Genomic DNA, 57,671 nt, shown 5'->3' on the forward strand with positions numbered 1-57,671 from the left:
TTTTTAGTAATTTGGGTTATAATGTTCCCATTTCGAATTGGTTGGCTAATATTTGTACATATGAAGATATATTGCCTCAAGGTTCAGTAACAGCACCTTATCTTTCTAATTTGGTTTGTTTACAGTTAGATAAAAGAATAGCAAAATACTGTAGCAAAAGAGATATTGTATACAGTAGATATGCTGATGATATTACATTTTCATGTAGTAATAAAGCAGTTATAAAGTCTATTTATGGTACTATTAAAAAAATTATTGAGTCAGAACATTTTACAATTAATCAGAAAAAGACAAGATTTATAGGAAAAAGTTCAAGAAAGAGTGTTACAGGTGTAATAATTGACAATGATTGCATTAAAGCACCAAAGGAGTATAAACGTTTAGTAAGGTGTTTAATACATAGAGCAATAATATCAGGAGATTATAGCAATATAAATAGAATAAGAGGATACATAGCATATATATCATCAATTGAAGATGACTATATGCAAAAGGTAGTAAAATATATAAACACATTTAAAACTAAAAGAGATGTGATATTTTTAGATAGTACAGTTGAAATGTTTAATGCTAATATATTCTTGCCGGGTGTTGATCAGATAAGTCAAATTCGTATGACGATGGAAGAAGAGGATAATTTTGGAGATTACGTTACCGAAAGGTTAGAGTTTTTAAAAAAACGTCATATGAAAGTACCACCTGAATTAGGCAAACTTTAATATTGTTTTTTCGAAGGGGCATTTGAAAGTGAGCAGTAGTACAGCGTAGCACACCCATAGCGCACAAACACCCCTCAAACCCTTATAAAACCGTCCTTCACCGTTTCCATCGAGGAGAGCGCTAAAACAGGTAAATTTTAAGGAAACACGCATAGAATAAGGGTTTCTAAAGGCTGCACTAACTTTTCGTGGTTGGTGCAGTTTTTTAGCGCTTAGAACGTGATTTATGAAATTTACTAATATAAGTATAGCAAATGGATGCATGTTTATGATACAATAATATATAGGCGACATGGCAGGGAGGGGAACAATTTGGCAGCATTAGAAAAACTTATTCAGTCAATTATGAGCGGAGTGCAGGATAAAAACATAAAATTTGCTGATTTGCAGAAAATACTTGATATAATGGGTTTTCAGTGTAGAGTGAAAGGAGATCACTTTATATATTGGAAAGAGGGCGTCGATGAGATTATTAACATACAACCAGATGGAAATAAGGCAAAACCATATCAAGTAAAGCAAATAAGGAACATAATATTAAAGTATCAGATGGAGGTGAAGTAGTATGCATAAATATGAAAGAATTATATATTGGTCTGATATAGATGATAAATTTATTGTAGAAGTTCCTGAACTTTCTGGCTGTATGGCAGACGGAAAAACAGCAGAGGAAGCTTTAAAAAATGTTGAGATAGTTATTTCGGAGTGGATTGAAACCGCCAAAGAGATTGGTCGTGAAATACCAAAAGCTAAAGGTAAATTAATGTTTGCATAAAGTTGAAAGTGTTAAGACAAGTATTTTTCATATTAAGAAAGGTATTTAGGAGCAATCAATAGTGCAGAGTAGCACACCGATAGCGCACAAACACCCCTCAACCCCTTGAAAAAACGCCCTTCACCGTTTCCATCACGGAGAGCGCTAAAGCAGGGAAGTTCTAAAGAAATCGTAATATTAAGAGGTTATTTTAAAACCGCACTAATCTTTCATGGTTTGTGCGGTTTTTGCTGCTGTAAATATAAGAGTTACCATTATATGAGTCGTAATAATAGTGAATTTCTATAGATTTTGTGATATACTATCCGGGTAAGATCGTATAAATGCAGATGCAACTAATTATATTTTATAAATAGTAGAATCAGATTATTAACGTTGTGTCATAACTGCCGTAATCTTTCCTGATTGAGGCAGTTTTTATATATGGAAATCAGACTATTTTTATTTTGCAAGTATATCTTTTTATCCATAAGTTTTGGTGAATCAACGGAAGGAGTATATAATATGATTTCAATAATACTTGAACTGTTAAGGTTCAGATGCGGGATCGGAGATCGATAGTCGTTTAGTTATATATCAATTGAAGACATCAATCCGATTTAGGAGGAATCCCATATGAAGTTACACTTACTGGGGCAGGCCTTGTTACAGATAGCGGGCCTGTGTTATGCAGCAATAAAATACAGGAATAAAAACATCGATAGTATAAACTCCTATTCTCCGCAGATAGAGTATGCATTGCCATTTGTAGGCGAATGGTATATTGCAAATGGCGGTGTTACCAAAAAAACGTCACACTCATGGGAAGTTCTCCCCCAGCGTTACGCTTATGATTTCATTATTGTGGATGAAGATGGGGAGAGCTGTCATGGTGATAAAATGGATTTACACAGCTATTATTGTTATGGAAAGGAGATACTTGCCCCCGCAGACGGCATAGTAGTTTCAGTAAAAAACGGGTTTCCCGATTGCCGCATAATGGGGAATGGACAGCCCGATCCGGATACACCTGATATTGGCGGCAACCGGATCACAATAAAGCATTCGTCAAAGGAATACAGTGTTGTCTGCCATCTTATGCCGGACAGTGTGCTGGTAAAAAAAGGACAGATGGTAAAAAAGGGGGAGGTAATTGGCAGGTGCGGCAACTCCGGGAATACGACGGAACCTCATGTCCATTTTCAGGTACAGAACACGGCCTATTTTTATTCCAGCATAGGTTTGCCTGTATTCTTTTCCAATATTCAGAAAAGGATACATGAGAAGTATGATAAAATTGATACACGCCCTTTTCCGGAGAAAGAAGACCGCTATGAAAGCTATGTGTATCGGGGATTAGCGGTAAGGAACGGAAACTTTGGGGAGAAATATCCGCTCTCTTCCTGATTTCCATAGCAGGTGTCCGGAATATATAGGAAAGGGCTGACGGTCATTTGTAATAGGGTGGAATCGATATCCGGAAGATAACATTTACTTCAGAAGGAGGTACCTTTTATGATAGTGCTTATTGCAGGATGTTCTCATACAGGAAAAACACTTTTGGCCCAGAAACTGCTGGAAAAATATAAGTATCCGTATTTATCAGTCGATCATCTGAAAATGGGACTGATACGCAGCGGACAGACTGACCTGACGCCGGAAAGCAAGGATGAACTTCTGACGGATTATCTGTGGCCTGTCCTGAGAGAGATAATAAAAACGGCTATTGAAAATAATCAGAATCTGATCGTCGAAGGATGTTATATCCCCTTTACCTGGAGAGACAGCTTTACGGAGGAATATCTGAAAAGCATTCGCTATTATTGTATTATAATGACTGACAGCTATATTGATACCCATTTTCAGGATATTAAGAAATATGCAAATGCTATCGAGGCACGGGAGGAGGATTCGTGGATAACTCCTGAAATGCTGAAGGAAGAGAATGGGAAAAATCTGCAGTTATGTAAAAAATACGATTGTACGTATCTTCTGGTAGACAATATATATCAGGTAGATGTGACATTGGATTAATCCGGTAATAGGAAGGGGAAACAACGGCAGGCAAACCTGGTTTGCCTGCCGTTGGATGTTTTGTCTGCTGCTGTTTCCGGAAGAGCAAGAAACGGGAAAAATCGGTTAACCGTTTCTGATTTCCCGCAGCATGGATTGAAAGAGTTCAATATGATGCTGTTCATCAAGAATGATACGGTTCAGGTTATCCTTGATATTGGTATCCCGGATTGTTTCCGCCTGTCTGGTGTATTTCTGTATGGCGGCAAGTTCCCCTTGAATCGAATTTTCAAGGAGCTCGCAGAGCATCTGGGGATAGTGATTATAAGAAGGTGTCCAATAGCATAAATCGTGGTTTTCCATACTCCACAGTCTTGGATCAAGCCCCATTTGGCAGGCGAGAGTAGCAAAGATATCTAAATGATGCATTTCTACGATACTTATACTGTGGAAGCATGCTGCGAAATCAGCATAATCCGGTTTCAGTATCACACTGTTATAAAAATACAGGCTGACCGCAGACATTTCGGAATTGTCGCTTCCTATATTACTCAGCATAGCCCATGCGTAATCCTTGCAGCAGCTTTCCGCGCAGACAGGCGGGTAGGGGATAGTAAGTGTTGCTTTGTATTCCTTATTATTGGGGCTGTTCATTATTTGACCCTCCGTGTTATCATTATACGTTACACAGTTCATTTGTTAGTATTATATATGAACAGCCGGCGGAGGTTATGACTGGAAGGAAAAGGGGGCTGAAAACAGCAGGCCGGAGTCTGTCAAAACTCCGGCCTGCTGTTTTCCTATCATACATAGGTATTTAATTTTAGTATATTTGCGAGTATTGCTATAAATTCGCGGGTATATGGTTTTGTTACGATAGGACACCCAAACAGGTGGGATAAATAGGAACCACCGAATTGATCCCAATAATTTGTAATGAGTGAACGGATAGCGCGTTCCACATTTTTTACTTTTGTACCGGAGTGGCTGGCAATCTCCGGATACAATCTTTTGGTGACGTTAAACAGATAGGTCTCATCCTCCGTGACCAATTTGATGGCATAAGCCAGATAGTGATAACCGACATAATTGGGCCGCAGACCTATACGCCATAGAAGCTTATGGATTTCATCCATTATTTTGTCCTCCTTATTGTGAGTGTATTAAGTTTACTAAATTTTGGAGGAAAATTGCGGAAAAGGAGCAAATTAGACGTAATTCGACAAAAAAGATCGTCATAAACTACGATTAACCAATTATTTTTATCAGTTATCTGTATCCGTAAATCCGACTGTTCTGTTTTTTAATGCCATAAATTCATGCTTGGCCCGGAAAATGGTATGAAGTGGAAAAAGGGGGCGGATATCAGGTAAACGTATATTTTTTTCAGCAGGTCTTATTTATCAGGAAAACTAATATATTGTAAAAAGTTTTACGGGAGGACTCTGTGTGTGAATAAAATTGTGGATGAAAATTATCTTGATTTAATTATAGATAATGCGTTGCTGAAAAATTATTTGATAGAGGATAATATAACGGGATTAAATGACAGATATTCAATCCTTCATATTTTAAGCGGGGAACCTTCTCCGTGCGATCTCGGAGAGCTTTATCCGTATCATAGTATTCCCGGCCTTTATACGCCTATGTCGCAATACGGAACGGAGGATACCGGTTTTATCAGTGTCCAGAATAATCCGCATCTGGCTCTTTACGGACAAGATGTCCTGATAGGTATAATTGATACGGGAATCGATTATCGTCATCCGGCTTTTATGGATAAGAATGGATGTTCCCGCATTGTCCGTATCTGGGATCAGTCGGTACAGGACGGACCGCCGCCTGCCGGTTTTTCCTATGGTACGGAATACGGCAAAGAGAGGATCGAACAGGCTCTTATGGATGAAAATCCTCTGGAAGTCGTACCGAGTACAGACAACAATGGACATGGGACTGCTGTTGCCAGCATTATTGCGGGAAGCCTGCGGGAGGAGAATGGGTTCAGAGGAATTGCCACCCAGGCTGAACTGGCAGTTGTAAAATTAAAGGAGCCGAAGAAAAATCTTCTGAAAATATCTTTTATACCGGGAAATATAGAATGTTATCAGGAAACAGATATTATACTGGCGGTGAAATATCTGGAAGGGGTATCCAGACAGCTTAATCGGCCGATGGTTATTTGTTTTGCCTTTGGAAGCAGCCAGGGCAGCCATGACGGTTACAGTACCTTAAATGATTATATGGACAGAGTAGTTCTGAAGCCCCGGATAGATATTGCTGTTGCCGCAGGGAATGAAGGGAATAACCGGCGGCATTATTTCGGCGCGGTGGATGAGCCGCCTTACCACCACAGCTTTGAATTGAAGGTGGGAGAGCAGGAGGGCCTGTTTGCCATGGAAATATGGACGGCTCTTCCTGCACGGCTTTCTATCCGGATTATGTGTCCCACAGGGGAATATACGAGGGTTATTTATCCGCAGCTGGAAAGCTGCTATTCCTTCGGTTTTGTTTTTGAAGGAAGCAGGATATGGGTGAATAACATCACTTTAGAAAAAGAAAATGGAGAACAGCTTATCTTAATCCGGTTTAAAAACCCGCATGAGGGGATTTGGACTTTTGATCTGGAAAACCTGGAGGAAGAGCCTTATACCTTTCATTCCTGGCTTCCGGCAGGGGAGCTTCTGTCTGATGAAACGTATTTCTTGATGCCGTCTCCTTATACTACGGTTACCATGCCCGGAACTTCGGACGGTTTATTGACGGTGACGGCGTATAACCCACAGACAAACAGTATTCTGGCACAATCCGGCTGGGGATATACAAGGGACTGGAGGGTGACTCCCGATGTGGCAGCACCGGGTTATCAAATGGCATGTGCGCTGCCAAACGGGATGTATGGGAATCTGACAGGTACCGGTGCTGCGTCCGGTGTGATAGCTATGATGCTGGAATGGGCGGTGGTGAGAGGAAACTATCCGACAATCACAGGCAGCGACATAAACAAGCTCATTATACGCGGCGCGGACAGAAGTAATTCGGGCTATGCCTTTCCGAATCCCAATTGGGGCTACGGAATTCTGGATATCTATGGTTTTCTGAGTAAGCTGGATTTATGAGAAGACAGGTTGTTATCTGTTTAGATACGTGCTATGCTTTAGACGTAGCGTAAAGGGGAGCGTTAGACTTCTGGCTGTATTTTTATCAGAGAGAAGAGGTTAGCCATGAAAGAGTATTCCATTGAGGAGCAATTTGCGATAGTGGCATTGAACGCGCAGGACAGCCGGAATGACTCTGCGGCCAAAAACGCGGCGATTGCAGGAATTGCCGCCGCCAGAGCCGTGCAGAGGCTTTTGAATGAGGAGGATAAACCGGACGCTGCGGAATGGGAACGGAAGCTTCGGGACCAACTGAATGCCGTTAAAAAGATGAGCCGTAAAAAACGCAGGGAAGTGGAAACGGATATAGCGGATATTCTGAAGGCAGAAGGGATATTGCAGGAAATACCTAACCTGCTGGGCTGTGATATGAATTATTATACGGCGAATGTAACCATGCGGGAGTATAAGAGTGAGCCTGCTGTTTATCAGAGTATTGTGGAAGGCGTGCGGGCAGTTATTGAGGAACAGGAGGAAGTGTCTGAAAAAACAGTGGTATTGTTCTGGTTGTTCAGGGAGAGCGGCTGTCTGCATGATATTTTCACCGTGGAAGAGCAGGAAATAGTCCAAAATAAGCTGTCGGCGGCGGCTGCCGGAAACCCCTTATATAAAGTCATTTTAGAGCAGGAATTCCATAGCGCGGTGTGGCTGCTGGGCATGCAATTCGTAAATGGAAAGCATAAGCTTTTCCGGAATCCCTATCTGGAGGGTATTAACCTTATGTTCCCGTTTCTGGACAGGAGGCAGGCGATTTTTATTGATATGGTGATAGTGGGAACCAGTGTCAGTGACAGAAGAAGTGCGGCAATTGCTTTTCTGGAGAAAAACGGGCATACCTGTGAAGAGATAAAAAACGGAACGGAAACAATCGTGAAGGTGGATAATGGGTATTACCGTATTTTCCCTTCCGCCCGTTCTTTTAAAATCCCCGTTCAGGGGGTGGAGCTTTTGCCGGTATACAGATAGAGGGCAGAAGCCAGTCCCTGGGGAGGGACTATAATTACTCCTACTTTATTATTATACAAGGAAATCAGAAAAATGAATTACACCCGTTTAGAACTGCAGAACCAATTAAAAGAAATGGACTTGTATCCAACAGATACCGTTCTTGTACATTCTTCCATGAAATCGATGGGAGAGGTGGAGGGAGGCGCGGATACCGTACTGGATGCCCTGATGGAATATTTTTCTGTGGGACTTCTTCTGCTTCCTACCCATACCTGGGCTCAGATGGGAGAGGAATACCGTGAATTCGATCCTGTGCAGGAAGATGCCTGTGTGGGAATACTGCCCAATCTTTTCCGTAAGAGGCCGGGTGTATGCCGATCCCTTCATCCCACCCACAGTATGGCTGCTTATGGTGCCGGAGCGGCAGAATATATAGCCGGGGAAGAAGCGTGCAATACGCCGTGTACTCCCGGCGGATGCTACGACCGGCTGAAAGACATAAATGGCAGAATCCTTTTGGTGGGGGTGACGCATGCCCGTAATACGTATATCCACAGTGTGGAAGAGGTGCTGAATATTCCCAACCGTCTGACGGATAAACCGGTGGAATTCTATACGAAAATGCCTGACGGAAGCCGGAAGAAAATATATATGAGAAGGCACTATAATGCCGTGCAGCCTTACATCTCGGAAGATTTTGTAAAGCTGACGCAGGCCTTTTATGATACGGGGGCAGCCAGACAGGTTCGTTTTGGCAATGCGGAATGTATCCTGTGTGACGCGCGAGGGATATTTGAGGTTACCAGGCATATTCTGGCGCCAGATCCGGAATGTATTATTACGAGTCCTGCGATCCCTGCTTCCAGATGGGCGGATTTTGAAGGAGGTCCCTTTTTTTAAAGGATTAAAATTATAGGCTCCGCCTGCGGGAATAAAAATGCCGCAGGGTCATGAAAACAAATGACCCTGCGGCTGTTTTGTGAATTTTTTATTTCGCTGCGGTTACGGAGATGATGTGGGGATTGACACCTTCATACCAGTACAGATAACCTTCCATGTCGATAACATCGCCGATTTGCAGATTCTTGACTGCCGCATATACATCGGTGGTATTGTCGCACAGGTAGGATTCTACAACGAAGGAATAGGTCTCGCCGTTCAGGGAAACGTTGAAGTACAGGTCGTCGCCGTCCGTGCCGGAGCCGTCCCAGTTGTACAGGTAAGCAACATCGTTTCCGGCCTCATCCTGGCCGGCGGCTTCCACGGTCATGCCTTTGAATGCAACATATTGGTTCTGATAGTCGATCAGCTCATCGGTTCCCAGCATTGCGGTAACGTCTTTGACGGGAGCAAGATAGGTGTCTCCTTCCACGATTTCAAAGGTGGCATCCATAATTTCCACTTCACCGGACCACTCCGCTTTATATCCGGTTACCCTGATTTTGGTTCCGGGAACCAGCTTTTCATAGTCTTCCTCTGAGCAGGCCATATTGTACACGAAATAGGCGCCGTCCGGATCCTGGGTATATACGGTAGCCTTGTCTTCCCACCATGACTGCTTGGCCTGGACATAGGTTTCGACAACGACTTCGGAATCCAGCTCTGCGGCCATGTACTCCGCATAGGACAACACGCCTTCGGTACCGGCGGCTGCCGTGGTTTCTGTGGATGCTTCTTCCGATGCAGCAGCTGTGGTTTCTTCCGGGACAGCGCTGGAAGCTTCGGTAACTGCTTCAACGGTGCTTTCTGCCGCAGGGGCATTCTCAGTCTTTGCGCAGCCGGTCATTCCGAGCACAAGAGAGAGGGTCAGGGATAAAACGATTGCTTTTTTCATAACATTCTCCTTTTTTACTGATGGGCATTTACATAACAAACACAGTCATTATATACCTGAAAATACCAGGGATCAACACAAACTGTCAAGAATTCCTCTTTTTTTTCATGCCCTGGCGGATGAGATATAAAAGTATGAAAATCCATGCGACGGCAAGACTGGAAAGCAGGGCGACTGCTGTTGGCGGCAGCGGGCCGAGATCCGCTTTGCCGGAGGAGGCGGGGCCGCTCTCGTTCAGATGGTAGAGGGAGGTCACGTCCTCGTAAAGATCAGCGATAAAAACGTCATTTACTTCTTTCTTACGCCGGACCGCTTTTGTGACCTCCTCCACAAGCTGGCCGGAGGCGCTGCGCAGGGAGGCGGAACCATTGAATACTGGGGTGACAAACGTATCCTCCACATGCTCCAGCAGGAGACGGGAGGCTTTGATTTTTACATCATAATAAAGGGAATTGTCCTCGCCGCACCGGGAGAGGTAATCCTGGTATTCGGAGGAGTTTTGTGCCTTGCTTGTCACTGGGACGTATCCTTCTGTACGGGAATAGGCGATCTGTACCTCATTGGTGAGAAGGTACTGGGTAAAGAGCCAGGAAGCCAGCACCTCCTGGGGATCCGTTTTATTAAATACACAGACGGAAGGTCCCTGGGAGATCATTTGCGGATGCTGCGGATCAGACTGGGGAATCATTCTCACCTCGGTTTCGAAATCCACAAGAGCCTCCTCGCTGATATCGGTGAGCGGCGCATCCGTACCCATCCAGGTAGCTCCGGCAGTGGAATCAACCGCGAAAATACACTGGCCCGCATTCATAAAATTGGCCGGGTAGCTGGATATTTTAAAGGTGGAAAAGGCGCCTGATTTTGCATGCTCTGCAACCGTGTACAGGAACCGGGTGGTGGTGTCGTTAAACAGCTGGATTTCCCCGTTTGCAGAAGCGTAGCCGGCATCATTCTGCTTCAGATACTGAATCATCATGTTATCCGTCGATTTATAGATAAAGGGGATCATGACGGACTGTCCGTTAATGAGATAATTTCCGTTGGCATCCTTGGCCATGGCAGCCTCGGAAACCTCCCATATAAAATCCCAGGTCAGCGTATCCGGAAGGGTGTACCCCAGCTTTTCCACATAGGTTTTATTGATATAGCAGGCCTCTGTGGAACGCATGAAGGGAAGGGCGTAGGTCTGCCCGTTCAGGGAACATTCCCGGAGAAACGGATCGATAATTTCCTCCTGTGCCGGAGAATCGAAGAGAAGCCCGCTTCCGCCCAGGCCATACCTGGGATCCGCAATCAGCCCGTCCAGGGGAACCACGGTGCTGTTACCCGTCAGATAGGTGGCAATATGATCCGGATAGGTGATGCATACGTTGGGCGTGGTATCTGTGGCAATGTTGGTAATGACATCGTTGTAAATCTTGCCATAATCCGTATATAACCGCAGATTCACTGTGATATTTGGGTACAGCGCCTGAAAATCCGTAATTGCTTTCTTATAAATATCAGTCTGGGTTTTGTTTGTATCGTTTTTTGCCCAAAAAGTGATCTCATATTGCCTGGAGGTATCAAACTGACCGGGGATGGAAAAGGTCACTTGGCCTCCCCGGCCGTGGCAGCCGGTCAGCATCGACAGGGCAAGCAGGACAAAAAACAGGGCGGCGATCTTCTTTGTGTGCGTTGTTTTCATCCCTTGGTACCTCCTCTGGATACGCCTTCCATGATTTTCCTGCGGAATACCAGGAACAGCAGGATCAGCGGAACCGAGATCACGACAACTGCCGCCATCATAGCCGGGATATTCTCGCGCCCGAATCCGTTTTCACGGATTTCCTGAATCCCGTTTGAGACCAGATAATAACTGGGATCATCCGTAACCAGCCGGGGCCATACATAGGAATTCCAGCACTCGATCATCTTCAGAATCGTGATGGTGACGAGGGTGGGCTTGCAGATAGGGATCATGACTTTCCACAGATATTTGAAATCGGAGGTACCGTCTGCCTTGGCAGCGCGGTATAGTTCATCCGGCACCAGTTCGAAATTCTCCTTTAACAGATAGATATAGAATACAGAGGTGACGGAGGGCAGGATGAGGCCGAGGAAGGTATTGCGCATATCAAGGTTGGTGACCGTTGCGTAATTGGTGATGATGACCAGCTCATTGGGAATCATCATCAGGGAAAGCAGCAGTGTAAAAGCGATATTCTTCCCGCGAAACGACAGCCTTGCAAACGCATAGGCCGCCAGGGTAATCACAGCCAGCATGATAGCTGTGGTGGCCAGGGTGAAAAGCAGCGTATTCAGAAGATAGCCGGCAAGCGGTACCGTGGTGAAGGCATCGGAAAAGTTTTGCAGGGTGGGGGAGTGAGGGAAAAAGGAGGGGACGCGCTCCGCATTATAGGAACCGTAGCTTTTTACGGAAGTGAGCAGCATCCAATAAAAAGGAAACAGGACCACAAGCGCCCAGAATGCCAGCAGGATATAAATGAGAGTGTTCGTAATCCGTTTATGTCGTTTTGCAGTTTTTTCTATTTTACGGTAATCCATGGTTGTTCCCATCTGCGCACGTTTGTGCGCGTACAAAAAGTTTTTATATATAGTGGACATGCTTTCTGCTGAGTAACAGATTGATACAGGTTATGGTGAGTACGATGGCAAACAGGAGGATGGCCGCCGCGGATGCATAGGATGGGTAACCGCCGCTGCTGCCGTAGAGCATGTCGTACACATAACCGACGATGGTGTTCATACCCGCCGCATTCAGATCCGTGCCGAACAGGGCGACGGCATCACTGTATGCCTTAAAGGCGCCGATGAAACCGGTAATCACCAGATAAAACAGCATGGGAGAGATCATAGGAAGCGTGATTTTGGTGAAAATCCGGAGTTTCGGGGTCCCGTCCACCCTCGCCGCACGGTAATAGCTTTGGTTTACGGAGGCCAGCGCACTGGTAAGAATCAGGATTTTAAAGGGCATAACCACCCAGATGGTGTACAGGCAAAGGACAGTCATTTTTGCCCAGTAGGGACCGTCTATAAAATCAACGGAAGGGCCGCCGAACCAGTTGATTAATAGATTCACAAGCCCGTCGGAGTAGGCGGTTTTTTTAAAGAGAATCATAAAAACAAGGCCCACGGCAAGTGTGTTGGTCACATAGGGCAGAAAATAAATGGTCTGGAACAGGTCGCGGAGCGGCTTGACGGAACTTAACGCAACGGAAAGTAACAGGGCCAGTCCCGTGGAGGCCGGAACGGTGATGATCACCAGCAGGAAGGTGTTCTTCACTGCCTGCAGGAAGTAGGGATCATGCAGCACATAGGAATAATTGTAGCCTCCTGTTCCATAGCTGGTCCGGGATGCAAAATTGTAACCCTCTTCAAAGGAATAAATAAATACATCAATGAGCGGATATATCAGAAATACAGCAAGGAAAAGTACTGCCGGAAGCAGGTACAGCCAGGCTTTCCTGCCGCCGGAAATAATGTTGTCATTTTTCATAACAGCCCTCCCGGATGCGTTCGCCGCTGTCTTTGTCAAAAAGGAATACCTTGCCCGGTTTCAGTGAGAATCTGACCGTATCAGAGGAAGTATCCACATGGCTCTCCGAGCCGGCAATGGAACGGAGAGCCACGTTTTCACAGGCAGGGTGGGTGGAAACGATACTGATATCACGTCCCATGACCTCCACACCGTTCAGGGAACAGCTCAGGGGACCGTCCTCCTGCAGGAGGAATCCTTCCGGCCGGATTCCCACCCATACCTCCCTGTCCGTCACACCGGAAACAGGCAGGACAGGAGATTTTCCGATATAAAGCCGGCGGTCGTGCACCTTCCCGTGGAAAATATTGATGGGAGGGGTTCCCAGGAACTTCGCCACAAACAGATTCACCGGATCGTCATAGACCTCCTGGGGCTTCCCAATCTGCTGGATGACCCCTTCCTTCATGACAACGATGCCGTCGGAAATACTCATGGCCTCCTCCTGATCATGGGTGACAAAGACCGTGGTGATTTGTGTTGCTCTCTGGATTTTACGGATCTCCTCTCTTGTCTGCAGCCGCAGACGGGCATCCAGGTTGGAGAGAGGCTCGTCCAACAGGAGGACATGCGGCATTTTGACCAAAGCGCGAGCAATGGCGACACGCTGCTGCTGCCCTCCGGACAGTTCGCTGGGTTTTCTGTCCATCAGATCCCCGATCTGAACCAGCCCGGCGGCATTGGAAGCACGCTCCAGCATTTCGGCCCTGGTCAGCTTCTGCTCCCCCTTCAAATTTTCCAGGGGGAAAAGGATATTCTGTTTAACGGTCAAATGAGGGTAAAGAGCATAATTCTGGAATACCATGCCCACCCCCCTGTGCTCCGGAGGAAGATTGGTCACATCCTTGTCACCGAAGAATATTTTTCCTTCCGTAGGCTTTTCCAGGCCGCAGATAAGGTTGAGAGTAGTGCTTTTGCCGCAGCCGGAGGGACCAAGAAGGCCGATTAATTTGCCGTCCGGGATTTCAAAAGTGAAATGATCTACGGCGATTACATCACCATGGACTTTTTTATTGCGGTTGGGAAATTTTTTTGTGAGATTCTGTAATTGGATTTTCATACGCATCCTCATTTCTGCATGATTTACCAAAATGTATTATAGCAGATTATGCCAGGTTTATCACCGGGTTTTTTGTATTATCATTAAATTTGGACATCCATCTTCCAAAGTAGCCCGCTGCTGAGGTATAATGTGGGATAAGCAAACAGAAACCATAAAAAGCAGGAAGCAGAGAAACGAAACGGAGGACGGAGCAGATGGTTTTCTTACCCACAGAGGATTTATATGAGGAAGAAATTTTTCTCAAGCTTATCCGGACATCGGAAGAGAATAAGGAAAAGGGATATGTACCGGCTTATTATTTTGCCGTTTGCCTGCGCGGCAGCGGAAAAGAAATAGGCAGCTGTGACTTGAGAATAGGATATAATGAAAATACATATTACGGGGGAAACATCGGTTATCGGATCGAGGAGCCGTATCGGGGCAATCACTATGCGGCAAAAGCGTGCCGCCTTTTGTTTAAACTGGCCCGGAAACACGATATGGACAGTTTGATTATCACCTGTAATCCGGATAACCGGGCTTCTGCAAAAACCTGTGAGTATGCAGGCGGTATTTTGAAGGAGACGGCGAAGCTCCCTGTTACCAACGAGATGTACCGGGAGGGGGCCAGAGAAAAATGCATTTATTTTTTCCCGTTTGATCAGGACGCTTCACAATCACTTTCTCACGGTCGGTGCAGCAGCCTGACGGAATAGTTACAGCTGACTGGAAGTATCCGCTGTGGGGTATCCATAAATAACACTTGGCAGATTCCCATGTGGGAGAAAGGAATACACCGATGGATTTATATTTTGCGCCCATGGAGGGGATTACCGGTTATATATACAGACGCGCTTACCACAGCTGCTTTCATCCCATGGATACGTATTTTACGCCTTTTATAGCGCCCAAACAGGATAAAACCCTGAATTCCAGGGAAAAAAATGATATCCTGCCGGAACACAATCAGGGCATGCGGGTGGTGCCGCAGATTCTGACCAACAGGGCGGAGGATTTTATACGCACGGCGGAAAAAATCCGTGAATTCGGCTATCAGGAGGTAAATCTGAATCTGGGATGTCCGTCCGGGACAGTGGTATCCAAGAAAAAAGGTGCGGGTTTTTTAGGGGAACCGGAAGCCCTGGATCGGTTCCTGGAAGAAATCTTTAGAAGGCTGGATATGGATATTTCCATTAAAACCAGGCTGGGAATGGAGGATGGGGAAGAATTTTACCGGCTGTTGGATATATATAATAAATACCCGCTGCAGGAACTGATTATTCATCCTCGTGTCCAGGCGGATTATTATAAAAACAGCCCCGACTGGAAGGTGTTCCGGGACGCTTTACAGATAAGCCGGAACAGGGTGGTATATAACGGCGATATTTTTTCCGTGGGGGATTATGAGCGGTTTACCTCGTCCTTCCCGGAGGCCGGTGCCGTAATGCTGGGACGGGGTGTGCTTGCCAATCCGGGCCTGCCCGGACTGCTATGCGGCGGGCGGCAGCCGTCCGTGCAGGAAATAAAGCAGTTCCTGGACAGGCTGGTAAGCGATTACAGGGAAGTGCTTTCCGGTGAAAGAGACGTACTTTTCCGAATGAAAGAACTCTGGTATTATATGGGATTTTTGTTTACGAATCCGGAGAAATATGTAAAAAAAATAAAAAAGGCGCAGAGGCTGTGTGATTACGAAGAAGCGGTACGCGCTTTATTTCGGGAGCAGGAACTGGCGGAGGGCGGAGCTTTCCGGCCTGTCATATAGTAACAGTTCAGACATCGCCGCAGGCAGTTTTAAATGGAAGCAGTTTTAAATGGAAGCTTGCGTTCCTTATGGTAAAATGTTACAATAATAAAGCTTTGCTGCTTTAAAGCGTGTGCGCGGCAGTGCGTATATGCACAAGGGCAGTAATCCGTATATGCAGTACCCGGGATATATTATTCAAAGGAGAAAGAACGATGGGGGAAAACACGGTTATTGTAACAATTTGCGTGGTATATTTTCTGGTCATGATCGGAACCGGAATCTACGCATCCAGAAAAAATAAGAAGGCTTCGGACTTCCTGGTGGCCGGAAGGAAGCTGAATACGCCGATGACGGCTATCACGCTGGCGGCGGTGCAGATAGGGGTCGGCATTGTTTTGAGCAGCGCCACAAATGGCTATAACGACGGCGTATGGCCCGGAATCTATTATTCCATTGGCTGCGGCGGCGGGCTGATTCTGGCTGGCCTTTTAACGGCGAGAAAGCTGCGACAGGAGGAAGGATACGTGCCCCTGGACTTTTTTGCCAAACGATATGGCGACAGCAAGGGAATCCGTTTCTGGGCATGGATCAGTAATGTGCCCAGCCTTTTGGGGATTTTTATCGCGCAGCTTCTGGCCTGCGGCGGGATTCTTGCCGGCTTTGGGATTCCCTTTGAAGCAGGTGTTGTCATAACGGCAGTGGTCATCCTCATTTACTGTACGGTGGGCGGTATGTGGGGTGTCGTACTTACCGATGTGATTCAGACGGGGATTATTGTGGTGGGAATTCCGGTTCTTGCGGCAGCCACCCTGATTCGGTATACCCATGCGGGAGGAAGTATTGCCGCGATATATGCCGCACCGTTTATCCCTCATGGAATGGGAACCAAATTTATTTACCTGGTGCTGCCTTTTCTTCTTTCCATCTCCGTATCCTATGATGCGTATGCCAGAATCCAGTCTGCCAAAGATGCGAAAACGGCTACCAGAGGATGTATCGGCGGCGGTGTCATCGTTATCATCATCGGCCTGCTTTGCTCTACGGTAGGGGCGGCATCCACGATACTGTTCCCGGGTGTGACGGACGGAATTTTTACCATCGCGGCTACGGGAATCCTGCATCCCGTATTGGCGGGGATTGTGATTGCCGCCATACTTTCTGCGGCGATGTCCAGCGCAAACTGTGTTATTTTGTCCCTGGGCGCCTCTTTTTCCAGGGATTTTTATAACAAGTTCCTGCATCCGGAAGTGGAGAATCTGGACGAACTTCCCAAAGCCAAGCTGATTTCCCGTATTGCGGTATTCGGCGGCAGTGTTGCAGGAATTCTGTTTGCCTTTAAAATGACGGATATCCTGGATGCGATGATTATCTTTAATTATCCTTATATGGGAAGTATGCTGGTTCCCCTGCTGGGAGGGCTTTTGTGGAAGGGAGCTACCAGAAAAGGGGCGTTTGCATCGGCTATAGCAGGGGGAATCGTAGGCGTGGTTTCTTTCTTTATCGGCATTCCCGGACCTCTTTACGGAGTGGTCAATGTGGATTTGGCGCTGATGTTCGCTTATCTGGTATCGGCAGCGGCGCTCGTGATTTTCAGTAATCTGGACAGCGCCGGGAAAAAAGTACGTGCCTGATCGTCGGATAAACAGGAATATGCAAAAGGAATGTGAGAATATATATGAGTACATATCAGTGGCCTTATCAAAATGAAATCGGTCAGGAAGAAGAGGTCTCCTGTGACGTCCTGGTTCTGGGCGGCGGCCTTGCGGGATGTTATGCGGCTATAGCCGCGGCAAGGAAAGGGAAAAAAGTTGTCGTGGTGGAAAAGGGGGCAACCGAGCGCAGCGGTGCGGCGGGAAGCGGCTTTGACCACTGGGAGTCCGCCTGTACCAATCCCTGTTCCCGTGTCACAGCGAAAGAAATCGCGGAGGCCTACGTGGAAGAGCAGGATTATTACAGCAACGGCATAGCCCACTATATAGAATGCAGGGAAGGGTATGACCGGCTGCTGGATATGGAAGCCTTCGGCGGGAAGATCAGGGATACGGAGGATGAGTTCAGGGGAGCCGAATTCCGGGATGATGAAACCGGGCTTATGTTTGCCTATGACTATAAAAACCGTTTTACCCTCCGTGTATGGGGAAGTACATTTAAACCGGCGCTGTATAAAGAACTAAAGAAGCTGGGAGTAAGGATATACGATCGTACGGAGGCCACTGCGCTGCTGACAAAGCAGGTAAACGGGAAACCGAGGGGGATCGGTGCGCTGGGCATGAATGTAAGAACCGGAAAATTCATGATATTCCGGGCAAAGGCTACGATTCTAACCATGTCAAGGCCGGCCAGAATCTGGCTTTTTAATCCGGATTTGGTGGGCCTGTGTGAGTTCAGGCCCACGCAGAGCATCGGCAGCGGCCATGCCATGGGGTATCGGGCCGGAATTGAATTTACCATGATGGAAAAATCCGTAAAGGGGGAATTTTCCGCTGCGGGCAGAAGCTTTCCTCCTTATGGGACGGGAAATAACCATAATACCTGGTATGCCGCCACTATGGTGGATGCCAGAGGGGTGGAAATTCCGTATGTGGATCGGGACGGCAGGGAGCTTCAGTCGGTTTCGGAACGTTACTACCCGGCTCCGGGACAGAAATTTTTTCTCAAGGGCGGCGTGATTGATGAAGCCAAGTATGAGTACCGGGGACCGGAAACTCTTCCGTTTGAGGAATTGATTAAGAGGGGCTATCAGCTTCCTTTTTATGCGGACTTGAGCCGGATGCCCGAAATGGAGCGAAAGGTGATTTGGGGGATGATGGTAGGCGAAGAAGGGAAAACCAAAATCCCCATCCTGGAAAATTATACGAAACGGGGTTTTGATCCTGCCAGGCATATGCTGCAAAGCTATGGAAACGGCTGGCAGTCCGCCGCATTCCTTGCCCAGGAGCGCCAGCTCTTCGGAGCGCCCGGAGGCATCATGCATGACTGGGATCTGAAAACGAATATCGACGGCATCTATGCGGCGGGGGATCAGCTTTTCGCATCGGACTGCTGCGGGTTTGCCGCTGCCACGGGGTATTATGCGGGCAGGAAAGCGGCGGATGCGATAGAAGGTGTGCCGGAGACGGAACCGGACCGGCAGGAGATAGAAGCGGAGAAAAAACGTCTCTATGCGCCTCTCTTTGTGGAGGAGGGCATGGACTGGAGAGAGCTGAATATGGCAGTTTCCAAGGCCATGCAGAACTATTGCGGCGGCGTGAAATGCAGGGCGCTCCTGGAAGAAGGGATTGCGCTGCTTGACAGTTATGTAAAAGAAGCCCTTCCTATGGTAAAAGCGGATAATCCCCACGAACTCATGCGCGCCCATGAAGTATCCGATATTCTGGAGGTTGCCGGAATGATCCTCCAGGCCTGCCTTTTCCGGGAATCCAGTTCCAAACCGCTGTGCTTTGAACGCAGCGATTCCACAAAGCGGGATCCGGAAGAAGAGAACTGCTTTATCACCATCCGTATGGAAAACGGAAAGGCTGTTAAAGGGAAAGTGCCTTTGGGCTATTTCGGGGATTTGGAAACGGAATATGAACGCAGGAACCAGGATTATATCAATAGCCTCTGATCAGCAGCAGGGCAGTATGCAGGGGAAACAGAGAGATTCCCATGCTTTGATACGCGTGCTAAAGCGCGCAGATAGGAGGAACCATGGAAAAGGAAATGACCGCTTCGGTGATTCCCTGCAGCGCAAGGCCGCTGAAATTCGACGACAGCCTTTGTATCGGATGCAACCGCTGCGCAGATGTGTGTCAGGTGGATATCATGATACCGAATCCGGTAAAGGGGAAACATCCCATTGTTATTTATCCGGGAGAATGCTATTATTGTGGCAGCTGTGTGATGGCCTGCCCGAATAAAGGTGCGGTTTCCCTGGAGCATCCGCTTATGAACCAGGCGAAGTTCGTACCGGTAAAGCTCTAATCTGACGGGCATCCTTGTACGGGTATCAGGTCGAAGCAGCAGTAGGACGGGGGGATCATATGCAGAAGGAAGTTTGCGCTGCACTGGAGGATTTTTTTCCTTTCTGGGATAAACTGACGGAGGAAGAACAAAAGAATGTTTGCAGGAATGCCGCCTCTGTGATATATCCGGCGGGGGCCTTTATCCACCGGGCATCGGAGGACTGTGTGGGAGTCCTTTTAATCAGGGAGGGACAGCTGCGGGTATATATTCAATCCGAAGACGGCAGGGATATTACCTTGTTCCGTATCGATGCAGGGGAAGCCTGTGTGTTGAGCGCGTCCTGCTTTATGCAGGAAATTACTTTTGATATTCTCATTGACGCGGAGAAGGACAGCCGTGTACTGGTGATTCCCACAGCGGTTATCCGCAGGCTTGCGGATGAAAATATTTACGTGGAAAATTATATTTACAAACAGGCGGTGGAACGTTTTTCCGATGTGATGTGGACCATGCAGCAAATCCTTTTTATGAGCTTCGATAAAAGGCTGGCGGTTTTTCTGGTTGATGAAGCCGCTAAAACGGGGGAGGATACGCTGACGATGACTCATGACCAGATTGCCAGATATACCGGCAGCGCAAGGGAAGTGGTTTCGCGGATGTTAAAATATTTTGAGAAGGAAGGTCTGGTGGAGCTGGCGAGAGGCAGAGTAAAGCTGTTACATAAGAAAAAGCTGCAGGAATTGACCAGAGATTAACAGGCCTTAGACAAGTAGACAGAAGGCAGCCGGGCTTATGTGACCAGGTTACGGATCAAACACACTCCCCGGAGTAAGATGGTTTCAGGATCTTATTTCGAAGGAGTGTATTTTTATGAGTAAAACAGTGATTATCGGCGGTGTGGCCGGAGGGGCCACCGCGGCGGCAAGGCTTCGCCGCAGGGATGAAAAAAGGGAAATTGTGATGCTGGAAAGGGGAGAACATATTTCTTTTGCCAACTGCGGCCTGCCTTATTATATCGGGGATGTCATCCAAGACAGGGAGGCGCTGCTCCTGCAGACACCAGAAGGAATGAAGAAAAAGTTCAATATAGATGTCCGCATCCGTCAGGAAGCGGTAACTATCCATCCCGGGGAAAATAAAATAGAGGTACAGGATTTACAGACTGGAAAAATATATGAAGAAAGCTATGATCAGCTGGTTATAGCAACCGGCTCTTCCCCGTTAAAGCCGGGAATTCCGGGTATTGACGGCAGCCGGATTTTTACACTTTGGAATCTTTCCGATACGGATCAGATCAAAGCGTTTCTGCAGAAAGAAAGGCCGAAGAGTGCAGCAGTTATCGGCGGCGGCTTTATCGGACTGGAGATGGCGGAGAACCTGCACCGGGCCGGCCTTGCCGTATCCGTAATAGAAATGCAGAAACAGGTCATGGCTCCCCTGGATTATGAAATGGCCCGGCTATTGCATGAAAATATGGAAATGAACGGTGTGGAGCTGATTTTGGAGGACGGTGTGAAGCGGTTTGGACAGGAGGATGCCGGGGTGGCCGTTTCGCTTGCCAGCGGAAAAATAATACGGGCGGACATGGTGATCCTCTCCATAGGGGTGCGCCCTAACAGCCGGCTGGCATCTGATGCGGGGCTTGCGCTGAATGCCAGAGGCGGCATCCGGGTCAATGAATTCCTGCAGACGAGTGTTCCCAATATCTATGCCGTGGGGGATGTGGTTGAAGTGGGGCAGTTTGTGACGGGAGAACGGACGATGATACCTCTTGCCGGCCCCGCGAATAAGCAGGCAAGGATTTGCGCGGATAATATTGTTGGGGATCGGAAGCCGTACGAAGGAAGTATGGGAACCAGTGTTGTCCAATGCTTTGATCTTACGGCTGCCGCCGTGGGACTGAATGAAAAGGTTTTGCTTACTTCCGGGAAGGAAAAGGGCAGGGATTATCAAACCGTACTGATCCAGCAAAAATCCCATGCCGGCTATTATCCCGGTGCAGTACCTCTTACTCTGAAGCTGCTTTTTGATACAAAGTCCCGGATCCTGGGTGCCCAGATAGTGGGGCAGGACGGCGTGGATAAAAGAATAGACACCATTGCATCCGTTATGCGCCTTTCCGGTACAACGGATGATCTGGCAAAGCTGGAACTGGCGTATGCCCCGCCCTTTTCTTCCGCCAAGGACCCGGTGAATATGGCGGGTTTTACCGCAGAAAATGTGCGGGAGGGCCTGGTATCCTTCCTGGGTGTACAGGAACTGGAGGAAATACGGGCGGATAAAAAACGGAGGGAAACCTGTCAGATACTGGATGTGACGGAAAACGCAGAGCGTCTTGTGTTTTCCATTCCCGGTTCCCTGCACATTCCTTTGGGGGAACTGCGGGAAAGAATGGATGAGCTGGATCCCGGGAAGCTGATTATCCCCTATTGTTCGGTGGGAGTCCGCTCCTACAATGCAGCCCGGATTCTTCAGCAGTCCGGCTTCCCCGATGTGAAGGTCCTGGAAGGAGGAACCACCTTTTATAAATCGTATCACTATAAGGAGTATGGGATGAATGCAGGAAAAGAAAAGACAAAACAGGAGGAGAATAGCCGCAGAAGGACAACAGAAACGCTGGAACTGGATTGCAGCGGGATGCAGTGTCCCGGACCGATAATGAAGGTTAATGAGGCCCTGCATACTATGGAGAAAGGAGAACGGCTTTGTGTTGCGGCTACGGACTTGGGATTTGCGCGTGATATTGCCGCCTGGTGTTTAAGAACCGGCAATACGCTGATAGAGTCTTTCAAGGAGGGAAAGCAGACCCGGGTTACCATTGAGAAAGGGGAGGCGAAAGAGGAAAACCGGAAACAGGCGGAATCGGCATGTCCCGCTCAAAATGGGGATTATCCTGCAGCGTCCGGGGAACGGGAAGGAAAAACACTGATTGTATTTGACGGGGATCTGGATAAGGTACTTGCCGCTTTTATCATTGCCAACGGAGCGGCAGCCATGGGAAGGCCGGTAACCATGTTTTTTACCTTCTGGGGGCTGAATGCCCTTCGCAGGCCGGATAAAAGAAGGGTAAAGAAGCCGTTTCTGGATCGGATGTTCGGTATGATGATGCCAAGGGGAACAGGAAAGCTGAAGCTTTCCCGGATGAATATGGGCGGTATGGGCACCAGGCTCATGAAAAAAGTGATGCGGGATAAAAACGTAAGCTCCCTGGAGGAGCTTATGAAACAGGCCATGGCACAGGGCGTGCGCCTTGTGGCCTGCACCATGTCCATGGATGTGATGGGGATTACCAAAGAAGAACTGATAGACGGCGTGGAACTGGCAGGCGTGGCTTCCTATCTGGGAGATGCGGAGCTTTCCAATGTCAATTTATTCGTATAAAATACCCCGCAGCATATCGTGCGGGAATAGAATGGCCGGAAGAGGCGCTGCGGATAGGGTTCCGCAGCGCCTCTTTTGTAATTAACGTTACTGCCCGCTCCGTGAACAGCAGCTATTTAACGGAACCGCTACATATGTTCGAAAAAATAGTTTGGAATATGGTACGAAAAAGGATATAATAGGAGAAATAAGATAACTGTGAAGGGACGCAACAGTTACAAAAAAAGATACCGGCGGAGCCGGAGAAGGCGGTAACAAAAGTTGAACCAGCTGCGAAAGATATTGATTGATACCTTTAACCTGAATACGGACTGTGCCTCCCAGGAGGAAATAGCGGAAAGGATAAGGAGCGGCGGCCAGCTGCGGGGAACCAACATGTGCATCATGATTCTGGCCATGTTCATTGCTTCCATCGGGCTGAATATGAACAGCACCGCGGTCATTATAGGTGCCATGCTGATATCGCCTCTGATGGGCGGGATCATGAATATAGGTTATGGCATTGCCGCTTATGATATGGCCCATGTCAGACATGCGTTTATGAAACTGTCTTTTCAGGTAGTGTTCTGTGTCCTGGTATCTACAATTTATTTTATGCTTTCCCCGATAACCGCCCCTTCCAACGAATTGCTTGCCAGGACCTCTCCGACGATCTGGGATGTCCTCATTGCGCTTTTCGGCGGCCTTGCCGGCATCATAGGGGTTACAAGGGAAGAAAAGGTGAGCAATGTCATTCCCGGTGTTGCCATAGCCACGGCGCTCATGCCGCCGCTGTGTACGGCGGGATATGGGATTGCCCGGCATTCCTGGAAATTTTTCGGCGGCGCCATGTATCTGTTTTTCATTAACTGCTTCTTTATCTGTCTGGCGGCTGTGGTGGTACTGAAAATCATGCATGTATCTGCCAAGCGGGAAATCGCGGGCAGGATTCTGCGCAAACAGAAATTTTATGTGATGCTGGTGGTGATTATTACCGTGCTTCCCAGCCTTTACCTGGCATGGCAGATGATTAACAACAGTGCGGTGAACAGCCAGTTCGGCAGCTTTATTTCCACCCAGTTCGATTTCGAAGAAACACAGGTGGTTTCCAAGAGCCTGGATTCCAAAAACGGGATTATCCGTGTGGCGGTGGTGGGCAAACGGCTGGACAGCTCCACACAGGAGGCTATTCAGCAGGCGCTTGCGGAATACAGCCATCTGAAAGGGATGAAGCTGTATCTGACACAAACCGAATTTACCGGAGGGATTTCCAAGGAAGAGGTGGAAAGCCTGATCAATACGGAAATGGCGGCAGGGGAAGAGATCCAGATGGATTATGAGGAGAAGAACCGGGCGCTTTCGGAAAAGGTGGATTTGTACTTGCCCGCCTATGCCCAGTTTTCTTTCAGTACGGCCCTTAAGGAACAGCTCATGGCGGAGCTTCCTCTTTTTTATCCCCAGATCCGGGATTTGGATCTGGCGGCTCTGGGCAGTCTGGACGAAGAAAAGAAGGTCCGGGTGGAAAAATATCTGCTGATCCTCCAGGTAGATACCCCTCTGGACGGAGAGCAGGTGGCGAAGATTGAAGAGTGGTCCTCTAAAATTATAGACGGTGATGTGCTTGCCTCCTGGCGGCTTGCTCCCGGAGTTTCTGATAATTCAGTATCTGAAAACAGTATTTCAGATAACAGTATCCCGGAAACAGACCCGCAGGAGCTAAACGTAGAATGAGGAAAAGTATGACAGATTTGACCAGTATATTTGATGAGAATACAGCGGATTGGTTTGCTTCAACACTTGGGGAACCGACACCGGTACAAAAAGAAGCCTGGCCCGCCATCGCGGGAGGAAAGCATACACTGGTGTCCGCGCCTACGGGTACCGGCAAGACATTGTCCGCATTTCTGGTATTTATAGACCGGCTCACCAGACAGGCGAGAGCCGGCGGACTGCCCCGCCAGCTTCAGCTGATCTATATATCCCCGCTGAAATCTCTGGCGGCGGACATCCGGGAAAACCTGCGCAGACCGCTTGACGGACTTGCCGGTAAAGGCGGGGAGGAGATAGAGATTGCCATCCGTACCGGGGATACGCCTCAGCGTGACAGACAGCGGATGATCAAATATCCGCCCCATATATTGATTACCACGCCGGAATCCCTGTATCTGATGCTTACAAGCAAAAACGGCCAGGGGATTCTGGCTACGGCGAAAGCGATCATACTGGATGAGCTTCATGCCCTGATCGATACCAAACGGGGAGCACATTTGATGCTGTCCGTAGCCCGCCTGGATAAGCTCTGCAGCCGGCCGCTCCAGCGAATCGGGCTGTCTGCAACGATTGAACCGCTTTCTGTTGCGGCGGCCTATCTTTCCCCGGAGCCGGCGGTCATCATTGCACCTGCCATGAAAAAAGAAGTTCAGCTTGTTGTGACAAGTCCCTTTGCGGATACCACAGCCGGAAAGAGGAAGGATCCGGTATGGGAGGAACTGGCGGAGCTGGTATACCGCCGCTGCCAGGGAAGCCGCAGCGTGATTGCCTTTGTGGAAGGACGCAGATATGCGGAAAAGCTTGCTTATTACGTAAACCTTCTTGGGGGAGAAGGCTATGCCCGGGTGCATCATGGAAGTTTGTCCAGGGAACAGCGATTTGAGGTGGAACATGCGCTGCGGGACGGCAGTCTCCGACTGCTGTGCGCCACCTCGTCCATGGAACTGGGAATCGATGTGGGGGAAATCGATCAGGTGCTTCAGGTGGGCTGCCCCAGAACGATCTCGGGCACGATGCAGCGTCTGGGCCGGGCCGGACATAATCCGGGCCGGGTGAGTGTGATGTATTTGTTCCCGAGAACGGCGGCGGAAAGTGTATCCTGCGGCATGACGGCCGAACTGGCCAGGAGAGGCGGTGTGGAATATGCCAAACCGCCGGCGGGCTGTCTGGATGTCCTGGCCCAGCATCTGGTATCCATGGCCGCATTCCATGGATACCAGGTGGAGGAAGTGATGGAAATCCTGCCCAGGGCTTACTGTTTCCGGAATATAAGCCGGGAAGAGGTCGACGGGGTACTCGGCATGCTTGCCGGTGATTTTGAACACGATAAGGATATCCCCGCCCGTCCGAGAATCCTTTACGACCGGATTCATGGGTACGTGGAAGGAGACGGTTACAGCCGGATGCTTGCCGTATCGGCGGGAGGAACGATCCCGGACAGAGGGCTTTATACGGTACGTACGGAAGAAGGGGTAAAGGTGGGCGAAGTGGACGAAGAATTCGTCTATGAATCCCAGAAAGGGGATCGGTTCCTTCTGGGAGCATTTGCCTGGCGGGTGCTGGATATCAGCAGGGATTCGGTGATAGTAACCCAGTCACCCATAGATGGTGCCAGGATCCCTTTCTGGAAAGGGGAACTAAAGGGCAGGGACCTGAGAACCAGCAAGGCCTTCGGGCAAATCCTACATGGGCTGCAGATGGCACAGGAAGACGGGAATTTATTGCAGGCGCTGTACCAGCTGGGGCTGGATGAACCGGCTGCCAGGCTGGCGGAAGGGTATCTGAAAAGGCAGATAGCCGCCACGGATGGGCTGCCGGATGATAAAACTATACTGGTGGAGCATTTCCGGGATCAGTCGGGAAATGCACAGATTATGATTCATTCCCTTTTCGGCGGGAAAGTGAACGCACCGCTTTCCCTTCTTCTCCAGGAAGCGGCCAGAGAGCAGACCGGCCAGAATGTAGGCTGTGTGGATGACGAGGACGGTATTCTGCTGTATTCTTATGGGAGAGAGAGCCTGCCGGATGGACTGCTTTACCAGCTGTCGCCCGAAACGTCGGATGCTGTCCTGGAAGCTCTGCTTCCCGCAACCCCTCTGTTCCATGTGGCTTTCCGTCATAACAGCGGAAGGGCACTGATGATGGGGGTGAGGAAAAACGGGAGACTGCCGCTATGGATGCAGCGTCTGCGCAGCGCGGAAATGCTGGATACCATTGTCCGGGAAAAAAAGCATCCGCTGATCCTGGAAACCAAACGGGAATGCCTGACCCAGATGTGGGATCCGGAAGGAGTAAAGGAAGTGCTGCATGGGATCCGGTCGGGAGCGATCTGTGTCCGTGAAATTCATTCGGAGATTCCTTCCCCTATGTCCCTTCCGCTTCAATGGCAGCAGGAGGCGGCTGTTATGTATGACTATTATCCCACGCCCAGAGGGGTGCATGCCGCTGTGGAAGAGGAATTGAAACAAATCCAGATGATTGCTGCGGGAAAAGAAGAACTTCAGCGGGTTCAGGAGCGCAGCCGCCTTCCGGAGGATGAAAAACAGCTGCATGCGCTTTTGATGGCAGAAGGAGATCTGGCAGCCGGAGAGCTGGATATTCCCATAGACTGGCTGGAGAGCCTGGCAAGGCAGGGGCGGGCCGGTTATCTGGAGCCGGGGCTTTGGATTGCCATGGAGCAAAGGACGGAATATCTCACAGCCCTTCCCGATGCGGATGCAGACAGCTCTGCTTCAGGCAAGGGGCTGCCGGGCACAAATGCGCCGGAAGAGGAAATCCGCGAAAGCCGTCTGCATATCGTAAGGCGCCTGCTTCGTTACCGCGGGGCACATACGGCTGGGCAGGTGGCGGAACGTTATTTCTGGAGCGAAGAAGAAGCAAAGAAGATCCTGGATACCCTTACCGAAAAAGAAGAGGCTGTAGAAAAGGATGGTATCTATTATCACGGCAGACTGTACGACAGGGCCAGAAAAGAGACTATTAAGAAGCTGCGCAGCGAAATCGCAACAAGGCCTGCCTCTTCTTATGCGGCTCTTCTCACCGCGCGGATGACAGTCCATGCGCCGGCGGCGGAGCAGCTTTCCCGGGTGATAGGGATGTATGCGGGAAAGGCTGTGCCTGCCGCGAACTGGGAAAATGTCATTCTGCCCGCCCGGGTCAAAGGATACCGGGATGCCCTGCTGGACGCCCTGTTGGCGGAAGGAAAATATTTCTGGCATATGGAACCGCAGGGAATGATCCGTTTCGACGTGCAGGAGGACATTGACTGGGATTCCGGGCCTGATAGCAGTCCGGAAGGACTTACGGAGAAAGAGCGGATTGTCTATGAAGCTCTTCTGAAACGGGGAGCCAGCTTCATGCAGGCTCTGCAGGGGCTGCTTCCGGGAGAATCCCCTCACGAGACCTTACTTTCCCTTCTGGAAAAAGGGCTTGTATACGCAGACAGCTTCGTACCGGTGAGACAATGGCTGGATAAGGACAAAACCCGGAAGGCTACAGCCAGACAGAGGGTCAATACCCGGGTAATGGCCCTGCATGCCGGACGCTGGGATGTGGTGAGGCCGCTTCTGGAAAAACCGGAGCAGCAATGGGAACGTTTGTTTGACAGCAGCCTTATTCTGTGCCGGGAAACGGCAGCTGCATGGAATGTTTCCTGGCAGGATGCCCTTCGTGTCCTGCGTATACAGGAATATACCGGACAGGTACGCAGGGGCTATTTCGTGGAAGGGCTTTCCGGCGCACAATTTATACGGGATAAGGATTTTCACAGCGTCCGTCTTGCCCTGGAGCAGCCGCAGGAGGAGATAATCTGGCTGAGCGCCGTGGATCCTGTCCAGATATGGGGGAAGGTCATACCTCATCTGGATGGCAGGAGCTTCACCAATGTACCGGGCACTGCAGTGGCTGTGAAAGCCGGGGTGCCGGAAGCCGTGTTTGAAAGGCAGGGGAAAACACTGCGCATCTTCGGAAAGTGGGAAGAAATGACGGGGAAACAAATGCTGGAACGCTTTGCAGAGGCTTTTCGCGGAAAACGTCTGTTTGCGGGGATAAAGAGAGTGGTGGTTAAGGAGTATCCTGCAGAAGCGGCAGCAGCGCTTGCGGCAGCAGGTTTTATCAGGGAAATGCAGGATTATGTCCTGTATCTGTAGTTCGGGAGGAACGCGGCGGTTACTATGATATCCATACTTTTACTGATTCTGCTATCTATATGGTTTTATAAAAAGAGGACGTCTTATAACCCTTATGACAGCACCCTGAGCCACAGCTCCTATTATGAATGCGCATACTGCCGGGAAGAAAAATGTACGGAAGAGGTTCTGCGTATTCTGGAGCCGGTGGCAGGCCATAAAAGGATCCTGAAAAACGTGTTCCTTTCCGCAGAAAAAGGGGGGCAGGCCGGGGCAGAGGTGGTTATGATTCACGAATCCGGGATTTATGTGGTGCGTTCCGGCAATCTTGAGGGAGTAATATCCGGAAATCCCCAGGGGAGGTATTGGAAGCAGACCTTTCGGGACGGCTGGCTTCTTGCCTGCAGGAATTACCTGTACAACCCTTTCCTGGAAAATAAAAAAATACTGGATGTCATGCAGTGGGAATTGAGGGATATGCCCTGGCTTCCCTATTATTCTTTTGCCGTTTTCGGAAGCCGGGGAACGCTTCTTACCACGGGGTGGATGGGGGAAAATTGTTTTGCCCTGCCTCTTCATGCCCTGTCTTCTGCGGTGGCGGATATTTTCCGGCATAACAGAAGATTTCTTAAGGAGCGGGATATAGAAATGATATATGACAGGATGAAGAAGCTGTATGAAGGGCAGGAACGGGGGAAGATACAACAAGAAAAAATCAGACAGAGCGTTTGGTGAAATCCTGCGACGGAGAATGTCCGGTTTTTTCTTTATATGCCCGTAAAAAATAGTTATAACTATGAAAACCGGCCTGTTCGCCGATACTTTTCAAGTCCAGATTTGAGTGTAAAATCATTTGCTGTGCGCGCTGTACGCGGTAGGAAACCAGGTAATCAATAAATGAGGTACCAACTTCTTTGCTGAAAAGACGGGATAGGTGGGTGGGGGAGACATGCAGGGCCTCCGCCAGAGTGGACAGGGAAATATCTCCGGCATAGTTTTGATGGATAAAGTGGAGTGCATTCTGGATATGGACAGAGTATTTCCTGCTGCCGCAGCCAGGCGCCTGCTGCATGAGCTCACGAAAATAATCCAGAAGGAAATGGAGGACTTCCCGGGGGTTCATCTGTGAAAGGACCGTGGTTTTCAAAGAAGCATCCTGCTTCTTCAGAAGGACAATTCCCTGATTTTCCTGAAATTTCACACCAATTTGCAGAAGACGGGAAATAAGAGGCTGGGGCAGTCTTCCGGTATCCTGCTGGCAGCGGATGAAGAGGGCTTTCAGCAGAGCTTCTGTCATGTGCATATCGAGTGATGTCAGTGCGTCCATCAGTTCTTTTTCTTCCTGCAGTGTCAGCGCCGCCGGTGCGGAAAGGGGACTCCCGGGAATATAAGCACCTTCTTTCGGTACGGTATCTTTGGTTTCCTGCACTATGGGAAATGCCTGTTTTTCCAGAATGGACATGGTTTGCCGATAACAGGACGGAAGGCTGTCGATCCGGGAAAAACTGCTGCTTACCTGATAGATGGATGTCAGTCCGAACACTTTTTGGATATTGGAGGATAGAAGCCGCATAGCTGCCGCTGCCTGCCCTGTGATTTCCTGTGCCCCGGTCTGTGCGGGAAAATGGAACAACACTGCGAACTGTCCGTATTCCATATGCGTGATCAGGCCGTTCCCAAGGGAAGAAAAGATATTGGATCCAAGCGCTGTGATAGAATCAATCAGTTTTTCCCGCTCCATATCCGGTGAAAAGTGAGTGATTAATATGAAATTTGTGATCTGCAAGGCGGCAAAGCAGAAACAGCCCGGAGAGAAATCACGCTGGGCGGACATATGGGCGTATTCCTCCGGATTGGCCACCCCGTTTTCCAGGAGGCTGTGCAGATATTTCTGTTTGGCCACGGTGGTAAAAAAAGTCACATGAGAAAGTGCGGCGCCTTCTTTTTTGAGAAGCTCCTCGGTCTCTTTGAGCTTTTCCAGCAGAACCGGAGCAGTCAGCTGGTGTTTAAGCAGATAATCGCAGGCGCCGTAGCGCATCGCATCGCGGACAAAACCGAAAGTATCGTAGTTGCTCAAAATAAGTATTTTTACACGAGATTGCTGTCGGTGCAGTTCCTTTGTTACCTCCACCCCATTTCTATCCGGCATGTCAATATCCAGTATCAGTACGTCGGGAGAGAGCTCTTTTACCAGCTTCAGACAGTCATTGCCTCCCAGAGCCTGCCCCACGATTTCATATCCGTATTCATTCCAGCCAAGCAGGCCGGACAGACGGTTTAAAGCCAGAATATCATCATCGGCCAACAGAATTCGTATCATTTTACAGTTTCCTCCGTTTCCTCCATTTCTTCAGCCGGGAAGGAGATGTGCACCGTAGTGCCGCAGCCGGGGGCGCTCATAATGGTAAACGTGCACCGGCCGGCATATTGGAGCTTCAGACGGTCAATGATGTTTTTGATCCCGACCCGCAGAAAAGTACTGCTGCTTTTTTCCTCTCCGTTTAAAATCCTCTGGATCCGGTATTCATCCATACCATTGCCGTTATCCGACATATCGATCCGAATCATTTCCTCTTTTCTGTGGACGGAAAGAAAAAGGAGACCGTCCTCAAGTCTGTTGGAAAAGCCATGTATGATGGCATTCTCTACAATAGGCTGCAGAAGCAGCTTCAGAATCCTGCAGTTTTTTGCCGCTTCCTCCACTTCAAATTCCGTTTCCACATTACATAACAGATTATATTTTTTAATAGCGATAAAGGATTCCAAATAGGCGGTTTCCTGTGCGATTGTAATAAATTCGCCCTGATTGGACAGGGAGCGCAGCAGATAAGCAAAGGATGAGGATATTTCCCTTATATTGGAGATGTTCTGCATTTCGGCCAGGTAAGTGATAGTATTCAGCGTATTGTAAATCATATGCGGATTGATCTGTGCCTGAAGGGAATTGAACTCCAGAATCCGTTTGTTGCGCTCATTTTCCCGGATCTGGGAAACCAGACGATTGATACGGTGGGACATGGAAATAACACCCTGCGTCAGCTGGCCCACTTCATCATGGGAACGGACCGGCAGATCGATCTGTATGACAGTCTGGGCGCCGAAACCGGATACTGCAGTATTGAGCGCCCGGATATTTCTGGTGAAAAAGAAGGTCAGGCCCAGGATGCCGCATATGGTTGCGGCGGTGAGCAGACAGAAGCCCAGGACGTAGGCGGTTATGACCTGTGTGGATTCCTGGAAAACGGAATGCACCGTTACCATGGCGACGATAGACAGGGGCTGCTGCCGCATATACATCTGCCGGAACAGATAGGTAGTATTGTCCAGGGATACGGTGGATTTCCCGCTGTTCAGCGCAGTTTTCAATTCGTCGGGAATGACGGAAGAATCAACAGGGACCGAAGAATAAATGATCTTGTCGTTTTCACCCAGCACATAAACCTGTGTGGAGTCACTGTCGAATGGCTTGAGCAGTCCGTTCAGATAATCGACAGGCAGCTCTACCAGAATTGTGCCGAGGAAATCCCCTTTCTGAAAGACGGAGCGCCCCAGTGTGATGACTGTATTTTCGTCAAACTGCTCAAGAGCTCTGTTGAAAATAACCGGCTGACCGTTTCCGCCGCGGACAAAAGAAAAAATGGGTGCATCGGTGGTCAGCATTGCGTTATAGAGCGCGCCGGAGCGATAGAGCCTGTTGTCGGTGCTGATAACAGTGATGTTATAAATATGGTCGGCATTGGTGGTCAGAAGGGAGAGGAGGCTGTTCATGGATTTGTAACCAGTGAACCATTCATAGCTGGGAACTTGTGCGGCGTCATTTAAGATATCTGTCACATGATAGTCCAGGATAAGGGAGGTGGTGATACGATCCATGTCGGAGAAAATACGGTCGAATTCAGAGCCTGCAAACTGTATCTTTTCATCGATGGAAGCCTGCTCTTTTGCTTTCAGAACGCTTTGGAGACGGACGACGAAAAGCTGTGTCAGAATAGTGAGAGGAATGATCAGAAGGAAAAGGAAGGTAACCAGGAATTTCGCGTTGATGGATCCGGTTATCCGCTGTCTGCACCGGTAAAAAAAGCGTTTCATTGTCTCTTCCCTCCTCCTGGGACAGGCGCCGTCAAGAACCTGCCTGTGTATGCTGAGACAAAAATAGCATAGATACGGCAAAATGGCAAGAGGGTATTTCTTGTGCAATTTGCATATAAACAGTTGACGGAGACAGAAAAGGGAAGCAGAATGCTAAAAAATTGAACTAAAAAAGCAAATTTGTGTAGTTCCTATATGTTTATACTTTGCTATACTCATAAATGGTCAGAACAGGGATGGGATTCCCTGATAAGGCGCAGGAGAAGATAGCAAAAGGAGGTTACCATGAAGAGGGAAAAAGTACTGACAGTTGTTTTGGCTGTTTGCATGACAGCCGGTCTGTTGACAGGCTGCGGCGCAAAAGAAAAAACAGCGGCGGAGAACAAACAGGAGCCGGCCGCACAGGAGGCGGAAGGAGGGACCCGGCAACAGGCAAATCTCAATGCGGAAGGATTTCCGATTGTAAATGAAGAAATTACGCTGAAAGTATTCGGGCAGCAGGGGCCTGTCCAGGGCAAATGGGATGAAATGTCGATGTGGCAGAAATACCAGGAGATGACAAACATAAAGCTGGATTTTACGGATGTACTGCCCGCGGAAGGGTATGATGAGAAAAAGAGTCTGATGTGGGCCAGTAATGAATATCCGGACATATTTGTAAGAGCGTTCATCAATAACGCTGAAATCGTAAAATATGGGAATATGGGAATCCTGGCGCCTCTGGAGGAACTGATACCCCAATATGCGCCGAACCTGCAGAAGCTGATCGATGAAGATCCGGCGATCCTGTCCAGAATCACGGCTCCGGACGGTCATATTTATGCCCTTCCGGCAATCTTCACACTGACTGCCGCGAGGGATGATAAATTCTGGATGAATACATCATGGCTGGAACAGGTGGGAAAAGAAATCCCCGTAACGGTGGATGAACTGGAGGAAGTTCTGCGCGCATTTAAAGGCGTTGATTTCAACGGCAACGGGGAGGCCGATGAATTTCCGATGGGCGTTTCCGATGCGCAGGCACTCGTACGTCGTTTTGCCGGCGTATGGGGATATCAATACCAGTTCGGACGTTTCCTGGAGGTCAGGGACGGCAGGGTTACAACGTACCTGACGGAGGATAATTTCAGAGACATGCTGATGTGGCTGAATAAGATATATGAAGAAGGGCTGATTGATCCTGAAATATTTACACAGGAGTATGCCAAGTATGCAGCGAAAATGGCGGGGCAGCAGATGGGGCTTTTCTTCAATCAGGCGGATGATACCTTTGACTCCGCTAACTTTGCCGGGGTGGCACCCTTTCGGGGAAAAGCGGAAAAGCAGTATGTGGAATCAGCGCCTGCCGCACGTGATAACGGTGTTTTTGCCATATGTGCAGACTGTGAAAACAAAGAAGCGGCCATGAGATGGATTGATTATTTTTACGGCTGGGAAGGTTCCTGTCTGATGCGCTATGGGGTAGAAGGCGAGAACATGTATTTTGATGAGGACGGTATGCCGCATTACAATGATGGTATTCTGGACAGCCCCGAAGGCAGCGGTACGGAAATCGGCAAATTTACGATTTGGCCCGGAGGCGGTGCGCCGCAGATGGTGAATGATAATAATTGTGAAGCCATCGCTTCGGAAGCGACGCTGGCGGCGCAAAAAGCGCTGGATCCCTGTGTGCCGGAAAAGATTTATGCGGAACCTCTTCTGGAACAGGAAGTTTCCGACAGGCTTTCCGTTCTCTGGACAGATCTGGAGAACTATGAAAAAGAGGCCACCGCGAAGTTTATACGCGGGGAACTCAACTTTGACAGCGACTGGAATACTTATGTTGACACAATGAACAAAATCGGGCTGGAGGAATGGGTATCCATTTATCAGACAGCTATCGATACTCTGAACAAATAAAAAATAGCGGGCTGGTATTGCCGGATACGGCACTTTTGTCAGGCAATACCAGACGGTACCTGTTTTTGGGAAAGGCGGCTCAGATATGGCAAAAGCAAAAACGGCTGTTGTACCGAAAAAGAAAATAGGAAAAATGTTCCGAAGCAAATGGCAGCTTCTTGCCATGTTTGTTATTCCTTTTTTTTGGTATCTCATCTTTTGTTATGTCCCTATGTACGGCATTCAGCTGGCTTTTAAAGACTATAACCCGAGGCTTGGTTATCTGGAAAGCCCTTTTGTGGGAATGCGCTGGTTTAAACAGTTCTTCTCCTCCTATTACTGGAAAGATATTATTTGGAATACCTTTTCTATCAGCCTGTATTCCATAGTACTGGGTTTCCCTATTCCGATCATCCTGGCTGTTATCATAAACGAACTGCCGGGACAGAGATTTAAGAAAATACTGCAGAATATAACTTATATTCCTCATTTTATTTCTATCGTAGTACTGTGCGGGATGCTGTATCTGTTCCTGTCGCCTCAATATGGCATTCTGAATACAATTCTGGGTGTATTCGGTATCGGGCCGATAGGATTTCTGGAATCCTCCGGATACTTCAAAGGCGTATATGTACTTTCGGAAGTGTGGCAGGAGAGCGGCTGGAGTTCTATCATTTACATAGCGGCGCTGGCCGGCATCGATCCATCCCTGTATGAGGCGGCCAAAATCGATGGGGCGGGAAGGTTCAAACGGATTATCCATGTATCACTGCCGGGCATCACGCCGACGATCGTGACGCTGCTTATACTAAAAATCGGCCAGATTATGAGTATCGGCTTTGAAAAGGCCTACCTGCTGCAGAATGATCTGAATTTAAAATCCAGTGAAATTATTTCCACCCTGGTTTATAAGCAGGGGATCCTGCAGGGAAACATCGGTTATGCAACGGCAGTGGGCTTGATGAATTCCGTAATCAATCTGCTCTTGATCATTGCAGCGAACCAATTCTGCAAAAAGGTTTTTGATACCAGTCTATGGTAGGGAGGGGAATACTATGTGGAGTAAAAAGAGCAGAGGGGATAAAGTATTTGATATCGTATTAATCAGCATAAGCCTTTTGATTATCCTTGTTATCGCTTACCCGCTGTATTTCGTAATCATTGCCTCCTTCAGCCAGCCGGAGGCTGTGTTAGGCGGAAAGCTGCGTTTGCTGCCGGTAGGTTTTAATCTTGAGTCTTACAAAATGGTACTGACTGAAAGGAAAGTATGGGTGGGATACCGCAACACGCTGTTGTATACCGTGTTTGGGACGTTTATTAATCTGGTGCTGACAACGCTGGCGGCATATGCGCTGTCCAGAAAGGATATGCCTTGGCGCACGCCGCTCACCTTCATTATTTCCTTTACAATGCTGTTTGGAGGCGGTATGATTCCTGTATATATGGTGGTGCGCAATCTCCATCTGACGGATACGCCCTGGGCGATGATCATTCCCAACGCCATCGCTACCTATAATCTTCTTGTTATGAAAAATTACTTTCAGAGCAGTATCCCGGAGGAACTGCAGGAGGCGGCCGCTATAGATGGCTGCAGCCATTTCAAAACGCTGATGAAGGTGGTGCTGCCCCTGTCAACGCCTATTCTGGCAGTCATTGTTCTTTTTTATGCGGTAGGGCACTGGAATGCATTTTTCAATGCCGTTATCTATCTGCGTAATCAGGAACTGTTTCCGCTGCAGATTGTACTGCGTGACATCCTGCTGCAAAACAGCCTGGAGGCGGTGGGCGGTGACCTGACCGGTATGTACGAAAAGGTCATGCGGGGGGAAACTATGAAGTATGCACTGATAATCGTAGCCAGCGCGCCTGTTATTATCATGTATCCCTTTGTACAGAAATATTTTGTCAAAGGTATCATGGTAGGCGCAATTAAAGGATAGGAAGGACAGGAGGCCATAACCATGAGTGATCATAAGAAACCCAATTTGATTTACATTTTTGCCGACCAGCTCCGCTATTTCAGCCTGGGCTGTACAGGAGATGAAAATGCACTGACACCGAATATCGATGCCCTCTGCAAAGAGAGCTGCGATTTGTGCCAGGCCGTGTCAGGGCATCCTGTATGCGCACCCTATCGGGCCTCCCTGTTCACGGGAAAATACACGACCAGCACAGGCATGGTGATTAATGAAATACGGATGAACCCCAATCATCATACGTTTGCAGATGTACTGGATGAAAACGGATACGAAACGGCGTATATCGGTAAGTGGCACATGTATGCTGCCGAACTGGGAAACCATTATGATGCGGAGAATTCCTATATACCTGTGGGTCCGGACAGACTTGGATTTAATGATTATTTTGCGGGCTATAATTTCCGGCATGAGTATGAGGTGGGAACCGCTTACTATCATCTGGACAGCCCGGATAAAATATATTATGACAAATATGAACCGGATGCCCAGGTGGATATGACGATAGAGCAGCTGGAACGAATGTCGAAGGGGGAAAAACCCTTTGCTTTGTTCTTATCTGTGGGAACGCCACACGATCCCTGGGTACCGGAAAATGTACCCGCAGAATATCTGGAGCGTTTCAAAGACAAACAGTTTCACCTGCCACAAAACTATCTGCCGGACAATGATCCCCATGCGGATAACTGGGCAAAGCTGTCTGATGAGGAACGCAGCAGTCTGACTGAGTGGATGCGTGTCTATTACGCTATGACTGCAAATCTGGATGACAATATCGGCCGCCTGATGACAGCCATCAAAAAGATGGGGCTGGAGGATAACTCGATTCTTGTTTTTACCTCCGACCATGGGGAACTGTTCGGCGCGCACGGAAGAAGAGCCAAAAATATTTTTTATGAAGAAGCGGTACGGGTTCCTTTTTTCATAAAATGGAAGGGACACTTGGAAGAGGGGACGAAGCGGGATTTTGTATTCAATACCGTTGATATCATGCCAAGCCTTTTATCCATGATGGGGCTGCCGGTGCCCGAAGAGGCAGAAGGCAGTGATTACAGCAGCTGCATTGAGGGGAAAACGGATACCGGGGAAGGCGCGCTTATGATGTGCACCGGACCGACCGCGGTGTTTGGTGACGGCAATGAGTGGAGAGCCTACCGTACAAAACAATATACCTATGCCGTATTCAAATCCGACGGGCAAGAGCTTCTGTTTGATAACCAGGCAGATCCTTATCAGATGCATAATCTGATCGGAGAACCCGGCTGTGAAGCGATTGCAGTTTCCCTGAAAGAGAAGATGTGGGCCAAAATGGAAGCCATCTCCGATACCTTTGAAAACAACACGTATTATGAAAAAAACTGGGTGGAAGATCGCCGGATTAAACGGACGGCAACCTTGACAGGCTGAACGGTAACACGGGAAAGACCGAAATTGATCATAAATCTTTTCCTTCATAAATCTTTTTCTTCGTTGAAAGAATAGTATGTTTATGCTAGAATCAAGATGAGCAATGAATTCAATATCTCTGATTATCTTTTATTTCATGATCCGTGCCTTAAGAAGGCCGGTATCTGATGCATGGTATCGTCTATGGGTACCTTGGCATACATGGACATGTATGTTGATGCATGAACTCCTTGCTGACAATTAAATAAGCGGGGAGGAGGATAGGCGCTGCTTCTCTCTGCGTACAAAGAAAGAGAGGAACGCCTATGGAACATAAAACGGTTACAGCGATGGCGGAGCAGGCCCTGCCAGACGGATATCAGTTTAACCTGAGCGATTTTGCCTTATTTTTAGCAGTGATGAAAAATAAGGTTGCCTATGAGAGTACCCTGAGTATCATACTTGGCGAGCCGGACTTAAAACTGGAAGAAGTGAAGGTGGAGCAGGTGGTGCTTAACAAATCGGGAAAACGTGCAATTCGGCTGGATGCATGGGCACGTGACGGCCAAAACCGGCAGTTTAATACGGAAATGCAGAATGATTCCAAAAATGATAACTTACGAAAAAGGAGCCGTTTTTACCAGGGATTATTGGATACGCCGGTTTTAAAATCGGGAAAACATACCAAATACCGTTACCTGCCTTCCACTATCATAATTTTCATCACACAAGAGGACATTTTTCACCACGATCTGGCCATGTATACGTTCACGGAGCAGTGTGAAGAAATAGCCGGCCTGCATCTGGAGGATGGGACAAAAAAGATATTTCTGAATATGGCCAGTAAAAGCGGAAATCCAGAGTTGGTGAGTCTTCTGCAGTATATGAAGAATACAACACTGGATAATCCGGAAATACTGGTAAAGGATAAAAGGATAATCAAATTGGATCGTATTGTAAAAGAGGTAAAACAATCGGAAGAATGGGAGGCTGTAAAGATGAATATTCTTGAGATTGGAATCGAAAAAGGGAAAGCTGAGGGAAAGGCTGAGGGAAAGGCTGAGGACATATTAGCACTGCTTGGGGATTTGGGAGAAATCCCTATGGAATTACGAAGAAAAATTCTTTCAGAGACGGACTTAAATTTATTGTCAAAGTGGCTCAAGGAAGCGGCCAGAGCTAAAAATGTCGGTGATTTTGTAGGGAGGACAGGTTTGTAAATGGCTTGCATTCCTCAAAAGGCCATGGTATAATAAGAGAAATTCGGAAACATTCAGGAAGGAAAAAAGATGGTCGGTTTTATCCATGATAATACAATTTTAGACAGATTACCGATATCCCTGTCAGGAATTACGCATGTATTTTCCAGGGTTACAGGTGGAGTCTGCCCAAAATTGCATAGTTGGAAGAGAGTAACCGACATCGGCCCTGTGAAGCGGCCGGAGGTCTGAACTGTTTTTGAATGGAAGATAATTGCTGTGTCCCCAAGAGCCGGTGCATCTGTTTAGTTAGTTGCCCGCGGAAACAAAAGGGCGGAACAGCAGGAAATGAAAGAACGGATCCGGAGGTTATTTCTCTCCGGGTCTTTTTTGTAATAGGAATAATCCGTCCGTTTTTTTGTGGGAAGGGATAGGATATAAAAGAGGGAAGGCCCTGACAGTTTATGCTGCCGGAGCCTTTTTTCGTACGGATTGTGAGAGTAGTGCGCTTTGCCGCAGCGGGCGTTTTGCGGAAAAGACAGGGAGAGGGACCGGACGCCATAAAGGAGGAAAATTCCTCTGCTCGCCAGAGGGCAAATTTCTGAAGAAATTGCATTTTGCTCCGCAAAACAAGGAGGAAAAAAGAATGATACAAGCAGCATGCAGTCAGGTCAAAAAATATTATGGAGTCCAGCTTGTCCTGGAAAATATTACGTTTGAGGTACAGGATGGGGAACGTGTCGCCATAATCGGAAAAAACGGAAGCGGAAAATCAACGATATTAAAGCTGATCACCCGACAGGAATCACCGGATGCAGGAACGGTTTCCATTCGTAAAAATACGGTGACCGGCTATCTGGAACAGATTCCGGAATATGAAGAGGGAATGACAGTGAGCCAGGTCTGCCGTCTGGCTTTTGAAAAGCTGGACGGGATAAGGGAAGAAATGACAGTCCTGGAAAAGAGGATGGAAGAACTTACGTACAAAGGGACGCTTTCGGAAGAAGAAACGGATCGGCTGGAAGCTATCCTGAAACGGTATACAAATCTGCAGACGCAGTATGAAACGGAAGGCGGATATGAAACCGAAGAACGTTTTTCCAGAATCTGTACGGGCCTTAAGCTGTCCGAATCCTTTCTGAAAGCGGAATTCGGAAGGCTGAGCGGAGGGGAAAAAACGCTGGTATGTCTGGCAAAAACACTGCTCCAGGAGCCGGATCTTCTGATTCTGGACGAACCGACCAACCATTTGGATATGTCCATGCTGCAGTGGCTGGAGGAATATCTGAAAACGTACCGGGGAACCGTACTCCTGGTTTCCCATGACCGATGCTTCCTGGATGCTGTGGTAACAAGAACCCTGGAAGTGGAAAATGGAGTGATAGAGGAATATCCGGGAAACTATTCCTATTACCTGGAAGAAAAGGAACGCCGTATGCAGCTGCAGCAGGAGGCTTATAAAGAACAGCAGAAGCAGATCAAGAGCATGGAAAAAGCAATCCGGGATATGCGTATCTGGGCAGCCCAGGGCGATAATGAAAAAATGTTCCAGCGGGCGGCTTCCATGCAGAAGCGTCTGGATCGTATGGACAAAGTGGAACGGCCGCAAAAGGAAGGGCCGGGAATGCGGGTCGCCTTTGAACAGGGGGAACGTTCCGGTAAGGATGTCCTTCATCTGGAAGGCGTAGCAAAACAATTCGGTGAAAAGCAGCTTTTCCGTAACCTTTCCTTGGATGTGCGTTATAAAGAGCATGTTGCGCTCCTTGGCAGAAATGGCTGCGGCAAGACCACCCTTCTTAAAATGGTCCTGGGTGAGATCCCTGCGGATGAGGGAAGCATCCGTCTGGGCAGCAGCGTAACGATTGGCTATCTCCCTCAGCGGGTACATTTTCCGAAGGAGGATGTAAGTGTCCTGGAAGCCTTTCGGGATGGGCTGGTCATCGGGGAAGGAAAAGCCAGGGAAGAGCTTTCCCGCTACTTGTTTACAGGGGAAAGCGTATTCAAAAAAGTGGCCAATCTGTCCGGCGGGGAAAAGAGCCGATTGTATCTTGCAAGGTTGATGCAGACGGGGATTTATACGGCGGAGAGCACCCCGGTGTATGGTGAAGGCGGCCAGGGGGATGGCAGCGGGAAAATAAATTTTCTGATCCTGGATGAGCCTACGAACCATCTGGATATCACGTCCAGGGAAAATCTGGAAACCGCCCTGGAACAGTTTAAAGGGACACTGCTGATCGTCTCCCATGATCGTTACTTCCTGAACAAAATGGCGACCAGAATTGTGGAAATGACGGAGGAAGGGATAGGCAGCTACCAGGGAAATTATGAATATTACAAGCAGGAGAAGGCGAAGAAAGAAGCGACTTGCGGGGAAGCATTAAGAAGAGAAGCATCGGAAAATGGCAGAAGAACGGTGCCGGACAGGAAGGGAGATGGAGAAGGCCGCACTGCCGCTAAGAAAACCGCTCCGACTGAAGAATACCCGGTTCAGCCGGAAGAAAAAAGTAAGGGAAAAAACCAATTTCGACAGAAGCAGCTGGAACAGGAAATCAAAGTACTGGAAGAAGAGAAACGCAGCTGTGAAAAGGATATCCTTCTTGCCGGTGCCGATTATGAGAGGCTTATGGCGCTGGAGGAACGAAAAAGGGAAGCGGAGCGGGAAATAGAAGAAAAAATGGAGGAATGGCTGCTTCTGACAGAAGGATAACCCGATGTTGTTTGTAAGTACATTAGAAAATTTGCCGGTTGACAAGAATGGTACTATATAGTACTATTCTATATAGGAGGAAAAAACGTGAGAGCAACGAACGGAGGATTTTTAATTTCTCAGGTAAAGCAGGTACAGGGCAGAGTCTTTGATGCCATGCTGCAGGACGCGGGAATTGAAGAATTTAACGGCGCCCAGGGGCGTATCCTCTATATTCTGTGGCAGGAGGACAATATGCCGATTGTGGAACTCTCCCGGCGCACCGGACTGGCTAAGACCACTCTGACAGGAATGCTTGACAGAATGGAAGAAAAGGGATTTCTGGAAAGATGCTTTGACCAAAAGGACCGCCGTCAGGTGAGGATTGTCCTTACGGACAAAGCGAAGGAGCTGAATGACAAATACAACCAGGTTTCCGATGCCATGAGCGAACGTTTTTACCAGGGCTTTACCGATACGGAGATAGAACAGTTTGAAGAGACTCTGGAGCGGATACTCCGGAATCTCACCCAGGGATAAGGAGGGAAATTCCTATGCAGCAATCCATAAAGAATGATATCCGCAGGCTTGTGGAGAAATCAGGAAAGGTCTATGTATCCTCTGTGAATGAGGAAGGCTCTCCCAATACAAAGGCTATGTTTGCCCGTGATCATGATGGCATGAAGGTGCATTATATGTCTACCAATTATTCTTCCTTGCGGGTCAGTCAGTTTATGAAGAACCCCAAGGCATGTATTTACTACTGCAATGAGCGCTTTTTTAAAGGGCTGATGTTTACCGGGACAATGGAGGTGTGCACAGACCGGGAAACAAGGGAAAGGATCTGGCGTAACGGGGATGAAATGTATTATCCCAAGGGTGTGGACGACGAGGATTACTGTGTGTTGCGGTTTACTGCGGAGAAAGGTAATTACTACCATAATCTGACAAAAGAGCTGTTTCCGGTGGAGGAACTGGAGGAGGAAAGCGAGGGGTAAACCATGCCATACATACAGCTGGAGGATTTACAATTATTTCTTGTATAAAAACCAAATTTATGATAAAGTAAACATCGACTGGAAATGAAGTTCTTCCATGGTACCGGATGCATACCGATACCTAAACCGCTTGACAGCTGATGACTTCTGCGACATTTATTCGCAGGGGCATCAGCTTTTTTTATGTCGGCATAAGCCGTAAAACAGGAGGAGAATACGATGTTATTAAGTTTGGCTTTGATTTTTTTATGCGGTCTGGCGCTGGGAGGGGTTTTCCGTGCGCTGCGGCTGCCTCAGCTCTTGGGAATGCTGCTTACCGGGATATTGCTGGGGCCTTGTGTCCTGAATCTGCTTGATGATTCCATTCTTACCATGTCTGCTGATTTACGGCAGATCGCCCTTATTATAATCCTTACCAGGGCGGGATTGAACCTGGATCTGGAGGACTTGAAAAAAGTAGGAAGGCCGGCGGCACTTCTGTGCTTTGTCCCCGCGACCTTTGAAATTGTGGGTATGCTGCTTCTGGCGCCCCGGCTTCTTGGAATCAGCCTGCTGGAGGCTGCCATTATGGGGACCGTGGTGGCGGCAGTCTCTCCGGCGGTAGTGGTTCCGGGCATGCTGAAGCTTATGGAAGAGGGCTACGGAACAAAGAAGAGCATCCCCCAGATGATTATGGCGGGGGCATCGGTGGATGATGTGTTTGTTATCGTCCTTTTTACTTCGTTTACCAGTCTTGCGGGCGGCGGGAAAATCTCCGCCTGGGATTTTGTCCGGATACCTACTTCCATAGTGCTGGGACTGGCGGGAGGGATCCTGTGCGGTATCGTGCTTGCCGTTTTTTTCCGGAAAGTCCATATGAGAGACAGTGTCAAGGTCATTATTATTCTGAGTCTGTCCTTTCTGCTCGTTACTCTGGAGCATTCCTTGACCGGTATTGTGGGCTTTTCCGGATTGCTTGCGGTAATGAGCATGGGAGCCGCCCTGCAGAAAGGCAGAAAAGAAGCGGCCGTGAGACTGTCCACCAAATATTCCAAGCTGTGGGTGGCGGCGGAGCTGCTGCTGTTTGTCCTGGTGGGCGCTGCGGTGGATATTCCTTATGCGTTCGGAGCAGGTGTCGCTGCGATAGCTGTGATTCTGGGAGTCCTTGTATTCCGTATGCTGGGAGTCCTGGTCTGCCTGCTGGGGACGGATTTAAACAAAAAAGAGAAGCTGTTTGGCATGTTTGCCTATATGCCGAAGGCCACCGTGCAGGCAGCAATCGGTTCCGTTCCTCTGGCTATGGGGCTGGCATGCGGAAATATGGTTCTCACGGTAGCCGTACTTGCGATTTTGATCACTGCCCCTGTAGGAGCTTTTCTGATTGACAGTACTTATAAAAAGCTTCTCAGCCGATAGGAGATAACCTGGTCCTGCAAATAAAGTCTCACTGTTCCCTGTTCTATGATACAATAGATGGGGGAAGTGCAAAAGAGCCATGGGAACAAAGGGAAAATGGCGGGATATTCCCGGAACAGATAAAATGATTACTTCCTGAAAAGACTGGTATAAAAACCTGCCTGTTTCAGGAACAGCAGGAGACGGAATTGTGATGAACAACATTTTGGAAGCGAGAAAGATAGGCAAAACGTATGAGGGGAAGGCTGTGTTGCAGGAGATCAGTTTAGATGCCGGAAGGGGAGAAGCGATCGGTCTGGTGGGGGTTAACGGATGCGGAAAAAGTACGCTTCTGCGGATTCTGTCCGGCCTGAGCGCCCCTTCCTCCGGGCAGGTCAGCCGTACTCCGGGAATACGGATGGCCCTGATACCGGATCGGTATGAAAAAATAAATATGACTCTGCGGAAATTCATGGATCACATGTATCGTATGGAGACCGATAAAGAAAGCAGAGAGGAGATGGAACGGTATTTCCATGAATTCCATCTGGAATCCATGCTGGGCACTCCGATGAAATATCTTTCCAAAGGAACACTTCAGAAAGCGGGAGTGATACAGGCTCTTTTAAGCAAAAGGGATCTGCTTTTTCTGGATGAACCGCTGTCGGGACAGGATACTTTGTCCCAGGCAACCTTAATCCGGGAACTGAAGAGGAGAAAAGAAGAGGGAATGTCACTTATTATGGCCTGCCACGAGACGTACCTTATTGAGGAACTGGCCGACCGGATTTATGAAATAAAAGATGGCAGGCTGGAGAGCGGAATAACGTATGTATACGGGACACACAGGAAAAAAGCCGTCTTGCTGGTCAAATGGGGAGAAGAGACGGTACAGGTACAGGACAGGCTGAAAGAAAGGTTTCCGGATGCTGTCTGCAAAATAGCGAATTATGGAAGCCTTTTCCGGCTGGAGGCGGATGTGGAAATCGCGGAAGATTTATTCCGTTTCTTTGGAGAAATGAAGTGTCACATAGTCAGATATGAGGAGGCAGATGAGATATGGTAAGGGAACTTTTCCGGTTCGAGAGAGATAAATATATCCATAGCAGCAGGATGATTCTTCCTATGGTCCTTCTGTTTTTTTATCTGGGCTTCGCATATTCCATGGCGCCCCAGTATGTGCTGGACAGCTTCAGCATTTGTTCTCTGGTGGTGTTCCTTTTGATGCTTGCAGTGGGAGTTATGTACGATGATATCAATTATCCGATGATTGATCAGACTATTTATATTAAGACGGAAAAAAAGGAATGGATATTCGGGGCGAGATGTATGCTCATCACCTATATCAGCCTGGGGGCGTCGGCGGCTTGTGTATTATACCCGGTGCTTGTGGATCTGGCGGGCGGAGGAAATCTGTTTATGCGTCCGCTGCGTCCCGAGGATCTCCTGTCTTCTTTTTTCCTTTTCTGGATGATAGGAATATGCGGCGGGGTGACGGGCCTTTTTGCAAACAGCCGGGTATTCAGGAAAAGAGAAGCCGCTTTGCTGTTCAGCGCCCTGCTGGGTCTGGTTATTATCCTGAAAGGGCCGATTGGGGAAGAATTTCCGCCGGCCAGGCTGCTGACATGGCTTCTGCCGCCGGTATATGATCTGAGCGTGAACTATTGCAGGGAGGATTATTTTTCCCTTTCTGTGAGCGGTATCTATTATCTTTGGCTGGCAGGCTATACCGGAGCGGAAATCTTTATTTATATAGGGCTGATGAAGAAGAGAAGGTTTGATTAAGGGAGAGGCCCATTATGTGTTAAACAAGTAAATTTTAAACGCATGATTGAAACACGTTGTTCTGATAGTATTCAGTAGTGGTTTGATTATTTTGGAGAAATCGATTATTACTGTTAGAAGAATTCACGGATACACAAGAGAGTATGGACAAAAGATGCATAAAGATCCCGGAACTTCCTGCGGATTCAGGAAGTTCCGGGATCGGAAGTGTTTTGTCAATAAGAAACCGGGACAGGCAATCAGTCCAGAATCCCGCGTACCGGGTTATGGGCCATAGCCGGCCCTCTTTCATAAGAGGTTTCCAGCTCCAGATAGCGGCCGGCCCGGCTGCTTTTTTCAAATGCGGTCATGATTTCCAGGACATGAAGTGTCTGGCTGCAATCCGCCCGGCAAATACGTCCCGTACGCAGAGCCTTCGCCATATCGGCCACGCCCAGACCGCGGCTGTTTTCCTGGTAATCAAATACCAGGGGAATTTCTTTGAAGCTTCCGTCCTCCGGACGCAGAAGAGTGATGCTTCCGCCGAAACCGTTCGGATCGGGAACGCGGAGGGTTCCCTGCGTACCATAGATTTCCAGCTTATCCTGTTTGTCATAATATACATCAAAGGTAGTGGTAACCGTGGCGACAGCCCCGTTAGTGAACTGCAGAATGCCGTTTACATGTGTGGGTACTTCAACGGGAACCACCGTTCCGCATTTGGGCTCGCTTGTAATCGTGCGGGTTTCGAAACTTTTAGTGACCAGGCCGGTCAATCCTTTGGCACTTCCCAGCAGATTTACCAAAGCAGTCAGATAGTAAGGACCCATGTCCATCATAGGGCCGCCGCCATACTGGTAATAGAATTCAGGAGAGGGATGCCAGCTTTCGTGTCCGTGGCAGATCATCTGTGCGGTTGCACCTATTGGGCGGCCGATAAAACCGTCGTCAATAAGCTTGCGGCAGGTTTGTATGGCGGCCCCGAGGAAGGTGTCGGGAGCCCCTCCCAGCAGAAGACCTTTTTCCTGTGCCAGGGCAACCAGCTCTTTGCCTTCTTCAAAATTGGCCGCAAGAGGCTTTTCACTATAGACATGCTTGCCTGCCAGAAGGGCGGCCTTTGTGGTCTGATAATGTTCAAAAGGACGGGTGAGGTTCAGGATTATTTCAATATCTTTATCATCCAGCATTTCTTCCATGGAGGAATAGACCCTGGGAATATGGTATTCCTTTTGTGCCTGCTCCATTTTTTCGGGGATCAGATCGTATACGCCTGTAACCTCCACTTCTTTGAACAGCCCGGTAAGATTTTTCAGGTAAATACCGCTGATGGCTCCCAGGCCCAGAATGCCGATTTTTACTTTTTCCATGAGAACTCCTTTCCGTATGATTTGTTTTTAAGGCAACTGTTAAGTACCTTTAATACATTTTGGCCGTATTTTCAAACCTTTCGGTAGTGAAACCGTGATCGGCGGCATATTGTTTTCCCTGTGCTGCCCACAGCATACCCCGTTCCATCAGGATCTGGGCGGTGGGGGATTTTTCGAAAACATCATCATGGTGGCCGAGGGAATTGTAAAATACCCTGCCGTTGCCCCAGAATTTGGTCCAGGCTACAGGCATATCCACCTCCTTATTGGAAATATGGTAATAAGGTACGATAGGGAAACGGGTGGTTGCCAGAACCTCCACTGCCGGATCCACATGCAGATAATATTGTTCACTGCATACGGGGAAGTCTTCCAGACCTTCCACAATAGGGCTGGAACCTTTGCATATGTTTACCTGGTAGGAAACGCCGTCTCCGCCGGGATGACTTACCCACTGGCCACCGGTCATAAATTGCCATTCCACATCATTGCGGAATGCGTCGCACATACCGCCGTGGCAGCCTGCAAGCCCGGTTCCCGCAGCAACGGCTTTTACAATATTTTCACGGGCTTTCCCATCGATTTCCCCCATGGTCCAGCAGGGGATAATCAGATCCTGGCCCATGACAAGATCCAGATCCAGCAATACCTCCTGGTTGTCATAAATGGCACAGGAATAGCCGTTTTTCTCCATAATACCGGCGAACCGCTCCGCTACCTTATCCGGTTCGTGGCCATCCCAGCCCCCTTTGAAGATCAATACCTTTTTAGTACTTGTCATCTGAATGCTCCTTTCTTCCCCGTGTGAGGAATCCCTTTTTGGCTAAGAAGAATTTCTTATTTTCTTTGTGCTTGTATTATAGCAGGACAGCGCGTATAATGATTGCCATAATGGAAATAGAAGTAGCCATAAATTGCTGTTATGAGTTGCGGACGAAAAGCGGAGGCGGGTGGGTTTGCCCGGACGGAAGCCATTGACATGCATACAGGAGGACGGATGAATCCATATTACGAAAAACGGAGCGGCAGGCTGCAGGTGGGAGTATCCGAGAATATGAATTTCCCCGCCCACCTTCATGATGATGTGGAGATGCTTTATTGCCTGGAGGGCGGAATCCGCGTTACCATTATGGGAGAAACCAGGCTGATAACCCCGGGTGAATGTGCAGTGATTTTCCCGGAAAGAGTACACAGCTATCTTTCAGAAGACAACAGCCGGATTCTGCTTCTTATCTTTGGGACATCCATGTCCGGCACCTACGGAAGAACCATACAGAAATACTACCCGGAAAATCCCTTTCTGGAGAAAAAAGAAATCCCGGCGGATGCCAGGCTGGCTTTCCGCCGGTTATGCAGCAAAGAGGTGCACAGGGACGATAAGCTGTGCCTTGCATGGATACAGGTGATCCTCGCCAGTCTTTTCCCTAAGCTTACCCTTTGTGAGGATGAAAGGCCGGAGGACATGGATCTGACCTACCGGCTGGTACGGTATGTGATGGAACATTTTCAGGAGCCCTTAACACTGGAAGAACTGGCAAGGAAACTGCATGTGAATAAGTATTATTTATCCCACACCTTTTCCGGCCGTCTGCAGATGAATTTCAGGGAATATCTGAACCGGATAAGGCTGGATTATGCCATGCAGCAAATCCGGTCTTCTACAGGAAAACCGCTGACGGAAATATGGGAAGAGGCAGGTTTTGAGAGCCAGAGAAGTTTTAACCGTATTTTCCGTGAGGCGGCGGGGATTTCCCCGAAGGAATACAGGAGCCGGGAAAGCTGAAAATTCCATCTGGACTAAGGTGCAGTCTGAGGTATATAATAAACAGGATTTAAGAAACAGGCTTTTAAAGCCGGGAACTCATTTTGTGGCGATATAATAAAGGAGGGTGGTTCTTTTATGACTACAGATATAATTTCTGCATAGCAGGGGCTATTGCAGAATTCGTGAATACATGCATAATAGCCTTTGCTTATCCTGAATTCATATTTTTAGGAGGGCAGAATGGGCTACAGAAAGGCAGAGAAAATATTGCCGCCCGATGTGGTGGCACTGATACAGCAATATGTGGATGGGGAGTATATTTATATTCCCAGGAAAGAAGAAAACAGAAAAAGCTGGGGAGAATCCACAGATTACAGGCGGGAAATGGAAGAACGCAACCGCCGGATCTATGCGGATTATAAACACGGCATAAAGACGGAAGTGCTTTCCGGCAAATATTTTCTGTCGGAGAAAAGCATCCAGAGGATTATTGCAAAAGAAAAACGAAAAACAGCGTAAAGGAAAGGATTCCAGATCCCGATGGGGAAGGAATCCTTTTTCTTATCTTTTTTTAATAAAAATGTATGAGGGGGAAATTCTGCGCGTGTTGTGTTATTTTATAATAAGCCGGCAAATACAGGGAAGAAGAAACAGCAACAGGAACTGTGTTCTTCCGAAGAGGGAGGATAGCTTTATGATGGAAGATGTTTTTCATGCATAGCAGAGGCTATTGCATGAATTTATAAACGAATACCCTGGCGAAAACGCCATATAAATAGTGAGAATAGCTTCTGCAATTTCCGGAATGTAAAAAGCAGGAAAAGGAGATGCAGATGAGCTATTGTATAAAAGAGGAATGGACCGTACTTCCGGAAGCGGCTCCGGCTGTCAGCAGGAACTGCCCCGGCTGCAGGAAAAAAAGCATATTCAAAAACAGCGGGAACTTCAGAATTAATGCCAACGGAAATAAAATAGATGTATGGCTGATATACCGCTGTGAGAAATGTGATACAAGCTGGAATATGGATATTTATACAAGAATATCGCCCGGAGCGCTTGAAAAGGATCTATATGACAGATTTTTGTCGAATGACAAAGCTGCGGCGTTGGAATACGGCTGCAGAAAAGAGATTCTCAGCAGGAATAAGGCGGAAGCGCTGTGGGAACAGGTCCCGCTGAAGGTAGATAAGACATGCTGCAAAGCGAAGTCTCCCGCCGCAGGCAGGGAGACATTGGAAACGGACAGCGTTGTAAAAACAGAAGTCCCGGTAAGCCGGATTCTTTCCATACACAACCGTTATGGTATCCCGCTGCGCTTAGATAAACTTCTGTGCAGTGAATGGGGCTGTTCCCGGAAGAAACTGGGACAAATGGAGGAGAGCGGGCATTTATGTATCCGGACAGGAGGAAAGAACAGCAGGTCAAAAATTCCTGAATATATAGAAGTGGAAATCAAGGAGCCGTTCCCGCGTGGATAACCGCGGGGCGGCTCCCGCTTTTTGACCGGTGTGCTAATCATGATACATTAATCGAAAACATTAATTTAGATTTAATGGAAAAGTGTACCTCAAACTTGAGTTCTGCCAGCCGTTAAAAACGGCTGGTTTTTTATTGCTTGTAAATATTGTGTATAATGCGCATGAATAACGAAAAAACAGATGCAAATTAAAACGAAATAGTATACAAAAAAAGGAATAGCCTGTACAAGATTATAATAAACTAAAAAAATAACACATTTTACAATAAATATTAAGTATATTTGCACAAGCAAAGTTTATATAATGTCCTTGTTGACAAGAAACGTATATGTATTATGGAGGGATTCGTTATGAAGAGAAAAACAATAAGTATCGGGATGGCGGTTCTTTTGGCAGTGTCCCTGCTGTCCGGCTGCGGCGGAACGAGTACGGCTGAAACCGGAAATACGGGGAGCGCGGAAGCGGTACAGGAAACGGACAATGCCAAAGATACGCAGGCCGGAGGGGAAGAAGCCGGAGAGCCGGTTACCATCAATTTCCAGACCTGGAATCCGGGAGAGGGGGCGGCAATTGACGAGGTTATTGCAGCTTTTGAGGCGAAATATCCGAACATTAAGGTCAATCATGTATATATGCCCTATACCGACCATGTGGAAAAGCTGAAAATTGATTTGGCCAGCGGAGAAGGCGCGGATGTGTTCGGTATGCAGACCGGCGCAACCATAAAGGAATTCCGGGATTTTGAAATGGATCTGACAAGCTTTGCGGAAGAATCATGGGGAAGCAGCTGGCAGGATCAGTACATGGATTTCTGCATGGATCTTCTGAATGAGGACGGCCATTATTACGGACTTCCTCTTGGACTCACCTATGCCGGTTTTACGTGGGCGGATGTAAATATGCTGAAGGAATACGGACTGGAAGTGCCTTCTTCCTATGATGACCTGAAGGAATGTGCAAAGGTGCTCCGTGATAATGGGCAATATCCTCTGACCATTGGGGCAAAAGACGCCTGGATTAATATCGATACCTGGATGAGTATGGCAAATGACATCAACGCAGAAAAGCTGTATTCCGCAATAGAAGGGGAAACACCTTTCACGGATCCGGAGCTGGTGGAATCCCTGGCATTGTGGCAGTCCTGTTTCACTGAAGGAATATTCCAGGATGGAGCTTTGGGCGTAGGCGTATATAATGATACCTCCGATCTCTTTGAAAAGGAAGGAAGTATACCCATGATTCAAAACGGTTCCTGGGCCGCAGGCTTTTATGTGAGCGGGGATCCGGATCAGGACAGGGTTTTTAATTCCGAAGGGGCGGATCATGATATTTTCCTGATTGACTGGAATAATGACGGCCAGGTATGCCCGGTTACCGCATCCGTGGATGTCTGCCTGTGTATGAATAAAAACACCAAAAATCCGGAAGCTGCCTGGACATTTATTGATTTCATGCTTCATGAAGGCCAGGATATCCTCATTAACCATTATTTCTCCTATTGTCCCTCCAGAAAGGATCTGGATCTGAATGTACAGGGAATGAACCAGGACGGACTGGATAATCTGGCGTATATTGTGGAACAGGCCGAGAACAACCTGGGCGGCTACCGGGAAATGGCTTATGCGGATCTGAAGCAGGTGATCAGTGATCAGCTGACGGTACTTGCCCTGGGAGATGCCACACCGGAAGAAGCGGCAGCAACAATTGAAGCGGCTTCCCAGGCACAGGCCAGGTAGAAACAATATACGGCAGTTTCGTCAAATATGCCGCAGGAATCAAAGAGGGTGCTTCCGGGAAGTCCCGGGGGCATCCTCCTAAGGAGGGAAGTACCGTGAAAAAGAAATCCTGTACGGGGTATTTATTTATCCTGCCGATTGTGATCCTTTTCCTGATATTTATCGTCTATCCTATCTGTTATAATTTCGTTATCAGCTTTTATGAATGGAACGGTATCAATATCGAAAAGGTGTTTGTGGGACTTGATAACTATAAGAATGTTCTTAAGGATCCCATCATGCTGAAGATTATCAGAAATTTTGTGGTGTTTGCTTTATTTACCATTATTATTCAGGCGTTTTTCGGTCTGGTATTCGCTAACTTTTTTATAAGAAAGCTGAAGTTTGCTTCTTTTTACCGGATTATATTTTATATTCCTGTAATTGCCACGCCTGCAATTGTGGGGAATATTTTTTCCAAAATATTTGAGACCAACAGAGGCTATCTGAATGTATTTCTGCGGTTTCTGCATCTGGACGGATTGTGCCAGCAGTGGCTGGCGGATCCGAAATGGGCGCTTGCCTGTATTATCTTCGTAAATATATGGCAGTGGACGGGGTACAGCATGCTGATGTATTATGCCAATATGCTGAATATCCCCCAGGATTTGTATGAAGCGGCAACCATTGACGGGGCCGGGCAGATCCAGCAGTTTACCAAAATCACGTTTCCGCTTCTGAGGGGGACCCATTATACCCTGTTTATCATGGGAATGCTGGGATCGTTAAAATGCTTTGATCTTCCTTATGTGCTCACCAGGGGCGGCCCGAATTATGCCACAGAGTTCTTTTCCACCTATATTTACAAGCAGTCCTTTAATCTGTTTAAACAGGGGCCGGCGTCGGCGATTGTCATGGTAATGTTTGTGGTGGCAATGGTGATTACGCTGATACAGCTGAAATTTTATTATCGGAATGATAAGGATAAGGAGTTGGCGGGCTGATGAGAAAATCATTTTTATTTAAAATAACCGGACAGCTGATATGTGTTCTTGCGACGGCGGTTTTTCTGTTCCCGCTCGTGCTTATGATCATCCGCTCGTTTAAAGGGGAAGGCATCCGCAATTACGCAAAGGTTTTTGAAACGGTGAATCTGGCGCCTAATTTTTTTACCAGCATTACCGTTGTGCTCGGCACGCTGCTCATTGTTTCCGCAGTGGCGGCAATGGCGGCATTCGCTTTTTCCAAGCTGGATTTTCCGTTTAAAAAGGCTATTTATTATATGCTTCTTACCGGAATGATGATTCCTACCTCGGCGCTTATTTTCCCGTTGTTTCAAATCGTAAAAGGGCTTAAAATAAATAATACCCCTTTTTCCCTGATTTTTCCTTATGCGACGCTGAACTGCTGTTTTAACCTGATGGTGCTGAAAAACTATTTTGACGCACTGCCTAATGAACTGATGGAATCCGCCAGGATTGACGGGGCGGGAAAAGGCAGGATTTTCCTGAGTATTATGATGCCCATAGCGGTTCCGGGGCTGGCTTTTGTCCTGATACAGACCTTTCTGTCGGCCTGGAACGAATTGCAGATGGCTATGATTTTTATCAATGATACATCTCTGCAGCCTATATCGGTGGTTCCGCTGCGGTTTACGCAGACCGCGGGGGTGCAGGGGTTTCCGCTGGAGGTGATGTATGCGGCACTGGTGATTTGCCTGAGTCCGATTGCCGTGTTTTACATATTCGGATCCCGTTTTCTGATAGCGGGGCTGACACAGGGAGCCATAAAAGGATAAAAGCAGGAGGGGGTTCCCATTATGAAAGGCGTTCCTATTACTTTCCGTATACGGAAAAGCCTGAGTACCAAAATCACATGGATGAACGCGGGGATAATCCTGCTGATTTTCATCAGCCTGATATTTGCAACGGTATCGATCAATTACCAGCTGACCCTGGAAAATGAGAAACAGAAAATGAATGTTTATATTTCCAATACCTTAAGCTCTATTGACAATAAGCTGAAGGATATGGGAAGGGTTTCGCTCATGACTTATTCCGATGAGCGGACCCAGGCTATCTTGAAGAATTATAATTCTTATGAATATGCCCGGCAGCTGGAAAGCGTGGAATATTTGAGAAAGCTGTATACCTCCCTTATCACCATCCGGGAGGATATCAATTCCGTCTATCTTTTTGATTTGGATTCCCTTGTTTTCTGGCAGGATAACCTGGATCCGTCCCTGCGGAGAGATTCGGATATGACTGTGTTCCTGAAGCGCATGGAAGAGTGGGAGGGAAAGGAAAGAAGCGTGTCGGGCTGCCGGCTGGTGGTCGGGGTGCAGCCGGAATTCATGCGGTACAGCACAAGAAACATGGAGGATGAATATACCAGGCACTGCATATACCTGGTGCGGGCGATCCGGAGTTTTTCCCCCAATGAGCCGATCGGGCATATCCTTCTGATTACAACCATGGAAAATATCCGGGAAGTACTGAATGAATACCTGGATGAAGAAGTGGAGTATACACTTTTGACGGAGGAAGGGGATATTGTCTGTGATGAAGATGCGGAGTACCTGGGAAAGAATATAAAGGATGTTTCACCGGAAATCTATCTGCGGATGAATGAAGATGCAGGGGTTTTCCGGGAACGGATAAGGGGAAAGGCCTGTCTGGTCACATATCAGAAATCCCGGTACAGCGGCATGATACTGGTGACCAGAAGATCGGTGGCTCTCATATGGAAGGATGCCATGCGTTTTATCGGGATCACAGTCGCCATTTTTCTGGTTCTCCTTGGATTAACCGTATCCCTGACCTTCCATGGAACGAGGAAAATGCTCCGTCCCCTGACAATGCTGACCGATTCCATGGCCCATTTTAACCAGGATGATATGGGGATGCGGTTTGCGGTTGCCTCCGAAGATGAAACAGGCAGGCTGGTGGCTTCCTTTAATAAAATGATGGATATGATAAACCAGCTGATTGAGTCGGAATACGAAGGGAAGGTGCGCCTGAAGGAGGCGCAGCTGAAGCAGCAGAGGATGTCCCTGCTGTATCTGAAAAACCAGATTAATCCCCATTTCCTGTACAATACACTGGATACCATCCGCATTAAGGCGGAACTGAACGGGGACAGGGAAGTGTCTGCCATGATCATGCAGATGGTTGATTTCTTCCGGCTGAGTGTAAAAGCCGACAGCCAGATGGTATCGGTAAGCCATGAGATCCGCCTGATTCAGGCTTATCTGAAGCTGATGTGCTGCCGGTATCCGTTCCTGAACTGCGAATATGATATCGATGAGTCGCTGCTGGATGTGGAAATGCCTAATTTCATTCTGCAGCCGCTGGTGGAAAACAGCGTGATGCACGGGCTGCGGGGCGTGGGCTACCGGGGCACGGTGCGGCTGTCAGTCAGCAGGGAAGCGGCGGGCGGGGAAACAATTGTTATCCGTATATATGACAACGGGGCAGGATTCTCCCCCGGAACCAGAAGCCTGCTGGAGAATGTGCTGCAGAATGCAGGGGACGATACCTGTGAAACAGGGGCGGAGGAAATGCACATTGGTATCGTCAATGTGCAAAGAAGGCTGAAAATGTTTTATCCGGATACCGCAGGGCTGTCCTATCAGGACAATCCGGAGGGCGGGGTCACGGTGACATTAATCATAAAAAACAATATAGAAAGAGAGAGGGTATGAAATGAAAAAACTGGATTTTGCGACCTACAAAGACAAAGTGATGGGCTGCTGGGCGGGCAAAAACATCGGCGGCGTGCTGGGAGCGCCGTTTGAAGGAAAGAGGCAGGTAAATGATATCTCTTTTTACACCCAGGATTTGTCCATGGGGCCTCCGCCCAATGATGATCTGGATCTGCAGATCATCTGGCTGGCGGCGGTGGAACGCTACGGCAGGAATGTAAACGCCTCCATACTTGGGGAATACTGGCTTTCCTACTGCATTCCCAACTGGGTGGAATATGGTACGGGAAAAGCGAACCTGCGTGCAGGTCTGCAGCCCCCGTTGTCCGGGCTGATTGACAATACCTATAAGGACAGCTGCGGCTGTTATATCCGTTCGGAAATATGGGCCTGCCTGGCTCCCGGAAATCCGGAACTGGCAGCACGCTATGCCTATGAAGATGCCATTGTGGATCACGAAGGGGAAGGCATGTATGGGGAAATTTTCTTCGCCGCCCTTCAGAGTGCCGCTTTTGTGGAAAGTGATAAGCGGAAGCTGATCGATATTGCGCTGTCCTATATCCCGGAGGAAAGCAAGATAGCGGCAGCTGTCTGCAAGGCCATGGAATGCTACGACGGCCATGTGGACTTTGCGGAGGCACGCAGGCAGATACATAACACGGCTCCCGGAACCTTCGGCATCCAGAGCGGCACCATCCATGATATCCCGAAGGAAGGAAACGAAGGGCTGGAAATCGGGGCGCCCGGCTTTGATGCGCCGGAAAATGTGGCATTTACCATTGCCGGCTGGCTTTATGGGGAAGAAGATTTTGGCAGGAGCCTTTGTATGGCGGTGGCCTGCGGAGAGGATACGGATTGTACCTGTGCAACCCTGGGGGCAGTGCTGGGAATCATCTCCGGCGCTTCAGGACTTCCTGAAAAATGGACGGCGCCTCTGGATGACAAAATTGCCACACTATGCATCGATAAGACCAGCGGCGGCATCTGGGTGCCTTCCACGGTGACCGAACTTACCGAGCGGGTGATGCGTGCGGTACCCGGCTTCCTCGGCCAGGATATCTGCGATATTTTTGCGGAAGGCGGAATGACGATTACGTGTGAGGAAGGCAGCGGATTATACTGCAAAAAGACTACGGATTATCTTCCGAAAATCAATGGAAACGGCAAGGACGAAGCGCTTCCTGTCAGAGATCTTTGCAGCCTTTCCCCTTATGTGGTAAGATATGCGTTCCCGGCGTTTAACATTATGGTGGATTACGAGGACTCTGTCTTTTTCAGGGCAGGAGAAACCAGGAAAATAAAGGTAACTGTCACCAACTCCCATACCATGCGTCAGCAGCAGTG

General features: G+C 48.2%; 48 protein-coding genes and 1 riboswitch (2 of these 49 only partly in view). Of the genes, 37 read left to right on the top strand and 11 right to left on the bottom strand.

From position 1 onward, the window contains the following. From DXA36_RS02040 to DXA36_RS02060, 5 genes are all read left to right on the top strand, one after another. On the top strand, positions 1-719 hold the 3' portion of the coding sequence (locus tag DXA36_RS02040) for a retron St85 family RNA-directed DNA polymerase (RefSeq protein WP_182478875.1). It extends 403 nt beyond the left edge of the window; 719 of the gene's 1,122 nt are visible here — the last part of the coding sequence; the start codon falls outside the window, past its left edge; the stop codon is at positions 717-719. Between the two features lie 312 nt (positions 720-1,031). Then, entirely contained in the window at positions 1,032-1,283 is a 252-nt protein-coding gene (locus tag DXA36_RS02045; protein ID WP_118675920.1) for a type II toxin-antitoxin system HicA family toxin, read from the top strand. 1 nt (position 1,284) lies between these two features. Then, positions 1,285-1,494 carry a type II toxin-antitoxin system HicB family antitoxin gene (locus DXA36_RS02050; protein ID WP_118675921.1) on the top strand — a complete coding sequence of 70 codons (210 nt, stop codon included), beginning with the start codon at positions 1,285-1,287 and terminating at the stop codon, positions 1,492-1,494. Positions 1,495-2,109: 615 nt separating this feature from the next. Next, the gene (locus tag DXA36_RS02055; protein WP_118675922.1) at positions 2,110-2,880 is read left to right on the top strand and encodes a M23 family metallopeptidase; all 771 of its coding nucleotides are present in this window, start codon (positions 2,110-2,112) and stop codon (positions 2,878-2,880) included. A gap of 108 nt (positions 2,881-2,988) precedes the next feature. Beyond that, on the top strand, positions 2,989-3,507 hold the full coding sequence (locus DXA36_RS02060; RefSeq protein WP_118675923.1) for an AAA family ATPase: 519 nt from the start codon (positions 2,989-2,991) through the stop codon (positions 3,505-3,507). 105 nt (positions 3,508-3,612) lie between these two features. Here the strand turns inward: DXA36_RS02060 and DXA36_RS02065 are convergent, their stop codons facing one another. Continuing rightward, positions 3,613-4,140 (bottom strand): ferritin-like domain-containing protein, encoded by a 528-nt coding sequence (locus DXA36_RS02065; protein WP_118675924.1) that lies wholly within the window; start codon positions 4,138-4,140, stop codon positions 3,613-3,615. A 149-nt stretch (positions 4,141-4,289) separates the two neighbouring features. After that, positions 4,290-4,622, bottom strand: a complete 333-nt coding sequence (locus tag DXA36_RS02070) for a sporulation initiation factor Spo0A C-terminal domain-containing protein (RefSeq protein WP_118675925.1) — start codon at positions 4,620-4,622, stop codon at positions 4,290-4,292. 315 nt (positions 4,623-4,937) lie between these two features. On the opposite strand from DXA36_RS02070, the gene DXA36_RS02075 reads away from it, so the two are divergent. The 3 genes from DXA36_RS02075 (at position 4,938) to DXA36_RS02085 (ending at position 8,489) form a co-directional block, all read left to right on the top strand. Next, entirely contained in the window at positions 4,938-6,602 is a 1,665-nt protein-coding gene (locus tag DXA36_RS02075) for a S8 family peptidase (protein ID WP_118675926.1), read from the top strand. 105 nt (positions 6,603-6,707) lie between these two features. After that, positions 6,708-7,607 (top strand): hypothetical protein, encoded by a 900-nt coding sequence (locus tag DXA36_RS02080; RefSeq protein WP_118675927.1) that lies wholly within the window; start codon positions 6,708-6,710, stop codon positions 7,605-7,607. Between the two features lie 72 nt (positions 7,608-7,679). Further along, a complete protein-coding gene (locus DXA36_RS02085; RefSeq protein WP_118675928.1) occupies positions 7,680-8,489 on the top strand; it encodes an AAC(3) family N-acetyltransferase in 810 nt (269 codons plus the stop codon). Between the two features lie 88 nt (positions 8,490-8,577). Here DXA36_RS02085 and DXA36_RS02090 read toward each other — a convergent pair whose 3' ends face one another. From DXA36_RS02090 to DXA36_RS02110, 5 genes are all read right to left on the bottom strand, one after another. Further along, positions 8,578-9,423, bottom strand: coding sequence for a hypothetical protein (locus DXA36_RS02090; protein WP_118675929.1), 846 nt, complete (start codon positions 9,421-9,423; stop codon positions 8,578-8,580). A gap of 85 nt (positions 9,424-9,508) precedes the next feature. Continuing rightward, positions 9,509-11,110, bottom strand: coding sequence for an ABC transporter substrate-binding protein (locus DXA36_RS02095; protein WP_118675930.1), 1,602 nt, complete (start codon positions 11,108-11,110; stop codon positions 9,509-9,511). Beyond that, positions 11,107-11,970, bottom strand: a complete 864-nt coding sequence (locus DXA36_RS02100; protein WP_118676407.1) for a carbohydrate ABC transporter permease — start codon at positions 11,968-11,970, stop codon at positions 11,107-11,109. Before DXA36_RS02100 ends, DXA36_RS02095 begins: the two co-directional genes overlap by 4 nt. 43 nt (positions 11,971-12,013) lie before the next feature. Then, a complete protein-coding gene (locus DXA36_RS02105; protein ID WP_118675931.1) occupies positions 12,014-12,922 on the bottom strand; it encodes a carbohydrate ABC transporter permease in 909 nt (302 codons plus the stop codon). Next, positions 12,912-14,021 carry an ABC transporter ATP-binding protein gene (locus DXA36_RS02110; RefSeq protein ID WP_118675932.1) on the bottom strand — a complete coding sequence of 370 codons (1,110 nt, stop codon included), beginning with the start codon at positions 14,019-14,021 and terminating at the stop codon, positions 12,912-12,914. The genes DXA36_RS02105 and DXA36_RS02110 overlap by 11 nt, the downstream gene beginning before the upstream one ends. A gap of 197 nt (positions 14,022-14,218) precedes the next feature. On the opposite strand from DXA36_RS02110, the gene DXA36_RS02115 reads away from it, so the two are divergent. From DXA36_RS02115 to DXA36_RS02160, 10 genes are all read left to right on the top strand, one after another. Further along, complete coding sequence (locus DXA36_RS02115; protein WP_118675933.1) at positions 14,219-14,719, top strand: GNAT family N-acetyltransferase; 501 nt, start codon at positions 14,219-14,221, stop codon at positions 14,717-14,719. Between the two features lie 83 nt (positions 14,720-14,802). After that, complete coding sequence (locus tag DXA36_RS02120) at positions 14,803-15,765, top strand: tRNA dihydrouridine synthase (RefSeq protein WP_118675934.1); 963 nt, start codon at positions 14,803-14,805, stop codon at positions 15,763-15,765. Positions 15,766-15,959: 194 nt separating this feature from the next. Continuing rightward, the gene (locus tag DXA36_RS02125) at positions 15,960-17,378 is read left to right on the top strand and encodes a sodium:solute symporter family protein (RefSeq protein WP_118675935.1); all 1,419 of its coding nucleotides are present in this window, start codon (positions 15,960-15,962) and stop codon (positions 17,376-17,378) included. A gap of 44 nt (positions 17,379-17,422) precedes the next feature. Then, positions 17,423-19,354: an FAD-dependent oxidoreductase gene (locus tag DXA36_RS02130; RefSeq protein ID WP_118675936.1), complete on the top strand. Its 1,932-nt coding sequence runs from the start codon at positions 17,423-17,425 to the stop codon at positions 19,352-19,354. An 83-nt stretch (positions 19,355-19,437) separates the two neighbouring features. Beyond that, on the top strand, positions 19,438-19,710 hold the full coding sequence (locus tag DXA36_RS02135) for a 4Fe-4S dicluster domain-containing protein (protein ID WP_118675937.1): 273 nt from the start codon (positions 19,438-19,440) through the stop codon (positions 19,708-19,710). 59 nt (positions 19,711-19,769) lie between these two features. After that, positions 19,770-20,447 carry a Crp/Fnr family transcriptional regulator gene (locus tag DXA36_RS02140; protein ID WP_118675938.1) on the top strand — a complete coding sequence of 226 codons (678 nt, stop codon included), beginning with the start codon at positions 19,770-19,772 and terminating at the stop codon, positions 20,445-20,447. Between the two features lie 115 nt (positions 20,448-20,562). Then, positions 20,563-23,073: an FAD-dependent oxidoreductase gene (locus tag DXA36_RS02145; protein WP_118675939.1), complete on the top strand. Its 2,511-nt coding sequence runs from the start codon at positions 20,563-20,565 to the stop codon at positions 23,071-23,073. A 261-nt stretch (positions 23,074-23,334) separates the two neighbouring features. After that, positions 23,335-24,783 (top strand): DUF389 domain-containing protein, encoded by a 1,449-nt coding sequence (locus tag DXA36_RS02150; RefSeq protein WP_207666338.1) that lies wholly within the window; start codon positions 23,335-23,337, stop codon positions 24,781-24,783. Between the two features lie 8 nt (positions 24,784-24,791). After that, the gene (locus tag DXA36_RS02155; RefSeq protein WP_182478912.1) at positions 24,792-28,970 is read left to right on the top strand and encodes a DEAD/DEAH box helicase; all 4,179 of its coding nucleotides are present in this window, start codon (positions 24,792-24,794) and stop codon (positions 28,968-28,970) included. A 24-nt stretch (positions 28,971-28,994) separates the two neighbouring features. Further along, positions 28,995-29,684, top strand: coding sequence for a nuclease-related domain-containing protein (locus DXA36_RS02160; protein ID WP_118675941.1), 690 nt, complete (start codon positions 28,995-28,997; stop codon positions 29,682-29,684). Here the strand turns inward: DXA36_RS02160 and DXA36_RS02165 are convergent. Together DXA36_RS02165 and DXA36_RS02170 are read right to left on the bottom strand one after the other, a co-directional pair. Beyond that, a complete protein-coding gene (locus DXA36_RS02165) occupies positions 29,665-31,269 on the bottom strand; it encodes a response regulator (protein ID WP_118675942.1) in 1,605 nt (534 codons plus the stop codon). The two genes, DXA36_RS02160 and DXA36_RS02165, sit on opposite strands and share 20 nt — an antisense overlap. Beyond that, on the bottom strand, positions 31,266-33,038 hold the full coding sequence (locus DXA36_RS02170) for a sensor histidine kinase (protein ID WP_118675943.1): 1,773 nt from the start codon (positions 33,036-33,038) through the stop codon (positions 31,266-31,268). The genes DXA36_RS02165 and DXA36_RS02170 overlap by 4 nt, the downstream gene beginning before the upstream one ends. Before the next feature lie 285 nt (positions 33,039-33,323). Between DXA36_RS02170 and DXA36_RS02175 the strand changes: the two genes are divergently transcribed. The 11 genes from DXA36_RS02175 (at position 33,324) to DXA36_RS02225 (ending at position 46,320) form a co-directional block, all read left to right on the top strand. Beyond that, positions 33,324-34,937: a hypothetical protein gene (locus tag DXA36_RS02175; RefSeq protein WP_118675944.1), complete on the top strand. Its 1,614-nt coding sequence runs from the start codon at positions 33,324-33,326 to the stop codon at positions 34,935-34,937. Positions 34,938-35,022: 85 nt separating this feature from the next. After that, entirely contained in the window at positions 35,023-35,958 is a 936-nt protein-coding gene (locus tag DXA36_RS02180; protein ID WP_118675945.1) for an ABC transporter permease, read from the top strand. A 13-nt stretch (positions 35,959-35,971) separates the two neighbouring features. Continuing rightward, positions 35,972-36,856: a carbohydrate ABC transporter permease gene (locus DXA36_RS02185; protein ID WP_118675946.1), complete on the top strand. Its 885-nt coding sequence runs from the start codon at positions 35,972-35,974 to the stop codon at positions 36,854-36,856. Positions 36,857-36,877: 21 nt separating this feature from the next. Further along, the gene (locus DXA36_RS02190; protein WP_118675947.1) at positions 36,878-38,299 is read left to right on the top strand and encodes a sulfatase family protein; all 1,422 of its coding nucleotides are present in this window, start codon (positions 36,878-36,880) and stop codon (positions 38,297-38,299) included. Positions 38,300-38,604: 305 nt separating this feature from the next. Further along, positions 38,605-39,498 carry an Rpn family recombination-promoting nuclease/putative transposase gene (locus DXA36_RS02195; protein WP_182478876.1) on the top strand — a complete coding sequence of 298 codons (894 nt, stop codon included), beginning with the start codon at positions 38,605-38,607 and terminating at the stop codon, positions 39,496-39,498. Between the two features lie 625 nt (positions 39,499-40,123). Beyond that, entirely contained in the window at positions 40,124-42,184 is a 2,061-nt protein-coding gene (abc-f, locus tag DXA36_RS02200; protein WP_118676411.1) for a ribosomal protection-like ABC-F family protein, read from the top strand. Positions 42,185-42,271: 87 nt separating this feature from the next. Beyond that, the gene (locus DXA36_RS02205; protein WP_118675948.1) at positions 42,272-42,703 is read left to right on the top strand and encodes a MarR family transcriptional regulator; all 432 of its coding nucleotides are present in this window, start codon (positions 42,272-42,274) and stop codon (positions 42,701-42,703) included. A gap of 14 nt (positions 42,704-42,717) precedes the next feature. Next, on the top strand, positions 42,718-43,161 hold the full coding sequence (locus DXA36_RS02210) for a pyridoxamine 5'-phosphate oxidase family protein (RefSeq protein ID WP_118675949.1): 444 nt from the start codon (positions 42,718-42,720) through the stop codon (positions 43,159-43,161). 71 nt (positions 43,162-43,232) lie between these two features. Beyond that, a riboswitch (Fluoride riboswitch) is annotated at positions 43,233-43,318 on the top strand. A 62-nt stretch (positions 43,319-43,380) separates the two neighbouring features. Beyond that, positions 43,381-44,556, top strand: a complete 1,176-nt coding sequence (locus tag DXA36_RS02215) for a cation:proton antiporter (RefSeq protein WP_118675950.1) — start codon at positions 43,381-43,383, stop codon at positions 44,554-44,556. A 193-nt stretch (positions 44,557-44,749) separates the two neighbouring features. Next, positions 44,750-45,601 carry an ATP-binding cassette domain-containing protein gene (locus tag DXA36_RS02220; protein ID WP_118675951.1) on the top strand — a complete coding sequence of 284 codons (852 nt, stop codon included), beginning with the start codon at positions 44,750-44,752 and terminating at the stop codon, positions 45,599-45,601. After that, positions 45,595-46,320 carry a hypothetical protein gene (locus DXA36_RS02225; RefSeq protein WP_118675952.1) on the top strand — a complete coding sequence of 242 codons (726 nt, stop codon included), beginning with the start codon at positions 45,595-45,597 and terminating at the stop codon, positions 46,318-46,320. Before DXA36_RS02220 ends, DXA36_RS02225 begins: the two co-directional genes overlap by 7 nt. 239 nt (positions 46,321-46,559) lie before the next feature. Here the strand turns inward: DXA36_RS02225 and DXA36_RS02230 are convergent, their stop codons facing one another. Together DXA36_RS02230 and DXA36_RS02235 are read right to left on the bottom strand one after the other, a co-directional pair. Then, complete coding sequence (locus tag DXA36_RS02230; RefSeq protein ID WP_118675953.1) at positions 46,560-47,666, bottom strand: Gfo/Idh/MocA family protein; 1,107 nt, start codon at positions 47,664-47,666, stop codon at positions 46,560-46,562. 49 nt (positions 47,667-47,715) lie between these two features. Next, positions 47,716-48,447 carry a ThuA domain-containing protein gene (locus DXA36_RS02235; protein WP_118675954.1) on the bottom strand — a complete coding sequence of 244 codons (732 nt, stop codon included), beginning with the start codon at positions 48,445-48,447 and terminating at the stop codon, positions 47,716-47,718. 216 nt (positions 48,448-48,663) lie between these two features. Here DXA36_RS02235 and DXA36_RS02240 point away from each other — a divergent pair, with 216 nt between their 5' ends. From DXA36_RS02240 to DXA36_RS02280, 8 genes are all read left to right on the top strand, one after another. After that, positions 48,664-49,449: an AraC family transcriptional regulator gene (locus DXA36_RS02240; RefSeq protein WP_182478877.1), complete on the top strand. Its 786-nt coding sequence runs from the start codon at positions 48,664-48,666 to the stop codon at positions 49,447-49,449. 222 nt (positions 49,450-49,671) lie between these two features. Continuing rightward, positions 49,672-49,950: a CD3324 family protein gene (locus DXA36_RS02245; RefSeq protein WP_118675956.1), complete on the top strand. Its 279-nt coding sequence runs from the start codon at positions 49,672-49,674 to the stop codon at positions 49,948-49,950. A gap of 314 nt (positions 49,951-50,264) precedes the next feature. Next, the gene (locus DXA36_RS02255; protein ID WP_182478878.1) at positions 50,265-50,909 is read left to right on the top strand and encodes a DUF1062 domain-containing protein; all 645 of its coding nucleotides are present in this window, start codon (positions 50,265-50,267) and stop codon (positions 50,907-50,909) included. A 350-nt stretch (positions 50,910-51,259) separates the two neighbouring features. After that, positions 51,260-52,645: an ABC transporter substrate-binding protein gene (locus DXA36_RS02260; protein WP_118675959.1), complete on the top strand. Its 1,386-nt coding sequence runs from the start codon at positions 51,260-51,262 to the stop codon at positions 52,643-52,645. 95 nt (positions 52,646-52,740) lie between these two features. After that, positions 52,741-53,628, top strand: a complete 888-nt coding sequence (locus tag DXA36_RS02265; protein ID WP_118675960.1) for a carbohydrate ABC transporter permease — start codon at positions 52,741-52,743, stop codon at positions 53,626-53,628. Continuing rightward, entirely contained in the window at positions 53,628-54,422 is a 795-nt protein-coding gene (locus DXA36_RS02270) for a carbohydrate ABC transporter permease (RefSeq protein ID WP_118675961.1), read from the top strand. Before DXA36_RS02265 ends, DXA36_RS02270 begins: the two co-directional genes overlap by 1 nt. Positions 54,423-54,443: 21 nt before the next feature. Further along, positions 54,444-56,327, top strand: coding sequence for a cache domain-containing sensor histidine kinase (locus tag DXA36_RS02275; protein WP_118675962.1), 1,884 nt, complete (start codon positions 54,444-54,446; stop codon positions 56,325-56,327). A gap of 1 nt (position 56,328) precedes the next feature. Beyond that, positions 56,329-57,671: the 5' portion of an ADP-ribosylglycohydrolase family protein gene (locus DXA36_RS02280; protein ID WP_118675963.1), read on the top strand. The gene runs 220 nt beyond the window's last position; 1,343 of the gene's 1,563 nt are visible here — the first part of the coding sequence; its start codon is at positions 56,329-56,331; its stop codon lies beyond the right edge, outside the window.

The organism is Eisenbergiella sp. OF01-20 (assembly GCF_003478085.1).
GTDB lineage: Bacteria > Bacillota > Clostridia > Lachnospirales > Lachnospiraceae > Eisenbergiella.

Bases quoted from the DNA above. Each gene is read 5' to 3' on its own strand.
- DXA36_RS02050 (WP_118675921.1), top strand. From the start codon at position 1,285: ATGCATAAATATGAAAGAATTATATATTGGTCTGATATAGATGATAAA.
- DXA36_RS02055 (WP_118675922.1), top strand. From the start codon at position 2,110: ATGAAGTTACACTTACTGGGGCAGGCCTTGTTACAGATAGCGGGCCTG.
- DXA36_RS02060 (WP_118675923.1), top strand. From the start codon at position 2,989: ATGATAGTGCTTATTGCAGGATGTTCTCATACAGGAAAAACACTTTTG.
- DXA36_RS02065 (WP_118675924.1), bottom strand. From the start codon at position 4,140: ATGAACAGCCCCAATAATAAGGAATACAAAGCAACACTTACTATCCCC.
- DXA36_RS02070 (WP_118675925.1), bottom strand. From the start codon at position 4,622: ATGGATGAAATCCATAAGCTTCTATGGCGTATAGGTCTGCGGCCCAAT.
- DXA36_RS02080 (WP_118675927.1), top strand. From the start codon at position 6,708: ATGAAAGAGTATTCCATTGAGGAGCAATTTGCGATAGTGGCATTGAAC.
- DXA36_RS02085 (WP_118675928.1), top strand. From the start codon at position 7,680: ATGAATTACACCCGTTTAGAACTGCAGAACCAATTAAAAGAAATGGAC.
- DXA36_RS02090 (WP_118675929.1), bottom strand. From the start codon at position 9,423: ATGAAAAAAGCAATCGTTTTATCCCTGACCCTCTCTCTTGTGCTCGGA.
- DXA36_RS02095 (WP_118675930.1), bottom strand. From the start codon at position 11,110: ATGAAAACAACGCACACAAAGAAGATCGCCGCCCTGTTTTTTGTCCTG.
- DXA36_RS02100 (WP_118676407.1), bottom strand. From the start codon at position 11,970: ATGGATTACCGTAAAATAGAAAAAACTGCAAAACGACATAAACGGATT.
- DXA36_RS02105 (WP_118675931.1), bottom strand. From the start codon at position 12,922: ATGAAAAATGACAACATTATTTCCGGCGGCAGGAAAGCCTGGCTGTAC.
- DXA36_RS02110 (WP_118675932.1), bottom strand. From the start codon at position 14,021: ATGAAAATCCAATTACAGAATCTCACAAAAAAATTTCCCAACCGCAAT.
- DXA36_RS02115 (WP_118675933.1), top strand. From the start codon at position 14,219: ATGGTTTTCTTACCCACAGAGGATTTATATGAGGAAGAAATTTTTCTC.
- DXA36_RS02120 (WP_118675934.1), top strand. From the start codon at position 14,803: ATGGATTTATATTTTGCGCCCATGGAGGGGATTACCGGTTATATATAC.
- DXA36_RS02125 (WP_118675935.1), top strand. From the start codon at position 15,960: ATGGGGGAAAACACGGTTATTGTAACAATTTGCGTGGTATATTTTCTG.
- DXA36_RS02130 (WP_118675936.1), top strand. From the start codon at position 17,423: ATGAGTACATATCAGTGGCCTTATCAAAATGAAATCGGTCAGGAAGAA.
- DXA36_RS02135 (WP_118675937.1), top strand. From the start codon at position 19,438: ATGGAAAAGGAAATGACCGCTTCGGTGATTCCCTGCAGCGCAAGGCCG.
- DXA36_RS02140 (WP_118675938.1), top strand. From the start codon at position 19,770: ATGCAGAAGGAAGTTTGCGCTGCACTGGAGGATTTTTTTCCTTTCTGG.
- DXA36_RS02145 (WP_118675939.1), top strand. From the start codon at position 20,563: ATGAGTAAAACAGTGATTATCGGCGGTGTGGCCGGAGGGGCCACCGCG.
- DXA36_RS02155 (WP_182478912.1), top strand. From the start codon at position 24,792: ATGACAGATTTGACCAGTATATTTGATGAGAATACAGCGGATTGGTTT.
- DXA36_RS02160 (WP_118675941.1), top strand. From the start codon at position 28,995: ATGATATCCATACTTTTACTGATTCTGCTATCTATATGGTTTTATAAA.
- DXA36_RS02165 (WP_118675942.1), bottom strand. From the start codon at position 31,269: ATGATACGAATTCTGTTGGCCGATGATGATATTCTGGCTTTAAACCGT.
- DXA36_RS02170 (WP_118675943.1), bottom strand. From the start codon at position 33,038: ATGAAACGCTTTTTTTACCGGTGCAGACAGCGGATAACCGGATCCATC.
- DXA36_RS02175 (WP_118675944.1), top strand. From the start codon at position 33,324: ATGAAGAGGGAAAAAGTACTGACAGTTGTTTTGGCTGTTTGCATGACA.
- DXA36_RS02180 (WP_118675945.1), top strand. From the start codon at position 35,023: ATGGCAAAAGCAAAAACGGCTGTTGTACCGAAAAAGAAAATAGGAAAA.
- DXA36_RS02185 (WP_118675946.1), top strand. From the start codon at position 35,972: ATGTGGAGTAAAAAGAGCAGAGGGGATAAAGTATTTGATATCGTATTA.
- DXA36_RS02190 (WP_118675947.1), top strand. From the start codon at position 36,878: ATGAGTGATCATAAGAAACCCAATTTGATTTACATTTTTGCCGACCAG.
- DXA36_RS02195 (WP_182478876.1), top strand. From the start codon at position 38,605: ATGGAACATAAAACGGTTACAGCGATGGCGGAGCAGGCCCTGCCAGAC.
- abc-f (WP_118676411.1), top strand. From the start codon at position 40,124: ATGATACAAGCAGCATGCAGTCAGGTCAAAAAATATTATGGAGTCCAG.
- DXA36_RS02210 (WP_118675949.1), top strand. From the start codon at position 42,718: ATGCAGCAATCCATAAAGAATGATATCCGCAGGCTTGTGGAGAAATCA.
- DXA36_RS02215 (WP_118675950.1), top strand. From the start codon at position 43,381: ATGTTATTAAGTTTGGCTTTGATTTTTTTATGCGGTCTGGCGCTGGGA.
- DXA36_RS02220 (WP_118675951.1), top strand. From the start codon at position 44,750: ATGAACAACATTTTGGAAGCGAGAAAGATAGGCAAAACGTATGAGGGG.
- DXA36_RS02225 (WP_118675952.1), top strand. From the start codon at position 45,595: ATGGTAAGGGAACTTTTCCGGTTCGAGAGAGATAAATATATCCATAGC.
- DXA36_RS02230 (WP_118675953.1), bottom strand. From the start codon at position 47,666: ATGGAAAAAGTAAAAATCGGCATTCTGGGCCTGGGAGCCATCAGCGGT.
- DXA36_RS02235 (WP_118675954.1), bottom strand. From the start codon at position 48,447: ATGACAAGTACTAAAAAGGTATTGATCTTCAAAGGGGGCTGGGATGGC.
- DXA36_RS02240 (WP_182478877.1), top strand. From the start codon at position 48,664: ATGAATCCATATTACGAAAAACGGAGCGGCAGGCTGCAGGTGGGAGTA.
- DXA36_RS02245 (WP_118675956.1), top strand. From the start codon at position 49,672: ATGGGCTACAGAAAGGCAGAGAAAATATTGCCGCCCGATGTGGTGGCA.
- DXA36_RS02255 (WP_182478878.1), top strand. From the start codon at position 50,265: ATGAGCTATTGTATAAAAGAGGAATGGACCGTACTTCCGGAAGCGGCT.
- DXA36_RS02260 (WP_118675959.1), top strand. From the start codon at position 51,260: ATGAAGAGAAAAACAATAAGTATCGGGATGGCGGTTCTTTTGGCAGTG.
- DXA36_RS02270 (WP_118675961.1), top strand. From the start codon at position 53,628: ATGAGAAAATCATTTTTATTTAAAATAACCGGACAGCTGATATGTGTT.
- DXA36_RS02275 (WP_118675962.1), top strand. From the start codon at position 54,444: ATGAAAGGCGTTCCTATTACTTTCCGTATACGGAAAAGCCTGAGTACC.